37 protein-coding genes are annotated in these 40,959 nt (G+C 51.8%); 22 read left to right on the plus strand and 15 right to left on the minus strand.

Going from position 1 to position 40,959, the window contains the following annotated elements:
- Positions 1–57: 57 nt before the first annotated feature.
- Positions 58–420 carry a DUF4442 domain-containing protein gene (locus HRU10_07495; GenBank protein NRA27075.1) on the minus strand — a complete coding sequence of 121 codons (363 nt, stop codon included), beginning with the start codon at positions 418–420 and terminating at the stop codon, positions 58–60.
- Between the two features lie 466 nt (positions 421–886).
- On the opposite strand from HRU10_07495, the gene rpmH reads away from it, so the two are divergent.
- The 6 genes from rpmH to msrA all read left to right on the plus strand — a co-directional run bounded on the left by rpmH (position 887) and on the right by msrA (position 5,335).
- Positions 887–1,045, plus strand: coding sequence for a 50S ribosomal protein L34 (gene rpmH, locus HRU10_07500; protein ID NRA27076.1), 159 nt, complete (start codon positions 887–889; stop codon positions 1,043–1,045).
- A gap of 56 nt (positions 1,046–1,101) precedes the next feature.
- Positions 1,102–1,422 carry a ribonuclease P protein component gene (gene rnpA / locus HRU10_07505; GenBank protein ID NRA27077.1) on the plus strand — a complete coding sequence of 107 codons (321 nt, stop codon included), beginning with the start codon at positions 1,102–1,104 and terminating at the stop codon, positions 1,420–1,422.
- Between the two features lie 48 nt (positions 1,423–1,470).
- The gene (gene yidC, locus HRU10_07510; protein ID NRA27078.1) at positions 1,471–3,378 is read left to right on the plus strand and encodes a membrane protein insertase YidC; all 1,908 of its coding nucleotides are present in this window, start codon (positions 1,471–1,473) and stop codon (positions 3,376–3,378) included.
- A 31-nt stretch (positions 3,379–3,409) separates the two neighbouring features.
- Positions 3,410–4,165, plus strand: coding sequence for a YebC/PmpR family DNA-binding transcriptional regulator (locus HRU10_07515; GenBank protein ID NRA27079.1), 756 nt, complete (start codon positions 3,410–3,412; stop codon positions 4,163–4,165).
- A 160-nt stretch (positions 4,166–4,325) separates the two neighbouring features.
- Positions 4,326–4,745 (plus strand): peptide-methionine (R)-S-oxide reductase MsrB, encoded by a 420-nt coding sequence (gene msrB, locus HRU10_07520; protein ID NRA27080.1) that lies wholly within the window; start codon positions 4,326–4,328, stop codon positions 4,743–4,745.
- On the plus strand, positions 4,742–5,335 hold the full coding sequence (msrA, locus tag HRU10_07525) for a peptide-methionine (S)-S-oxide reductase MsrA (GenBank protein ID NRA27081.1): 594 nt from the start codon (positions 4,742–4,744) through the stop codon (positions 5,333–5,335). The genes msrB and msrA overlap by 4 nt, the downstream gene beginning before the upstream one ends.
- Positions 5,336–5,353: 18 nt before the next feature.
- Here msrA and kdsB read toward each other — a convergent pair whose 3' ends face one another.
- From kdsB to rpsT, 3 genes are all read right to left on the minus strand, one after another.
- Positions 5,354–6,100, minus strand: a complete 747-nt coding sequence (kdsB, locus tag HRU10_07530; protein NRA27082.1) for a 3-deoxy-manno-octulosonate cytidylyltransferase — start codon at positions 6,098–6,100, stop codon at positions 5,354–5,356.
- Positions 6,100–6,918, minus strand: a complete 819-nt coding sequence (locus HRU10_07535) for a hypothetical protein (protein ID NRA27083.1) — start codon at positions 6,916–6,918, stop codon at positions 6,100–6,102. The genes kdsB and HRU10_07535 overlap by 1 nt, the downstream gene beginning before the upstream one ends.
- Before the next feature lie 62 nt (positions 6,919–6,980).
- Positions 6,981–7,235, minus strand: a complete 255-nt coding sequence (gene rpsT / locus HRU10_07540) for a 30S ribosomal protein S20 (GenBank protein ID NRA27084.1) — start codon at positions 7,233–7,235, stop codon at positions 6,981–6,983.
- Positions 7,236–7,494: 259 nt separating this feature from the next.
- On the opposite strand from rpsT, the gene HRU10_07545 reads away from it, so the two are divergent.
- Together HRU10_07545 and HRU10_07550 are read left to right on the plus strand one after the other, a co-directional pair.
- Entirely contained in the window at positions 7,495–7,689 is a 195-nt protein-coding gene (locus HRU10_07545; protein ID NRA27085.1) for a type II toxin-antitoxin system VapB family antitoxin, read from the plus strand.
- 5 nt (positions 7,690–7,694) lie between these two features.
- Complete coding sequence (locus HRU10_07550) at positions 7,695–8,093, plus strand: PIN domain-containing protein (protein ID NRA27086.1); 399 nt, start codon at positions 7,695–7,697, stop codon at positions 8,091–8,093.
- Positions 8,094–8,134: 41 nt separating this feature from the next.
- Here the strand turns inward: HRU10_07550 and trpE are convergent, their stop codons facing one another.
- Together trpE and glmS are read right to left on the minus strand one after the other, a co-directional pair.
- The gene (gene trpE / locus HRU10_07555) at positions 8,135–9,625 is read right to left on the minus strand and encodes an anthranilate synthase component I (protein ID NRA27087.1); all 1,491 of its coding nucleotides are present in this window, start codon (positions 9,623–9,625) and stop codon (positions 8,135–8,137) included.
- Positions 9,626–9,642: 17 nt separating this feature from the next.
- Complete coding sequence (gene glmS / locus HRU10_07560; protein ID NRA27088.1) at positions 9,643–11,493, minus strand: glutamine--fructose-6-phosphate transaminase (isomerizing); 1,851 nt, start codon at positions 11,491–11,493, stop codon at positions 9,643–9,645.
- A gap of 184 nt (positions 11,494–11,677) precedes the next feature.
- On the opposite strand from glmS, the gene HRU10_07565 reads away from it, so the two are divergent.
- From HRU10_07565 to HRU10_07580, 4 genes are all read left to right on the plus strand, one after another.
- A complete protein-coding gene (locus tag HRU10_07565; protein ID NRA27089.1) occupies positions 11,678–12,964 on the plus strand; it encodes a glucose-1-phosphate adenylyltransferase in 1,287 nt (428 codons plus the stop codon).
- Positions 12,965–13,104: 140 nt separating this feature from the next.
- Complete coding sequence (locus HRU10_07570) at positions 13,105–13,953, plus strand: universal stress protein (protein ID NRA27090.1); 849 nt, start codon at positions 13,105–13,107, stop codon at positions 13,951–13,953.
- Between the two features lie 139 nt (positions 13,954–14,092).
- The gene (locus tag HRU10_07575) at positions 14,093–16,672 is read left to right on the plus strand and encodes a PAS domain S-box protein (protein NRA27091.1); all 2,580 of its coding nucleotides are present in this window, start codon (positions 14,093–14,095) and stop codon (positions 16,670–16,672) included.
- Complete coding sequence (locus HRU10_07580) at positions 16,612–17,421, plus strand: response regulator (GenBank protein ID NRA27092.1); 810 nt, start codon at positions 16,612–16,614, stop codon at positions 17,419–17,421. The genes HRU10_07575 and HRU10_07580 overlap by 61 nt, the downstream gene beginning before the upstream one ends.
- Positions 17,422–17,491: 70 nt before the next feature.
- Here HRU10_07580 and HRU10_07585 read toward each other — a convergent pair whose 3' ends face one another.
- The 5 genes from HRU10_07585 to purH all read right to left on the minus strand — a co-directional run bounded on the left by HRU10_07585 (position 17,492) and on the right by purH (position 24,204).
- The gene (locus HRU10_07585) at positions 17,492–17,761 is read right to left on the minus strand and encodes a PIN domain-containing protein (GenBank protein NRA27093.1); all 270 of its coding nucleotides are present in this window, start codon (positions 17,759–17,761) and stop codon (positions 17,492–17,494) included.
- A gap of 562 nt (positions 17,762–18,323) precedes the next feature.
- On the minus strand, positions 18,324–20,864 hold the full coding sequence (locus tag HRU10_07590; protein NRA27094.1) for an ATP-dependent Clp protease ATP-binding subunit: 2,541 nt from the start codon (positions 20,862–20,864) through the stop codon (positions 18,324–18,326).
- A gap of 18 nt (positions 20,865–20,882) precedes the next feature.
- Positions 20,883–21,926 carry a protein arginine kinase gene (locus tag HRU10_07595; GenBank protein NRA27095.1) on the minus strand — a complete coding sequence of 348 codons (1,044 nt, stop codon included), beginning with the start codon at positions 21,924–21,926 and terminating at the stop codon, positions 20,883–20,885.
- Positions 21,927–21,973: 47 nt separating this feature from the next.
- Complete coding sequence (locus tag HRU10_07600; GenBank protein NRA27096.1) at positions 21,974–22,501, minus strand: UvrB/UvrC motif-containing protein; 528 nt, start codon at positions 22,499–22,501, stop codon at positions 21,974–21,976.
- A 161-nt stretch (positions 22,502–22,662) separates the two neighbouring features.
- Complete coding sequence (gene purH, locus HRU10_07605; GenBank protein ID NRA27097.1) at positions 22,663–24,204, minus strand: bifunctional phosphoribosylaminoimidazolecarboxamide formyltransferase/IMP cyclohydrolase; 1,542 nt, start codon at positions 24,202–24,204, stop codon at positions 22,663–22,665.
- A 79-nt stretch (positions 24,205–24,283) separates the two neighbouring features.
- Between purH and HRU10_07610 the strand changes: the two genes are divergently transcribed.
- From HRU10_07610 to HRU10_07620, 3 genes are all read left to right on the plus strand, one after another.
- Positions 24,284–26,635, plus strand: coding sequence for a hypothetical protein (locus HRU10_07610; GenBank protein ID NRA27098.1), 2,352 nt, complete (start codon positions 24,284–24,286; stop codon positions 26,633–26,635).
- Positions 26,636–27,077: 442 nt separating this feature from the next.
- Complete coding sequence (locus HRU10_07615; protein ID NRA27099.1) at positions 27,078–27,653, plus strand: SCO family protein; 576 nt, start codon at positions 27,078–27,080, stop codon at positions 27,651–27,653.
- The gene (locus HRU10_07620; protein ID NRA27100.1) at positions 27,650–28,540 is read left to right on the plus strand and encodes a hypothetical protein; all 891 of its coding nucleotides are present in this window, start codon (positions 27,650–27,652) and stop codon (positions 28,538–28,540) included. Before HRU10_07615 ends, HRU10_07620 begins: the two co-directional genes overlap by 4 nt.
- A gap of 597 nt (positions 28,541–29,137) precedes the next feature.
- Here HRU10_07620 and HRU10_07625 read toward each other — a convergent pair.
- Positions 29,138–29,854, minus strand: a complete 717-nt coding sequence (locus tag HRU10_07625) for a phosphoadenylyl-sulfate reductase (GenBank protein ID NRA27101.1) — start codon at positions 29,852–29,854, stop codon at positions 29,138–29,140.
- A 356-nt stretch (positions 29,855–30,210) separates the two neighbouring features.
- Between HRU10_07625 and HRU10_07630 the strand changes: the two genes are divergently transcribed.
- On the plus strand, positions 30,211–30,570 hold the full coding sequence (locus HRU10_07630; GenBank protein ID NRA27102.1) for a DUF2237 domain-containing protein: 360 nt from the start codon (positions 30,211–30,213) through the stop codon (positions 30,568–30,570).
- 18 nt (positions 30,571–30,588) lie between these two features.
- Here HRU10_07630 and HRU10_07635 read toward each other — a convergent pair whose 3' ends face one another.
- Together HRU10_07635 and HRU10_07640 are read right to left on the minus strand one after the other, a co-directional pair.
- Positions 30,589–31,086: a dihydrofolate reductase gene (locus HRU10_07635; protein ID NRA27103.1), complete on the minus strand. Its 498-nt coding sequence runs from the start codon at positions 31,084–31,086 to the stop codon at positions 30,589–30,591.
- Positions 31,086–31,883: a thymidylate synthase gene (locus HRU10_07640; protein ID NRA27104.1), complete on the minus strand. Its 798-nt coding sequence runs from the start codon at positions 31,881–31,883 to the stop codon at positions 31,086–31,088. The genes HRU10_07635 and HRU10_07640 overlap by 1 nt, the downstream gene beginning before the upstream one ends.
- Positions 31,884–32,031: 148 nt before the next feature.
- Here HRU10_07640 and HRU10_07645 point away from each other — a divergent pair, with 148 nt between their 5' ends.
- The 6 genes from HRU10_07645 to HRU10_07670 all read left to right on the plus strand — a co-directional run bounded on the left by HRU10_07645 (position 32,032) and on the right by HRU10_07670 (position 40,678).
- Positions 32,032–33,126, plus strand: a complete 1,095-nt coding sequence (locus HRU10_07645) for an ABC transporter ATP-binding protein (protein NRA27105.1) — start codon at positions 32,032–32,034, stop codon at positions 33,124–33,126.
- Positions 33,119–33,889: an ABC transporter permease subunit gene (locus tag HRU10_07650; GenBank protein ID NRA27106.1), complete on the plus strand. Its 771-nt coding sequence runs from the start codon at positions 33,119–33,121 to the stop codon at positions 33,887–33,889. Before HRU10_07645 ends, HRU10_07650 begins: the two co-directional genes overlap by 8 nt.
- Positions 33,890–33,895: 6 nt before the next feature.
- Positions 33,896–35,359: a GldG family protein gene (locus HRU10_07655; GenBank protein ID NRA27107.1), complete on the plus strand. Its 1,464-nt coding sequence runs from the start codon at positions 33,896–33,898 to the stop codon at positions 35,357–35,359.
- Between the two features lie 6 nt (positions 35,360–35,365).
- Positions 35,366–37,339: a DUF4340 domain-containing protein gene (locus tag HRU10_07660; protein ID NRA27108.1), complete on the plus strand. Its 1,974-nt coding sequence runs from the start codon at positions 35,366–35,368 to the stop codon at positions 37,337–37,339.
- On the plus strand, positions 37,336–40,059 hold the full coding sequence (locus HRU10_07665; protein ID NRA27109.1) for a hypothetical protein: 2,724 nt from the start codon (positions 37,336–37,338) through the stop codon (positions 40,057–40,059). The genes HRU10_07660 and HRU10_07665 overlap by 4 nt, the downstream gene beginning before the upstream one ends.
- 169 nt (positions 40,060–40,228) lie before the next feature.
- Positions 40,229–40,678 (plus strand): histidine phosphatase family protein, encoded by a 450-nt coding sequence (locus tag HRU10_07670; protein ID NRA27110.1) that lies wholly within the window; start codon positions 40,229–40,231, stop codon positions 40,676–40,678.
- On the opposite strand, the gene HRU10_07675 is transcribed toward HRU10_07670, so the two are convergent.
- Entirely contained in the window at positions 40,675–40,893 is a 219-nt protein-coding gene (locus HRU10_07675; GenBank protein ID NRA27111.1) for a DUF1854 domain-containing protein, read from the minus strand. The genes HRU10_07670 and HRU10_07675 overlap by 4 nt on opposite strands.
- Between the last annotated feature and the right edge of the window lie 66 nt (positions 40,894–40,959).

Consider the following 40,959-nt stretch of genomic DNA (forward strand, 5'->3'; position numbering starts at 1 on the left):
ACTTCCTTGATCGGAAGTCCGCCAGAGCCAACCACTTTTTAATTTTTTAGCGCATCCCTATGGGATGGCTGTGACCTGGATTGGAAGAATGGACCTTCCTTTGTTTTGAAGTTGGTTTAGAAACTCTTCTTCTTTTCCATCTTCAATTCTGTATTTTGAATGAATACCGCCATTGGCTGGTTTTCTGAATTTCGTCTCCAGGCGACTGACTAAAGGGATAACGTCAAAGAAGAATCTTTTGGATAGCTCGACTAAACACTCGCCGCTTGTTGCTTCAGCTAACGCAACTAGGGCACTGGCATGAACTGTTCTCAGATGGTTTGTGTATTTCTTGTCATCTGGAAGTGCCAGGATAAATCCGTCTTTGGTGGACCTTTCGATGCCGATAAATGAGTTAAAGGGCAGTTCAGTAATTTCCATATTTTCGCACTATGCTTAGGTCCCTAGATAGTGGCGTTAAACGGTATTAGTGCCACCGGTTGGATATGGGTTGGGATCGGGTGGAGTATTAGTTGCGTCATGCCCCTTATTGTTGGAGAGTCGGCAGGTTCACGTGCTAAGGTGTAGCCCAGGTGGAACCGCTTGCAAAACTTTTCTCTGTGCCTTGCTGCCTCCGTGAGAGATTTCGAACGATGGGGGAATTGGAGAATGAGATGCATCAGCATAGGAGGGAGCTGAAGAACGCGGATAAGACGCGTAGTGTGATGGCGACAGCCATTGCTCTACTTGAGCTTTGATTCGCACGCCGGCAATCGCTCTTGCGATAACCCTACAAAACATCAGTTTGCGTGGCACTTCTTGTCACACCCCCGCTGGGAGTCACTCAGCAAAAAGCATTGACACGCCGAGGCCATTTCGATGCTTTTAATCTTTTTACGATTTAGCCATGAAACCCACTTTCATACCCTCAAAACTACGCCGCGCGCGCAAATTTGGTTTCCGCAAAAGAAATTCTACTGCCTCTGGGCGCAAGGTCATCAAGGCCCGTCGCCAGAAGGGCCGCTGGAGTCTCACTGCGTCCGTACGCCGCAACCGGGCGAAATAATTGACGCCGTGCGCTTGAATGCGCAGCGACGGATTCGGAAGCAGTCCGAATTCACTTTGCTTAGAACCGAAGGTAAACGACTCACCTTCGGTTCTTTTGTATTTCAATGGCTCGCCACGGAACGCCCTACAAGCCGAGTGGGAGTGATCGCATCGAAACGCGTGGGCAATGCCGTCATGCGTGCCCTGGCCAAACGTCGCCTACGTGCCTTTTACATGCGGCACGCTCATAATTTCAACAAATCCGTAGACCTCGTGCTCGTCGCACGGCGTCACTTAATCGACAAACCGTTCAAGGATACCGAAACTCAATTTCTTGCGGCCTGTCGCAAGGCCGGACTGATCGATGAGTCCGTGCCGTCGGCGATAAAAGAATGATCGACCCTCTCTAGCGAATTCCTTTCTCTCTCCCGTTTTCTCGCATACATGGACAAGAAGAATACCACCATCGGCCTCCTCTGCTTTATCGCAGGCATGGCCCTCATGATTTACACGCAGCCGCAGAGTTCGCCCCCCGCACCCACACTGGCCGAACCTCCTGCCCCCGCTGACCCTTCGAGTCCCCCAGTCCCGGTTGCCACGGAGGCACCCACGCCATCTGTTATCGACGGTTCCGTTGCACCAGCCGAAGCCTTGAAGGCTCCCGAACAAGCCAGCACAGAGCCGATTCAAACCACCCTCGCGCGCACACCGCGCATCCGTTTGGAAAACGAATTCATCGCCGCGGATATTTCTCCTCTAGGCGCTGGTGTATATGAGGTCTATTTTAAACAGACTGACCCAAACAACGATGTGGACGCCTATGTTTTTAACCAAAACGCCATCCACCCGGCGCTGGCCCTTTATTTCGATCAAGGCAACGAACTCAGCCCGTTTCTCTCTGAATTCCTGGTAATCGCTCAAACAAACACGAGCATCTCTCTTCAATGGGACTCTCCAAAAGGCGATTACTCGATACGTAGGACCTATACGCTCAACGAAGACACCGAAAAGTCTTACCTGATTGACCACAGCACCACGCTGATCAACCACACCGACAGCGCGATCCAGTTACCCCAACTTTTCTTTAGCCTCGGCACCGCCTATCCACTCGAATCTGACCCTAGAAACCAATACCTGAATGTCTCTGCCTATGCTGCAGAGGACTTGGAGAAAATTGCGGTCAATCGTTTCACCGGCAGCGGAGGCGTCTTCGGGATCGGAGCCATCACGCCCGTTCCATTTGTCCGCGAGACCTATAATAACGTCCGCTGGATGGCGGTGAAGAATCAGTACTTTGCCGCGGCAATCATTCCAGATGCACCCAAAGCGAGCACAACCCTATACTCAGAAGGCGCTCCGTATGGTTCTCCCTTTGTCGCTGGAGCCCGAAGTGCTGGATCTTTTGGTGCTGCCAGTTTCGACGCACCGGTCATCCCCGCAAACGCAGAAGCTGCTATAGACTTCGGCTACTACGTCGGCCCCAAGGAATACAGCAGGCTGCGCGATCTCGATGTCGACGCCGAGAAGCTCATGGAATTTGGCCCTTTCTTCGGTTGGATCAGCGAGCTTCTGCTGTTGGCGATGACTTGGTTCCACGGCTTTGTGGGCAACTGGGGGGTTGCAATCATCATGATCACCCTGAGCATCAAGCTCATCTTCTGGATCCCCACCTCCAAGGGTATTCGCGTCCAAAAAATTACAGCAAAGCGGATGCAAGGTATCGCTGAGCCTATGAAGGCGATGCGGGAAAAGTATTCGGACAATCCTCAGAAACTCCAAAAGGAGATGATGGCGTTGTATCAAAAGAACAACGTCAACCCACTCGCGATGGCCGCTGGGTGTCTACCTATTCTGATTCAGATGCCTGTCTTCTTCGGTCTCTTTGGTATGCTAAAAACCGCGTCGGAACTGAGGCTTTCAGGATTCCTCTGGGTGGACGACCTAGCACAGCCAGACATGCTCTACATTTTCCCAGAAGCGATTCCTCTCCTGGGTGGCTTTGCTTTTAACATCTTACCCATCCTTTACGGCGCGACCTCCTATCTCCAAATGCGCATGATGCCGCAGCCGACGGCAACCATGGATGAACAACAGTTGATGATGCAAAAGATGATGCGCTTCATGCCATGGATCTTTGTCATCTTCCTCTATAAGTTCGCCGCTGCGCTCTCCCTTTACTGGATTGCAAACAATCTTCTCTCGATGCTTCAACTCTTCTTTGTAAACCGATCTGTTCAGCCCGAGCTTGATAAAATCGACGAGGAACAAGCCGAAAAGAAGGTAAGTGAAGCCAAGCCAGTGGGCGACGGTGCCGCGAAACTCCGCAAGAAAAAGCGCAGCAAAGATTCTTAATTTTCCCCACTCTAAAGAACAATTACTCGACATGGCAGGACATAGTAAATGGGCCACCACCAAACGACATAAAGCGGCCGTTGACGCCAAACGCGGCAAGATCTTCAGCGTTATCAGTAAAGAGCTGACCTTGGCAGCGCGCGCTGGTGGCGGTGACGCGGATATGAACCCACGCCTGCGCACCGCCTTGCTCAAAGCTAAGGGTGCAAACATGCCCGCCGACAACATCGATCGTGCCATCAAAAAAGGCACCGGAGAGATCGAAGGCGCCATCATCGAAGAGCTGGTTTACGAAGGCTATGCGGCGGGCGGAGTCGGCATCATTGTTGAAGTCACTACCGACAATAAGAATCGCTCCGCTGGAGAAATCCGCAGTTCCTTTTCAAAAAATGGGGGCAATCTTGCCGGTGCGGGAGCCCTTGCTTTTAACTTTCAGCGAAAAGGCCAATTCCTTATCGATGCAGCAAACGTCGCTGACGAGGACGAGTTGATGATGCTTGCTCTGGATGCTGGTGCTGAAGATGTCGAAAACAAAGAAGACCACTACGAAGTTACTTGTACGCTCGCCGAATTTGACGCGCTAACACAAGCGCTAGAAGATGCCGGCATTCAGACTGAAAGTGGCGAGATGGTCTACATTCCCAACTCGCTCACTCCCATCACAGAAGTCGGCATCGCTCGCCAGGTTCTTCGCCTCATCCAGGTGCTTGACGACCTCGAAGACGTCAAGGCCGTCCACTCCAACTTCGACATGGACGAAGCACTCCTCGCAGAAGCATCAGCATAGGGGATTTTGTATTCAAACATAATGCCCTGTGGGAACGCCTCCAGTACTACAGGCAGATCGATACCACGACTCCGATCAACCCAGAGGTATTAGACGCAAGGAAGACTGGAACTTTCCCACATCCTTGACCCTGAGTCAGTCCGACATTCGCTTTGTCCGTATGCACACACCTGATGATCAACTCAGTCCAGAGGAGTACCGCATCACTCGGCTTTGTGGGACTGAACCTGCTTTTCAGAACGCGTATTGGAACAACAAGGCCAATGGCATCTACGTCTGCCGCATTTCTGGAGATGCTCTCTTTTCCTCCAAAGACAAGTTCGACTCTGGAACAGGCTGGCCCAGCTTTACACGCCCGATCGACGCGGCATTAATCGAAGAGGTAGATGATACCTCACATGGCATGATACGCACAGAGGTCCGCAGTAAGTCTGGAGATTCCCACCTCGGACATGTATTCCCCGATGGACCGGGTCCGGCCGGCCAACGTTACTGCATCAATTCAGCATCTCTCCGCTTCATTCCGGTGGAAGAATTGGAACAAGAAGGCTATACGCAGTATCTGCCATTGTTCACATGAAAACCCCGATCACCTTCCTCTGCCTTATCTTCGGCGCATCCGCGTTCCACACCCTTCACAGTGCTGACACTAAGACTGCCGTTTTCGGCGCTGGCTGTTTCTGGTGTGTCGAAGCTTTTTATGAGGCATTACCGGGTGTGGTCGACGTAGTCAGTGGCTATGCCGGCGGTACCGAGCCTGATCCTAAATATAAAGACGTCGCCCGCGGCCGGACATCCCATGCGGAGGTGGTACAAGTAACTTGGGACCCTGAAAAAACAAGCTACAGCGAGTTGGTAGAATTTTTTTGGACCACTCATGATGTGACCAATCCCGACGGAGTTTGGCCCGATTTTGGGAGTCAATATCGCTCCATTATTCTCTATGCTTCCCCTGAACAGAAGGAGACTGCAGAAGCCTCAAAGGCTGCCCTCGAAGCCAGTGGCCAACTCGAAAAACCCGTCGCGACAGAAATTGTCCCCCTCCAAACATTCTACCTGGCTGAGCCATACCATCAGGACTATGCGAAACGCAATCCACGCGATCGCTACGTCGTCAATATCGCGGTTCCGAAACTGAAAAAGCTGGGGCTGCTCGAAAAAGGCGGGTGATGAGCCGCATATCCGAGTCTAACCTGCCAGCATCGCTTCGAGCCGCGCTGCGTCCTCCGGTGTATCGACACCAAAACCCGGATCTTCGGTCAGGCCGACGCGGATTTTGAAACCGTTTTCCAAAGCACGCAGTTGTTCTAATTTTTCCACTTGCTCTAGCTCACCCATGGGCAGCTGACCAAAGGCCTCTAAAAAGGGCTTGGTGTAAGCATACATTCCAAGGTGGAGAGCTGCCATCGGTGGCATTGACTCGCTTCCGCCGTCACGCGGCCAGGGGATAGGTGCACGGGAGAAATACAGAGCCTCCCCATCGCGACCACATACGACCTTTACTCGATTGGGATTTTCGAAAGTGGCTCTGTCTATGATGCTATGGGCCAAGGTGCCCATACTCGTTTCGGGCGTCATCAATTCAGCAAGTTTAGACACATGCCTTGCTCCAGTGAGGGGTTCATCGGCTTGAATATTGATGACTACATCCGCGCCTACCGTTTTATTTGCCTCCGCGATGCGATCTGTCCCACTCGCATGCTGACCGGTCAATATAGCATTGAATCCCGCGCCTTCTAACAGTTCGACGAGTTCCTGGTCCTCGACCGCGAAGTAAGTAGGATACTCGGGCACGGCATGGGTTACGTTCTCAGCGGTCCAAAGAATGAGCGGTTTCCCCGCGATCGGATAGAGTAGCTTACGAGGGAAACGCTGCGAGGACAGGCGAGCTGGGATAATGATAGCGGTTGTTGAAGACATGGCAGACACGCCCATCATTTCCCGAATTCCTTGAGCTTGCGCAAGAGTGTTTGCATGGGCCTCGGCCGTTCGAAGCCGATCGATCCGATATCCCCACAGGAAAAACTCACCAAATGCAGATTCAATTCAGCCCAAATCGGCAAGCTCGCTTCCGCACGTTTAGCCACGCGCCGCTTCTTTAGCTCCGCTAATGACGGCGACAGCATATCGATCGCATATACCGAATCATTCAAAATGGGCACTCCCGCTTCAGTAGCGTGAAGGCGGATCTGATGACCGCGCAAAAAATTTGTCTCTGCCCGCCAAAGCTCTACCCCAGCTCGCTCCCAAATATGGATACGCTCAAATCGCGTCTGAGCCTTTTTGCCGGTGGAATGAGATACCAACCAACGATCCGGCTCTTGCAGATGTTGAGCGATGGGTAAATCGACTTCAAACACGTCATCGATCTCCCCGTTCCTCGAGCTAAACAGCTCGAATACAAATACACCCTGTCCTGACCCATAGACGTTACGCAGACGCTCAGACCAAGCATCACTCAGGCCCCAGAGTCCAATTCCCGAGACCGCTAGATCCATCGGGAATACTGTCTTCGGTCTAAATCCTGATTCCACTTCCAGTGCATTCCACGAAGGAAGATCTCGGCCAAGTTGTTTCCAAATCCCTTCGTCCATGGATGGGGCGACTTTGCCGCTTCCCGTATCTGGGCGCGCCCAGATACCCGCTGGCTTCTCCAAAGCCAACCACGCTCCGGGCTCGTAGCACGCGCGCAGCCGCACTGCATGATCTCCCAGAAGGGGAGGGGGAAATCCAAGATGAGCTGCAAAAGGCATGATGCGGGCACAAAAAAACCTTCAGTAGACACTGAAGGTTCAGAGAGTAGGTCAGTCCGTATCTATGCGAACAAAGGAGCCACTTCAGATTTATGACGATTCGCCTTGTTCTTGTGAATGACGTTACGCTTCACTGCACGATCCAGCGCAGATACGTAGAGACGCGCAGTTTCCTTAGCAGCATCCTTGTCCTCGCCACCGGAAGCGGCTTGCACCTTCTTGGCAAGGGTGCGAAGTTCACTGCGGATGTGACGGTTGGCCGCAGTGCGTGTGGCAGTCTTGCGGATGTATTTTAAAGCCTGTGGTTTGTTCGCCATGGATAAAGAAAAACAATGGACGGTGCTCTGCTCGTAGTTTTAGTCAAGGCAATGTTTTACAGAATTGAGCTCTTGGGCCAATCCAATCACCGGAGATCTTATTTTGAGCTCGGATCACATGCGTAGAGTGATGGCGACAGCCATTGCGTTATGAAGGTTTGAGGCACTTCAAAGCAATCGTTCTCGCGGTCACATCCCAACAATACTGTTCCTCTGAAAGTGAATTGACGGGGTGGCATCATTGTGTAGATTTTTACACATGCCAACGAACTTAGCCATCGACGACCAACTTCTGTCCAAAGCCTTGAAAGTGGGAGGGAAGAAAACAAAGAAAGACACTGTAAATGAGGCTTTGAGAGAGTTCATCGTTAAGCGTGAACAGAAAAAAGTTTTGGAGGTGTTCGGGACAGTCGATTATTTTGAAGATTACGAACCAAAGAATCACCGCAGGTAAGCTCGGTGGTTATCGTCGATTCAGATGTTTGGTCTGAGGCGTTCCGCTCCAAAGGCCAAAAATCCAAGAGCGTGATGCTGTTGAAGGACCTTATCGAAGAAGACTCCATCATCATGATCGGCCCAATTCGACAAGAGGTGCTTTCAGGGATACGAGAACGTGAGCGCTATGAAGAAATCAGAGATTTGATGAGGAACTTTCCTAGTAGCCGGATTGAGGAATCTATTTTTGAAATGGCGGCTTCTTTTTTCAATCTGTGTCGCAGCCAGGGATTCCAAGGTTCACACACCGACTTTCTCATTTGCGCCTGCGCTGTAGAATGGAAATCACAAATCCTGACCAAAGATAAGGATTTCGGAAGATATGCTGAATATCTTCCGATAGAGCTTTGCGGGCATGCATGAACGCGCAGGCGCTGTTCACAGACTAGACGTTGTCATTCTAGTCACAGCATCTTCCGCGCGAGACGCACAGACTGGACTAGAGCACGGCTCTTATTAACACATTCCGTGTATTCTGCGGTGGGGTCTGAATCGGCGACGACGCCCGCTCCAGCCTGGATGTAGACTTTGCCGTCTTTTACTACGGCTGTCCGCAGGGCGATGGCGGAATCTTGGCTGCCATCGTAGGAAAAATAACCTACTGCTCCCGAATAAAAGCCGCGGCGTTCCGGCTCGTATTCAGCGATAATTTGCATAGCCCGAATTTTGGGAGCTCCGCTGACGGTGCCGGCCGGGAAAGTCGCCCGCATGACATCATAAGCATTTTTGCCTTCAGCTAGATCGCCTTCAGCTTGAGAGACAATGTGCATCACGTGGCTGTAGTGCTCGACGACCATGAAATCCTCGACGCTGACGGTCCCCATCTTGCAGACACGGCCGATGTCGTTCCGTGCGAGATCGACAAGCATGAGGTGCTCGGCACGTTCTTTCTCGTCCGCAAGGAGATCTCTTTCGTAAAAGCGATCCTCCTCGGATGTCTTACCCCGCGGCCGCGTGCCAGCAATGGGGCGAATGGTCACACGGTCATCTTGCAATCGATAATGCACTTCCGGCGATGCCCCTACCAAAGCGAAATCCTCTGCCTGAATGATAAACATATAGGGCGACGGATTAACCATACGCACGACGCGATACAGATCTAGGGGTGAACCATCGAAGGGTTCTTCAAAGCGTTGCGATAGCACGACCTGAAAAATGTCCCCCGCCTTGATATACTCTTTGGCCGCCAAAACTCCCGCCTCGAACGACGCTTGCGACACATTACTCGCAGCCGACGGCACCGTGACTTCTGGCTCAGGAATGGGCAAGGGTTTGAGCGGTGAAGGTGCGCGCAACACTTCGATGATAGCTTCAATCTCGCTAATCGCCCGATCGTAGGCAGCAGCGGGATCCCCGTCGACATGGGCATTGACGACGATCTTGAGCTGTTGGTAGGCATGATCGAAGACGACTACGGAGTCGGTAATCAAGTAATACAGGAGCGGTGTCTCCAATCCGGCACCTTTGGCAGCGGGTACGGTGTTTTCGACCCGATGAATGTATTCGTAGGCTAAGCCACCTACGGCTCCGCCGATAAAGGGAGGCAAGTCGGCAACGGGAAGGATCGAGTACTGAGCCATGTCCGCCTCGATGAGTTCAAGGGGGTCGTTCGGCGTCTCCACCGTCTCGATAGATCCGTCTTTATGAACGATGCGCGTCTCCTCTTCAAAAACAACAATGCGCTTGCGCGGACGACTACCTAGGAAGCTGTATCGCGAAAGGTGCTCTCCTCCTGAAATACTCTCGAGCAGGAATGACGGTCCACCTTCAGCAGCGAGACGCGCATAAGCTGAAAGAGGCGTCAGGCTATCGGCCGTGAAATCGGTATGTATGGGAATGAGATTATGATCTGCTGCTGCAGATACAAAGGCATCTTGAGAAAGTGAAAGCTTCATAGTCGGAGCACGGCAAATCACTCTACCGTGACTGATTTTGCCAAATGACGAGGTTTATCGACATCGCAGCTACGAGTGCAAGCCACGTAGTAGCTCAATAGCTGAACAGGTACGGTTGCTAGGATCGGCTCCACCGCCTCATGTGCATCAGGCACCCGTATCAAATCATCAACCAATCCCTGTGGTATCTCAACACTCTCAGGCGCGATACAAATCACCGGTCCACCCCGTGCTTTGACCTCCTGCATATTTGCGAGCGACTTTTGATGGATCTCCCCACTGGTCGTAAAAAAGACACTCGGACAGTCCTCACTGATCAAAGCGAGGGGCCCATGCTTCATCTCAGCAGCAGGATAACCCTCTGCATGAATGTAAGAAATCTCTTTGAGCTTGAGGGCTCCTTCCAGGGCAATGGGAAACATACGCTGACGCCCAAGGAACAAGAAATCAGAGGCATCTGCGTATTTTTCTGCAATCTGTTTGATGCTATCAGCATTATCGAGGATTTGTTGCACGAGATCCGGAGCCTCTTTGAGCCCTGTTACGAAGTCTTCTCCATCAGCGACACTCATGTCACGCATACGCGCGATGTAGAGCGCCATCATGGCTCCGATGAGGATCTGCGAGGTAAATGCCTTTGTCGAAGCTACCCCAATCTCTGGACCAGCATATTGAAAGATACCTCCGTCCGTCGTTCGGGCAATGGTGGAGCCGACCCCGTTGGTAATCGCCAGCACGCGGTGCCCCTTGCGCTTGGCCTCCTGGAGGGCTGCCAAGGTATCGGCAGTTTCTCCAGACTGGCTAACCACAAGACAAAGCGTGTGCTTATCGAGCGGCGCGTTACGGTAGCGAAACTCGCTGGCATAATCGACCTCAACTGGCATGCGCGCGTACCGTTCGATGAGCGACTCGATAGCCAAGCATGCGATCCAGGCCGTGCCGCAACCTAAAAGGATCATTCGGTCAACCTGTCGCCATTCTTGAGGCGATAGATTGAGCCCACCGAAACGTGCCGTCGATCCATCATCAGAGAAGCGACCCCGCATAGCGTTTTCGAGAGCTATGGGCTGCTCGAATATCTCTTTCTCCATGTAATGGTTAAAACGACCGAGCTCGATGCTGGTGTCATTCCATTCGACCTGGCTCAGGGTAGGAGTCACCGAGACATCGTGAATTGTTTTGATATAAAAATCGTCCGGAGCCAGGCCAACGACCTCGCCATCATTGAGATAAACGACGTTGGTAGTTCGACCACCAAAAGCAGCTACGTCACTGCCGAGCATATTTTCGCCCTGCCCAACACCGACAATCAACGGAGAGCTCTGTGCCGCACCAACTAGTTCATTTGGCGTGTCGACGCACATCACTGCCAATCCGTAGGTACCCTTCACATGGAGCAATGACTTCCTCACTGATTCTACCAAGCGAGATTCTCCCTCCTCTTGCGGCTGCTTGTGATAGTGATAAGAAATCAAATTAGCCAGGACTTCCGTATCTGTCTGCGACTGATGACTGTAGCCTTTGGATTCTAGGAAATTGCGTATGCTATCGTGGTTCTCGATCACCCCGTTGTGAACGATGCTGATAAGACCATCTGAACTGAGATGCGGGTGCGCATTGACATCGGTGACACCACCATGAGTTGCCCAACGCGTGTGACTGATGCCCAATCTACTATCCTGACCCGACTCCTGAACTAGCTGGGCGGCGTTCTCCACCCGGCCGGTTTTTTTAAGCGTAAGAATAGTCTCAGGCTTCCACAGACTGACCCCCGCAGAGTCATAGCCTCGGTACTCGAGACGCTTCAGCCCTTCGATCAGGATGTTCGACGCGCGCTTTTTGCCCACATAGCCTACGATGCCACACATGGTTTGAGACATACCCTCTCAACCCCCGCGCGCAATCTCTGAAATATGGAGTATGCGTAACAAACGTTTAAAGGATGCAAAATTTTTCCGCCTAACAGAAAACTTCTTTGCTTAAAATCAGTCGTCATCTTGTCTTAAGCTCCTCATTTAATCCCCAAAAAAATCAGTCCACCTTAGCAATAGTATGAAAAGCAAAGTCATTTGCGTGGTCATGGGCGGAGGCCGCGGCACCCGTCTCTCTCCCCTCACAAAACTGCGCTGTAAACCAGCAGTTCCGCTAGCTGGAAAGTATCGCTTAGTGGACATCCCCATCAGTAATTGTCTCAACTCTGGGCTGAACAACATTTTCGTCCTAACTCAGTTCAACACAGCTTCCTTACATCGCCACATCCAAGATAGTTACAAGTTTGATGCGTTTGCTGGGGGATTTGTAGATATCATGGCCGCGGAGCAGACTGACAGCGGAGCAAATTGGTATCAGGGCACCGCCGACGCTGTGCGCCAAAATATGATGCACTTCGATCTCAATGACGGCGATCTCGTGTTGATTCTCTCAGGAGACCAGCTCTATCGGATGGATTTCGAAGCATTGATCGCTCAACACCGAGATACCGGTGCTGACGTGACCATCGCAGGCACGCTTCTTCCCAAAGCTGAGGTCCAAGGCCTAGGGTTGATGCGAATCCAGGAAAACATGGCGATCGAAGAATTTGTCGAAAAACCTACAGATCCTTCGGTTATTGCCGGCCTTGTCGTCGGCGACTCGGTGAAAAACCGGGTCAAATGCCCTCCGTCAGGCGACCAATGCCTCGCCAATATGGGCATCTATGTCTTTAACGCCCAAGCACTTTCCACGGCGCTTGACTGCCAAGAGACCGACTTCGGCAAAGAAATCATCCCTGATCTTCTCGGCAAAAAAGCTCTCTACGCCTACGTCTATGAAGGCTATTGGGAGGATATTGGAACGGTGAAAGCCTTCTTCGACGCCAACCTCCGCCTCACGGATCCAGTACCCCCATTCAATTTCTTCGATACACAAAATCCAGTGTATACGCATGCCCGCTACCTCCCCGCGGCAAAGGTTAACGGAGGCACCTTTGACAGGGTGATCGTCAGTGACGGTAGCATCATCAGTAAGGCGGAGATCATACGGTCTGTCATTGGTATTCGCTCCGTGATCAACGAAGGCTCCAAACTCGATCATGTCGTTATGATGGGGGCTGACTCGTTTGAAACCCTAGAAGAGATCGAAGAAGCAAAAGCCGCAGGAATTCCCCCGATGGGAATCGGAAAAAACTGCAAAATCAAGAACGCCATACTCGATAAAAACGCGCGTATCGGTGACGGCGTCATCCTTGACCCTGCGGGAAAAGAGGACCTCTGGGAAACCGAAGAACTGATGGTCCGGGACGGTGTAATTATCGTCAAAAAAGACAAAACTGTCCCCAGCGGCACAAAGATCTGCCCTTAGTCAAAACAAGCACTACAGCCAGGTGCGGGTGCTACAAAAATACGTTTTTTGATCTACCCTAGAAACAAGATTAATATCTCGATCTATTCGACTCCAATCTAGTTAACAAACGGGTGGAAAGATCGTTTAACTAGGGCGTTATGAAACACCTCCTTCTCTGCGTTGATGGGTCTCACTACACACAACCTGCATGCGCTTACGCCGCTTGGTGGGCCACAGTAAATGATGCGGATATTCATACGGTCTATGTCTCGGATCTGCATCAGTTTGAGGCCCCCGTCTTTGCAGATCTCTCCGGTAGCCTGGGTATCCAACCCTACCAAGGTATTATTCCCCAAATCCAGGAGATGGAGAAACAAAAGGCCAAAATCATTAGTAACGCAGTTACTGACTTTCTAGATGCTGCCGACTTCCCAGAAGATCGCCGCAAATTTGAGCATCGCACCGGCTTTATCGTCGATACTGTGGAGGAGATGCAGAGCCTTAAAGACCTCATCGTAGCCGGCAAACGCGGCGAGCATGCTGATTTTGCTTCTGGCCACCTGGGGTCAAAAATGGAACGCATTGTCCGAGCGAGCCATGTTCCCGTGCTTGTAACGTCACGCGAATTCCAGGCTGTTTCCAAAGTCCTCTTCGCCTACGACGGCAGCAAAAGCGGGGAAAAGGCCCTGCTCTACATCCGTGACAATGCCATGTTCCGCGACGCGGAGCTGCACGTCGTTTCCGTCGCCGAGAAAGGTCACTCCGAGCGCTACGCTGGATATCTCCGCGACGCTGAACGTGAGCTCAAAAATGCAGGCCTGTCGCCGATTTGCCAGGCTCTCGGCGGCGAGCCAGAAGATATGATTGCGAGCTACGTCGAGCAACAAAGCATCGACCTTATGATGATGGGCGCCTACGGACACAGCCGAATCCGCCATCTACTCATAGGCAGCACCACGACAGAGATGATTCGGCGCTGCCGGATTCCGGTGCTTTGCTTTAGATAAAGTTCTCATCGCGCAGGTCTCCGAAGCCTGACAACGCACCTCGGTTTCTTGATCTCCATACCCTCAAGAATAACTGCGGAGGTTCGTTGTTATCTGCTCGATGTTTATGGGGATCTTCACCTTTCCAGCTTTGCTCGCCATGAAAAGCACTTTGTGGCTTTCAGCCCTGACCCAACTGTCTGCCATAGTCGCCACCACGACAATTTTAGGCCTCATACTTAAAAGCAGAGGGTACAGCATATTCAAACGTAAGGGCCTACATAAAGAGCAGGTGCGTCAAATGGGGCGACTCTATGATCATTCCCCTAAAATCTGGATCGCTACAGGAGCAGAAGGGGAACTGATCTATGCCAATGCTCCCGCTCGAAAATGGCTCAACATAGACCTTGAGCGTATTCTCAAAGAACCGAGTCCATTGCTGCGCAATCTGGACGAACCCCTCTCACAGGTCGCCGATGGGCACTTCCATCTCCACTATACGAACGGCCCCCATGACGGCTCATCCATCGAAGGAGACCAAACCAAGCTGGAATTTAGTGATAGTTCGTTCACTCAAATTATCCAGGCACGTGACATCTCGGAGCACAGGCAACACGCGCTCAGCCTCAAAGCAGTCGTTGCAGCCACCAGCCTATCGGGTAAACAACTTTATTCGCAAACGGTTCAGGAGCTTGCTGGAGCAATTGAACGCGCCCAGGTTTTGCTAACCATACCCGTCGAAGATCGACCTCGATGGCAAATCACTGAGGCGTCGAGCCATCCTGTCAACGGTCATGACAACTCACAGACATTTCACTTAGGAAGTCAGCCATGGGACGCACTCCAAACGCATAAATTCATCGCCTTTCCAAAACAAATTCCAGCCGAGTGGTCAGGAAATTTTCCACGTGGACAATCCCTTCTTTTCAGAGCCATTTTGGGATCAGATGAACGCATCCTCGGAGTCCTCATCTGCGTGAGTGAGCGTGAGATTAAAGATGTTTTTCGCGTGCAGTCTCTGCTGGATTTAGCAGCCGAGCGCCTGAGTAACGACTTGGTTGAACACGAAAGGTATACGGCATTGCAGCAGACACATGCCTTTTATCAGCAAATGCTTGATGCCATGCCCAGCATGGTTTGGAGATCCGAAGCAGACCCCTCGCGACGCATTGCTTTCAACGAAACCTGGCACGCATTTAGACAATCTACACGCGACGAAGAATCAGGCCAACGCTGGCTAGAAGGCGTTCCGAAGTCACATCGAAGCGAGCTGCTAGAACGACTCAATAGACGACGCGAAGAACCCGCTTCGTTCTCCCAGACCTATCCACTGATTAGGCATGATGGCGACATCCGTTGGATTCAGGAAGAAGCTAGACCGCAATGGGGCACTCGAGGCAGTCTTGAGGCGTGGGTAGGCACTTGCACCGACATCACGCATAGACATCACCTAGAACAGGAACAACGGCTGTTTAAACAAGCAGTAGAGTCGAGCACCGCCGGTATCATTATAGCAGCGCTCGAGTCGACCGGAGTAATCATCCATCATATCAATCATGCATTCGCGCAGCTGACCGGATACAGTGCTAGTGATGTGATCGGCAAACGCGTAGTCAGTGTCTTAGGTCACGGTAGCTCGCGGGAATCAATTCATGCGTTAAAGGCCGCCATCGGTGAGAAAAATCAGCGTATCGATTCTTTCCGAGCGTGCCATAAAGACGGCCATTTCATTCGCCTGTCCTTATCTGTTACTCAAGTGCCGTCAGTTGACAGCAACACACGTCATTGCGTCCTCACGATACACGAAGAAATACTGAACGAGATGAACGAAGCATCCACCGAGCGCGCTCATATCAACCGACAGCTCAAATTAGCAGAAAACGAACTCCAAGATCGATCACACCAGTTAGACTTAGAGATCAGACATCGCTTCCGGCTCGAGCGCCGATTACAGCTTCTGCGGATTGTTCTCGACCAAATCCCTGAACCCACCCTGGTAGCCATACCCTCGGGCCAGTGCCAAATCCTGAACGAAGCTGCTATCGATGATCTCGAGATACGCCCCGGCCAAGATATGGAAGACTGGTTGAAATCAAAAGATGCCAGTCTCTCTTGGACTTCCATCCATGCGCAGATCGAGGACCTGATTACGGACCAAATCTCATTAGAAATTAGACAAAATGGAGAAACCAATCGATTCCATCTGATTGGAAAAACGATACATTTGGGCGAGGAGACTTATATCTCAATCACCTGGCTAAACGTATCAGAGCACCAGCACTCCGATCAAAAACTCTTACAGCAGAAAGAAGAGCTCGAAAAGGCATCGCAGAGTAAAAGCCAATTTGTTGCTGCCATGAGCCATGAGCTGCGCACTCCTCTGAACTCTATCTTGATGCTAGCCGAGGCCGTTCAAGACGGGATCTATGGCCCCATTTCAACTCTACAGGCAAAATCGATCAAAAGTTTAGAAGACAGCGGCAAGCACCTACTCGCCCTGATCAACGACGTCCTAGATCTGTCCAAAATAGAAGCTGGAAAAGTAGAACTGAAAAAGGCCCCGGAAAGGCCCCGGTATCCGTCAAAGAACTCTGCGATGCTAGCCTCGATCTTCTCAAACAACAGGCTGAACGCAAAAACATCGATCTCAGATGCAGCATCGATGGGTTGTCTGGAACCTTGGCCTGTGATCGACGGCGCTTTTCACAAGTACTCGTCAACTTACTCTCCAATGCGGTAAAGTTCACGCCAATCGGTGGAATCGTGTCTCTAGAAGTCACAGAGGATGAAGAGGCTGATATCCTGACTTTCGCGGTCGCAGATACAGGGCCTGGGATTCCCAAAGCTCAGATGAATCGCCTTTTTGAGCCCTTCGTTCAACTGGATTCAGGGAACAGTCGCAAACAAGATGGTAGCGGCCTCGGCCTCTCACTCGCTCGCGAACTGACTCAAATTCACGGTGGATTCATCGATGTATTCAGCGATGAGGGGGTCGGAAGTCGTTTCTCTGTCACCCTGCCGCGCGGCGATGTGGGTCGGACTCCGTTGGCGACGCGCGAACCCGAAGCTCAAGCAAACCTTAACGATTCGCCCACCACCATCTCACTCGAAAGTCGAGCCATCCTGGTCGTGGATGATCATCTAAAAAACCAGCAGCTAGTTAGAGACTTCCTAGTCTCCAGAAACTACGAAGTGCTCACCGCCTCCGACGGAAAGTCAGCTGTCGAACGCGCCTTATTTGCACAACCCGATTTAGTTCTGATGGATATCCAGATGCCCGGCATGGACGGTTTCGAAGCGATCCGCCTCATTCGCAGAGACCCCACCGGGCGCTATATCCCCATCATCGCGATGACGGCCATGGCTATGGAAGGCGACCGAGAAACGTGCATCGATGCAGGAGCGAATGATTATATTTCTAAGCCTATTCGCCTCAACGAACTTGCCACTATGATCGAGCACCACATCCGCAGCCACACCACACTGTAAGCGCAACGATCGCGGGATATTATTCTAGAGCAGCGCGCTTTTAAATTGGCGGAAAACACTTACGGCGGGCCTAAACAACAAGTGGGTTTCTCCAATTCAATCCTGAAAACCTGCTGAAATCGCTGTCATTCGAATGAAGCACTGCGCGATGTTTCATGGCATAGACTGCAAGTGAAGCATCTGAGGCCAATAAACCGCTGCAATTAGACTCAGCCATTAATCGGATAACTTCCTGCATGTGGTTCTCTTGAAGAGTCAATATCCGTGCGACTGGCGAGCTCAGCCATGTATCAACCACGGTGCGCGCGCGACGCATCTCGTAGCCTTGGATTCGTGGCAATTCTAACGAACCCCAGCATCACTTCGTGGGGAGACCGATGAGTTCATTTCCGTTTAACGTGGTTTCCCACCAGTCCTTTGCGCGCGCATGTTGGGGAACTTCGAGATTGTGGGCGTAGAGCAGCAAGTTGATGTCAGGTAGAATCATCGCTTGAGTTCTCGTAGCGTTTCCTCGTCATCCCATAATTCAGCGATATGATTCCAATTTACCTCTGAAAACTCGGATGGCAGACTATTCAAAAATAATGGCTCAACCTTTATCTTGTCTTCAGAGTCTAGCAACAGGCCACGGCGAATGGATCTGTTTAAGACCTCTTTAAAGGACAAACCCGTCCGTGTCATTTCCTCCTCTAAAAGATGCTGATTGTCCGGTTCTATTGTGACCGTCGTACGCACTTTTAGATGATCGGACGAATCGCTTTGCCGTCAAGACAGCAAAGCGACTATCATCATGGCGAAGTGGGTCTATTTTACACGCGATGTCCAAAGTCTGCGGACAAAAAATGCGCTCTTACCTGGAGGAAAGAGCGCATGTGAAAGATGTTTGACCGATCTTTAGTTACCTAAACGTCCGAAGATCCGACGCTGGGCGCGGCATCTTCAAGGGCTTCAAAGTCGAGATTGTCACCTGCCTTATTGAGAACCACGAGAAGAGGCTCACCCTTTTTGACGTCTCCACGAAGAAGCGACTCCGCGAGGTTGTCTTCGAGGTATCGCTCTACGGCGCGGCGTAGCGGACGAGCCCCATACTTGTCGTCGTAACCCTTTTCGATCAGGAAGTCCTTAGCATCTTCGGTGAACTCAAAGGTCATTTTGTGCTCAGCAAGACGCTTGCTGACTTTTTTCAGCTCGAGCTCCACGATTTGCTTCATGTGCTTCTTTTTGAGGCCTTGGAAGATAACGATCTCGGTGAGGCGATTGAGGAACTCTGGTTTGAAGACCTTCTTGGTCTCATCCAGGATCTTACTCTTCACCTTTTCAAAATCGTCATGCCCGTCAGGGTCTATGCTGAAGCCGAGGGTGTTATTTTTCTGAAGAATTTCCGCACCGACGTTGGACGTCATGATGAGGATGGTATTCCGGAAGTCTACCTTGCGACCCAAACTATCGGTCAGGCGTCCATCTTCGAGCACCTGCAAGAGCAACTGAACGACATCAGGATGTGCCTTCTCGATCTCATCAAAAAGAACGAGACTGTAGGGCTTGCGACGCACTGCCTCGGTAAGCTGACCGCCTTCTTCGTAACCGACATAACCAGGAGGCGAGCCGATCAAACGGGAAACGCTGAACTTCTCCATGTATTCCGACATGTCGATCTGAATGATAGCGTCCTGATCACCGAACATGCGGTCCGCAAGGATCTTAGCCAAATGTGTCTTACCGACCCCAGTAGGTCCGAGGAACATAAAAGAACCAATCGGGCGACGCGGATCTTTCAGATCTGCGCGTGAACGGCGGAGTGCCTTGGCAATAACCTCCGTTGCAACGTCTTGGCCAATGAGTTCACCTTGCAGGTCCGATTCCAGCTCAAGCAGCTTTTTGCTGTCTTTTTGCTCCATGCGGTTGAGTGGGATACCGGTCCAATCCGAAACCACGCGCATCATATCCTCATCGTCGACGGTGATCTGTTGCTCCTCGCGGTTCTTTTTCCAATCGTCCAATACCTCTTCTCGGTGAGCACGGAGATGCTTCTCGCGATCACGGAATTTGGCTGCCTCTTCGAAGTCCTGCTTTGAAATCGCGTCCTCTTTTTTGGCGCACACCTCATCTATCTCATCGCTGAGGCTTTCGATTTCAGGTGGACGCTTTAGAGAATCAATACGCGCTCGGGCTCCAGCTTCATCGAGCACGTCGATCGCCTTATCTGGTAAAAAGCGTCCGTTGACATACCGATCAGAAATCTTGACGGCCGACTCAATAGCCTTGTCGGTAAAGACAACCTTGTGGTGCTCCTCGTATTTGTGACGGATACCCTTGAGAATCTGCACCGAATCTTCGACACTCGGTGCATCGACTTTGACCGACTGGAAGCGACGATCCAGCGCGCTGTCCTTCTCAATATATTTGCGATATTCGGCAAGCGTCGTGGCTCCGATGCATTGCAGCTCACCACGGCTGAGAGCAGGCTTAAAAATATTTGAAGCGTCCATTGCTCCCTCGGCCGCACCCGCACCCACGATGGTGTGCAACTCGTCGATGAAAAGAATAACGTTTTTCGTGCGACGGATCTCATCCATCACCGCCTTGATACGTTCTTCAAATTGGCCGCGATACTTCGTTCCGGCAACCATTAGGGCCAGGTCAAGTGTGATGACTTTCTTGTCAGCGAGGATCTCTGGCACCACGCCGCTAGAAATTTCCAAGGCTAAGCCTTCTACGATGGCGGTCTTACCCACCCCCGCTTCGCCAATAAGAACTGGGTTATTCTTCGTTCTGCGGCAGAGAATCTGAATGACGCGGCGGATCTCCTTTTTCCGTCCGATAACCGGATCTAGATCGCCCTTCATGGCGAGCTCGGTCAAATCACGGCCGAAAGCTTTGAGGGCTGGTGTTTTGACATCCTTCTTTTCGTCGCCGCCGCCTCCTCCGACGGGCTGTGCTCCACCTCCGCTCGAACCTCCAGCATTTGCAGGCCCTTCATCAGGATCTCCGCCCGTAAAGTTGGGGTCGAGCTCGGCAAGGATCTCATTACGGCAACGATCAATGTCGACATCCAATGATTTCAACACCCGAGCCGCAACACCTTCGCCTTCTCTCAAGAGACCCAATAAAATATGCTCTGTGCCTACGTAGCTGTGGTTGAGCGCTTTCGCCTCTTTTCCAGATAAAGCGAGCACTTTTTTAACGCGTGGTGTGTAGGGAATGTTTCCAGAAGGTTTAGTATCTGGGCCACTACCCACTTGTTTCTCAACGGCATTGCGCACCGTTTCGAGGTCGAGTCCCATCTTTTGCAGAACGTTGACGGCTACTCCCTGCCCAAGGTTGATTAAGCCCAATAACAGGTGTTCCGTGCCCACATAATTGTGGTGGAAACGGTCCGCCTCTTTTCGCGCTAGTGCTAAAACTTGCTGGGCGCGGGGGGTAAAGTTATTCATCGGTTCCATATGCTAGCTTCTCTCCTTTCACAGTGCAGATAATTCAAATCGGTCAAATCCGAGCTTCGGTAAGTTTTGAAAAGCTTCGCGAACTCGGGTTGCTCTTAGTAAGTCGCGCTCATCGGGCGAAATTTCAGCTCCAGCGCGCAATTGTATGTGCGCTGGCTGACATTCGATGAATAATTGGTCTAACATTAGCCTGTGTTCCTCAGGAATCAACCCGAGGTCCAAACCAAGTCGAACCAATGACAAAGAATTCATTGCCTCATTTGAGCTTAAAAGGTGCCCATTCTGCAAAATCCCGAAGGCACGGCCAATCTTGTCGAAGATACGTGCCTTATTCCCTTCCACGAGCTTGAGACGCGCATTCGTTTCATGCTCGATCACCGTCTTGAGGACATTGCTCAAGCGTTCGATTATATGCCCTTCCTCCTCGCCAAGAGTTTGCTGGTTGGAAATTTGAAAGAGGCTCCCTGACGCCTCGGAACTTTCCCCATAGAGACCACGGACTGCGATGCCAAGTTGATTAACAGAGCGGACCACTTTGTCCATCAGGTTGGACATCACGAGCCCAGGCAAATGCAACATCATACTTGCGCGCAGGCCAGTTCCCAGATTGGTGGGGCAGGCTGTGAGATAGCCGAGCTTCAGCGAAAAAGCAAATTCGAGATGACGCTCCAGCGCGGTGTCTATTTCTGACATCGTCTTCCAGGTTTCCTTGAGAGAAAAACCGGGGAGCAATACCTGCATACGGAAGTGATCTTCCTCATTGATCATAATTGCGCAGGAACGATCTTTCGAAAGCATCACTGCTGAGCCATTAGACTCACACAACTCACGGCTTATGAGATGGCGCTCTACCAAAACTTGCCGCTCTAGATCACTTAGGTCCTCCATCGGGACAAATTCTCCACTCTCCATCGGACGAAGGTCACAGACTGCGTCACGACACCGCGACAAAACGTCTCTATTTTGGGCCGAACTGGCTCTGCCAGGAAATGGAAAGTCACTCAGGTTGCGCGCTAACCTAACTCGTGATGTGATCACCACATCAGAAGATCGGAAAGTCATCTCATTCGAAAGAAAAGGATGCTCTAAAATATCCTGAATCAAATCCTTCACGCGTCGACCTCGTCGTTTCCAGAGGACACCTCTAAGTCACGGATTTCATCTCGTATCGTGGCCGCTTCTTCGTAGCGCTCTTCAGAAATTGCACCGTTGAGTCTGTCACGCAATTCCTGCATTTCCTCGCGGTGGCGCGCACGCTCGAGCATTGCCTCCGGCACCTTGCCGGAATGTTGTATGCCCGGCTGCATCCGCTCCAGCATTGGCAACACCTCGTCTTCAAGCGCTTCGAAACACTCCGAGCAACCGAGGCGACCTGTCTTGTTCAGCTGGGATACGGTGAGCCCACATGATGGGCACGCATGCTCACTACGCGAGTCATCCGCTTCGGCTGAATCGGGTGCAGGAATCAATCCCTTGTCTATCAAGTCTGCCAGGGAGAATCCACCGGGGTCCATCACGCCAAGCTTCTGCGCGCATGCTTCGCAGAGGTTTATCTTGTGTATTTTGTTACCAATGATCTGCGTGAGATGGACGGTCGCCGGTGCTCCGCAAACATCGCATTTGATCTCTTTGCCCATGATTTAAAATTCGTCAGATTAGGGTGAATATCCACCCACAATAGCGAACTCCATACCCATATGCGTAGACCCGGTCGGCGCAACAAAGTTCGGCGGTTTTGAGGTCAATGGAAAATATCAGCCTTTTAGCACCCCAGGACTCAGCACTTCGGTCGCTTCACTTAGTGCTTAAAGTGGCGCGTGCGTGTAATCACCATGGCCATCTCGTGCTGGTCAGCAGCCGCGATTACTTCGTCATCGCGCAGTGAGCCACCGGTCTGAATACAGGCTGTAGCGCCCGCTTCGGCGGCCGCCACCAATCCATCAGCAAAGGGGATCAGCGCGTCGCTGCAGACGGTGCTCCCGGCAAGTGGCAATCCAGCCTCACCAGCTTTCCACACAGCAATGCGCGAACTGTCGACACGCGACATTTGTCCGGCACCGATTCCAATGGTTCGAGAGCCTTTGGTATAGATGACCGCGTTAGACTTCACATGCTTGACCACTTTCCAGCCAAACAACATCGATGCCCATTCTTCTTCAGTCGGTTGGCGCTGGGTCACTACTTCAAACGTAGCAACATCGTCGACTTCTGTATCGGCCTCTTGCACGAGCAGCCCTCCCACAACGGTTTTGATATCAAGAGGCCGGTCTGCTTTAAGCGACTTCAACTGCCTCATCAGTCGAAGATTCTTCTTCTTTTGGAGCAATGCGAGCGCATCGGGCTCAAAGTCGGGAGCAATAATGATCTCACAGAAAATCTCCCTGATGGCTTCTGCTATTGCCAAGTCGCAGGTGTGATTCATTGCGATGATTCCACCAAACGGGGCCTGCCGGTCGGTCTCAAACGCCGCATCCCATGCAGCACGTAAGCTGTCACCTGAAGCAACACCACACGGATTGGTATGTTTGACGATCGCAACAGTGGGAGCGCCACCGTGGAACTCATCCATCAAATCGGCAGCAGCTTGAGTATCGACGATATTATTAAAGCTCAGAGCCTTGCCATGTAGCTGCTCAAAGAAATCATGGAAGTTTCCGTAAAGCGCTGCGGCTTGGTGAGGATTCTCACCGTAGCGCATAGCTTCCGTCTTGGGTAGTGAAAGAGAGATCGCTTCCGGCAAGGCGTCACTCTCTGGGCCATACCCCACTTTAGCTAGATATCCAGAAATCGCTGCATCATACGTTGCCGTACGCTGGTAGACTTTGAGAGCTAATTCTTTTCGGAGGGGCAAAAAATCACTGCCAGATTGAAAGGCTTCAATCACACGATCGTAGTCGGTCGGATCGGTCACCACAGTGACGCTCGCGTGGTTTTTCGCCGCGCTGCGTAGCATGGAAGGCCCACCAATATCAATATTCTCAATAGCCTCTTCGACCGTGACACCTGTTTTCGCAACCGTCGCTTCGAAAGGATATAGATTCACCACCACTAAATCGATCATATCGATCCCGTGCTCTGCGGCGACCGTCGTATGCTCAGTCTTATCACGGCGACACAGCAACCCACCATGCACCTTAGGGTGGAGAGTCTTGACCCGCCCCTCCATCATCTCGGGAAAGCCGGTGTAGTCACTCACATCGGTCACCTCCAGACCAGCGTCGCGCAGCAAATGCGCGGTACCCCCCGTCGACAAAATACGAAAATCCAACTTCGCTAGCGCCTCAGCAAACGGCACTAGGCCAGCCTTGTCGGAAACAGAAATCAATGCAGTTCGAGCCATGAACGCAGACAAGACAGTGGCGCGCTTGTCATCAATTTAAAATCCAGACAACAAGGAAGAAATCAGTCATAAAAGTCTATTGCGCTCCAAGCTTGCGCGTGCGGAGGAGGCCTGGGAACCTAAGGCTGTGGAGATTGATATGGACCAACGCCGCGTTTCTATGAGCGTGCGCGCTTTCGCCGAGTTCGGCCAACCCGGCGGAACGATGGGTGGCTTCCAGACCCTGTGGCGCATGCGCGTCGGACAGGCATGGCATACAACGCTACAACAAAACACTGAGGAAACATACTCACTGAACGGCGAAACAGCGGAATTCGAGAAATCAGTCAAAGGTGAGCTTGTATTCGGCGATTGGACTTTTGCACTTCAAGGAAGAATCGACCAACACCTGAGCACCGCTAATGGGGGAGAAATTCGAGAAGTCAAAACCGTGAGCACATCCCTGCCAGATGATCCTGACATACTACTGGCGCGCTATCCTAGCTACCCGATCCAGGCGGCATGCTATCTTCCCTTATTCAAACAGACGTTTCCAGACAAGCAACAGGAGCTCGAATGCGTATTACTGTTGGTAAATATCGAGGATGGCTTTACTCAACGTATTATTATAGAAAACGGAGACGAGCGACTTGAAGAACAGGCCAATAAATTTGTTGAGTTTCTCGAGAGTCGCCGTGCCGCAGAGCAACGGCGTTTACAAATAACCTTCGAACTCCCTTTCACCGAACTACGCCCGGGCCAAGAGGAAGTTCAGAACGCATTCCAGAGTCTAGGAGACTCAGATAAGCCTGTTTGCTTCGAAGCTCCCACAGGTTTCGGAAAAACTGGACTGGTTTTACAACACGGACTCGATGCGATGCGCAGCAATTGGGTGCAACGTTTAGTTATCTTATCTGGAAAGAGCACAGGGCAAATTCAAGTATGCAAGCAACTCAGCCAAATGCTAAAAACGTCTGAGGACCCGCCGCTGGTCATGCAGTTGCGGAATCAAGTGGATCATTATGATGGACTAGCACAAATCCCAAGCCGTCAGGATAGCACAGAACGTCTCTTGTCATTAAATGCGCTCATCCCAACATTGTTTGACGGCGGCTTCCTCTACCTTGAACGCATCAGAGAGTTTTCAGAAGAACACGACCTTGATCCCTATGAGGTGAGCCGCGCGGCGTTACCCTTCGCAGACATCCTAGTCGCCGACTACAACTACATTTTCGCACCCGGAGTCCGGGGATTCCTTGAGAGCTCGTGGGGCTGGAATCCTCAGCACACCCTCTTGATTATCGACGAAGCGCACAACCTACCTGGACGCGTTGCAGCAGCCTGGAGCATCGAGCTCAATCGAGCCGACGCAGAGTCTCTGAGGACACGGTTGTTTTTCGAAGGCTCTGCTTATAGCCAAATCTGTCAGACTCTCGACTTGATGATTGAATGCATCAAAGGCTCGGAGCCAGACCAAAAGTTAAGTGACACCAAGCACTACACGCTGGCAGATACGCTTAGATCCCTTAAAGGGAGCGTCCAAAAAGGAGCATTCATTTGGGAACACCTTGAAGAACAGGAAGCCCAGACTTTATCCAACCTCTTATTTGCAGAAACGGTTCTGAGACTAGCGACTTTTCCATTACTGCTCATCGGTGGACGAGACGCAAACATTCGCATAGATTGCCTGGATGCTTCGAGAGAGATCGAATTGGCAACAAGTCCATTTAAACGAACTATCTTCATGTCGGCCACCCTGTCACCCTGTCGGTTCGCCGAGGGTAGTTTGGGTTTAGCGGGGCACACACCCCTCTGGATCGTTGGACAAGCTCCTTGGCGCGATGGACGGTATACCATCCGGCACAAGCCGAAAATCGATACCCGCTTTAAACAGCGCCAACGCTTCCACCAAGAAATTTCAGCACTCCTGGCAGAACTTGCGGAAAGTGCCGACTCATTACCCGCCGTCGCATTTTTCTCCTCTTACGCCTATGCTGAGACGATTCGGGTCTACCTCGAAGTAATAGCACCACACCTCCGCGTAGTGATTCAGGAGAAAGGGCTCAATATAGATGAGCAGACTCGTTTCATCGGAAAAAGTCTGTACACATCAGATTTGTTATTTCTTATTCTGGGAAGCAGCTTTTCTGAGGGAATCGATATCTTAGGTGGACACATCAGTCACGCGGCAGTTATTGGGCCTGCACTCCCTGAGCTCAGCCCCCAACGCGAAGCCCTAAGAGAATACTTTTCTGAACTCCATGGGAATGACACGGCCTTCCAACAGGCCTATATTATCCCGGGCATGCAAAAGATAAATCAGGCACTGGGCAGACTGGTGCGATCACCAGAACACTGTGCCCATATCACTTTGATCGGCAAGCGACTCAGCGAGCCAAGATATACCCAGCTGCTCGCTCCTGAGTATCAGACTGCGAGTGACACACCTTGAAACCCACCGTCACAATAGACTGGAGTATTCTACGCGGATTAGGTTGCTTGCATTAGCGAGATTTTGAGGGCGATGGGGCTCCACGCGCTTCTGGCCACACCCCCCAACGGGTCGGGAAGTGAACAAACTCACTTGAATCGCGGGTCAACTGGATCAACCTCTTGGAATGTCCCTCCGTCTTCTTGGTCTAATTTTAGTTTACGGTGCAGTCAATGTGACTCTAGCTGCCGTGTTCGACGTTCTTGAGCGTTCTGACGAATCGACAGCTTACCGTGTTTCTGGGGAAGGTTTGCCGGACTCTGGGGTGTGGGTGGATGCTTCGCCGGGGGATTTCGCGAATGACTATGTAGGTAAGCGGGTTACGGCGACGATTGCGGAGCGTGAGGATGGTTCACAATTGCTGACGGGGGTGTTTCCGTTTGACGAATCAAGCGCGGCTGTGATGCGCAGGAAGAACAGCGATTTGCGTCGCGATACAGTCGAACGTGGACGTCGGGTAATGCGCAATCGGGGAGATTATGTCCCGCCATTCGGTCTTTGGAACGAGATGGGTGAGGTCACGACTCCCGAGAGTTGGCGTGGGCGTTACATTGTGCTCAATTTCATTTTCACGCGTTGCCCGACGCCAGAAATGTGCCCAGCACAGACAATGCGGATGGCTCGTCTACAACGTTCGGTGAACGATGCTGGCTGGTCGGAGCAAGTGGAGTTTGTGTCTTTTACGCTGGACCCAGAATACGACACGCCGGGCATCCTCAGGGAATATGCTGAGACACGGGGATTGGATTTGGATAATTTTTCTCTGCTCACGGGACCCGCGCGCGCAATGGACGATTTGTATCGTCAATTTGGAATCATTGCATTTGCGGCGGACGGCACGATCGAGCATACCGTCTCGACCTTCGTTATATCACCGATGGGTAAGATTATTCATCGCAAGGATGGCTCACGTTGGAGCGCCAAAGAATTTGAAGATGTGTTGCGCGAACGCATCGAAAATCAGGAAACTGCATCATGACTGTTCCAGTTCAAATATGCCTTATTACGCTCGGCTTCGTCGTTGGGTACTTTGCTCTTAGAAATATGCCCAACTCGGAGTGCAGCTTTTTGCATTACGAGGTGACTGAGGTTTTAGCGGATGGGACTGAGGTGTGCGCTGCCGTCAACCATGCGGGTTGGCTGGATCTGACACGCGTGCAATATCCAGTGAGCCTTGAACTGAGCTCGGATCGGCAGACATTGAATGTCGGCGAAACTACTGAGATCGCCATGCAGATTCTAGCACGAGGCGATCAACCTATTTTGCCCCACGAGCTCGCAATCACGCACACCGAGCGCTTGCATGTAATGATTATTGATCCTTCACTCGAAGACTACCATCACGTGCATCCCGAACCTCAGGGGGCCACGGGAACTTACACATTCAATTTCAATCCGGAAAAGCCGGGAACGTATCGTGTGTTTGTCGAAGCTGTTCCCGTCAGGACGAAGCGACAAGTGGTGGCTATGGGCGAAATCTCCGTGAGCGGCGAAGCAATTTCACCCGCGGGCGGGGAGCAGCGTGAATCGACTCAAGCAGGGATGCGTTTCGTCCTCAAATATGATGCGCTACGGCGTGGGCGCGATACACCCGTTGCCGTTGCGATTGAGACGGAAGCAGGAGAACCGGCAGAGCTCGAACTGACCATGGGTGCCATTGGACACATGGTGGCATTTAACACCGAACGGACAGGCTACAAGCACATGCATCCTCTGGAGCTCGCGATGTATGGCACTGATGCAGTGGATCTCGACGGCCAGTTACAGTTTCTGGTGAATTTACCTGAGCGTGGACATTATCGCTTGTTCGCCCAAGTGAAGATCAATGGGCAGGAAATCTTTGCTCCGTTCGACGTTCAGCTCTGATCCGTTGCGGCTTGAGATGCGAGACGTATGGTGGTGACAACTTTCAAGTAATGCATCGTCGTCGTTTGATATACGAACTTCTTTAATGTTAAAATTTAATTTTTAAAATACTGATATTCAAGGGTTTGAAAACATAGACGACTGTGTTTAATTTGTGCGCACAGTATGTGAGTAACATGTGAGTTTCTCATTCACAGTCATCCCATAGGAATTCGAATTTTTCCTGGACCACAGATTACGCAGATATACACAGATAAGTATTTTGTTATTAGGTGTTTATGATTGTCCTCTAGAAGGATGAAAGTTACACGAATATCCTGCGAATTGGCGAAGTATCCATACGCGTTATCCCATAGATTTCCGTGGCCGATTATCTCTTTCGTAAATCTCTCTTATTCATAAAGATCTGTGAATATCCGTGTAATCTGTGGTCAGAAATTCAGGCGTGCGAATGTTTTGTAGGGTGATCGCGCGAGCGATTACCGTCGAGTAGGTTAGAGCTCACGCCAAAGCATGCCCCACGAATCGTAAAGAGCGCTGGAGGGCGGCGCTTCGTCGCCGCCGAAACGAAATCTACCAGATTAAATCGAGCACGCTCTAAATCTGATAATCTGCACGGTCCGCATACTCGTGGAGTCCGCACTCGCGCTTGAGGCCGCCAAAGCGTGTCTCTTCTGCAGTCATTCCGTCGGCTAGCCTGGTAGTGCTGTGCCAATCGCCCACTGAGACGTAGCCTTCATCCCAAAGTGGGTGATATGGTAAATCGTGTTCAGTGAGGTATTGATAGACATCTTTGTCTGACCAGTCGGCGATAGGATGTATTTTAGTCACCTTGTTCTGCCTTTTGACGATGGGTAGAAGCTCCCGTGTGGATGCCTGGCTTCGGCGTAATCCAGACAGCCATGCAGTGGCACCAAGTTCGGTGACTGCTCGGTTCATCGGTTCGACCTTGTTGTCCTGATTGTAAGCTTCGAGCCCTTCGAGGCCTTGTTCCCAGCGTTTCCCATAGAGAGCCTCTTGGCGCGCTGCGGTCATCAGCGGTGAATAGACTTTGAGGTTGAGCTGTAGGCGTTGGGTAAGCTCGTCTGCAAACTTATAGGTCTCTTCAAAATGGTAGCCTGTATCTATAAAGACAACGGGCACTTCCTTAGAAACGTTGGAAACCAAGTGTAGCATGACGGCGCTTTGTATGCCGAAGCTCGTCGAAAGAATCAGTTCGTCTTGATAGGTGTCGAGGGCCCAGCGGACGCGTTCTACAGGAGAAGCAGACTCTAGGTCCGGAGGTTTTTTATTAGGTATTTCGAGGGTCTTCATGGGTTAAACATGAGTAACTTGCGTTACAAAGTAAAGTTAATGTTTTGAATTCTAAATTCTGCTTATGCGAAGCGGAAATTTTACGAGCCTTGAAACATTATTTACAGCCTGACGTTCACACAAAGCAGAGACGGGAATCATCCACCAAACAACTAGCAAGCAGACGGTAAACGACTCTAAAGCGGTCCGCTCCTACAATTGATCTGTATTTTGAAGCCGCTTCGAGCATGAAGTGGCTTCTTATTTTTGGGTGTAACTCGATCTGCGGGGAACTGATTAATAGTCAGGTTCCTCGCGTAGAGTGGTGGCGACAGCCATTGCTTGACTCCAGCTGCTTAGCCGAGTCATTTGGATCCATGGCTCGCAACATATTCGGCCGGGACCTCGTCCCTTGCAGCACTGATCCTATGACTGGGTTTTTTCGCACCGGCGTCTGCGATACCTGCGCCGATGATCTGGGAATGCACACAGTCTGTGCCAGGATGACGGAGGATTTTCTTCAATTTTCGTTCGAAAATGGAAATGACCTCATCACGCCGCGCCCGGAGTATTCGTTTCCCGGATTAAAGTCAGGAGACTTCTGGTGCGTGTGCTTGAATCGCTGGATTGAGGCATTGGAATCCGATGTGGCTCCCCCGTTGAAGCTAGAAGCCACCCATGCATCGGTCCTCGAGTTTGTGGATATGGATATCCTGAACGAACATGCCAGCAGCTGAGTGGGCTCGGTTTGTTTGTTAGCGATAGAATCGATACCAGGTCAGTCCGTCAGATTTTCCGACGATTTCTTGTTGCGGGAAGAGATCGTTGAATTCGGGAAAGAAGGCGTCACCAGCACACTCAATATCGATGATCGTGAGCAGCAGGTCCTCACATAGATGCAAAGCCGCGGAGTATATTTGTGCGCCGCCGCAGAGCCAAAGTGGCTCAGGCAGGTCGAGGGTGTCGAGCTCGGCCAACGCATTTATCCAAACAACCTTCTCGGGTATGTCATTAGGTTTCGGCTGCCGCGACAAAACGATGGTGGTGCGCTTTGGCAGGGGGCGACCGATGGAGGCATAAGTTTTACTTCCCATGAGCATGGACGCGCCGAGTGTCTGTTGCTTGAAGTATTTAAAATCTTCGGAGTAATGCCATGGGATGGTGTTGCCTTGTCCGATCACGCGATTTTTCGACATGGCAGCGATGGCCCGCCACGGTTTTTTGGGCGTATACTCGAGTTTGGGAATGGGCATCAGACAGCAATCGGAGCTTTGATGGTGGGGTGTGGATCGTAGTCCTCGATAGAGATATCCTCGTAGGTAAAATCAGTGATATTTTTGACCTCAGGATTCAATTTAAGCTGCGACAGCGGGCGCGGAGTGCGCTCAAGTTGCGTTTTGGCTTGTTCCACGTGGTTTGAATAGAGGTGTAAGTCTCCAAAGGTATGCACGAAGTCGCCTACGTCGAGATCGCACACTTGAGCGACCATGGCTGTCAGCAATGCATAGGAAGCTATATTAAAGGGAACTCCTAAAAAAATATCTGCTGAGCGTTGGTAGAGCTGGCAGCTCAATTTTCCGCTCTGAGAGACGAAAAATTGAAACAGTGCGTGGCAGGGAGGGAGAGCCATGTCTTCGACCTCGCCAGGATTCCATGCAGAAACAATGTGACGTCTGCTGAAAGGGCTCTTCTTGATGCCTTCAATGAGCTTGTCGATTTGGTTGATCGATGCGCCCTTTGGCCCACGCCAGTCCGTCCACTGCGCACCGTAAACGCGACCTAGGTTTCCATCCTCGTCAGCCCATTCATCCCAGATGGTGACTTTGTTCTCTTTGAGATAGCGAATGTTGGTTTCGCCTTTGAGAAACCACAGCAGTTCGTGAAAGATAGAACGTGTATGGAGTTTTTTCGTGGTCAGTAGGGGAAATCCCGCGCTGAGGTCGTAGCGGGTTTGTGCCCCAAACACCGCATAGGTGCCGACTCCTGTTCGATCTTCCCGGAATTCTCCATTTTCTAGCACATGACGCAGTAGATCGAGGTAAGTTTGCATGGGTAGAATAGGTAGTATGCCGACCCCAGGCTGCAAGGGGAATTAGCTGCTTTATAATGATAGGCCTCGTTTGTCTAAGCCGAGAAAATGCTTTGCAGGGAAGCAACATCTCTGGTCTAAGGTAGTCTTTTTACAGACCTCTCTGTCTATGGAATCTGCTTCTTCTCTGAAATCTCCAGAGCCCCAGCTCGCAATCAACGTGCGGCAGCTGGCGAAGCGTTTTGGGCGGATGACGGCGGTAGAAGATGTGACTTTCCAAATGAAACCGGGTGAGATTGTCGGCTTTTTGGGTCCCAATGGTGCTGGCAAAAGTACCACGATGCGGATCCTCGCAGGGCTGATGGTTGCCGATGCGGGCGAGGCCTACGTGATGGGAGAAAATGTCGCGGTGCATCCAGAACGTATTAAGGCACGGCTGGCATACATGCCTGAGAATAATCCGCTGCCGGAAGACATGCGTGTGAGCGAATACCTACGTTTTCGCGCATGTTTAAAGCGCATCCCCAGAAAGCTGCAAAGCAAGCGCGTTAACGCTGTGATGGATCAGTGCGACCTTCAGCGCAAAGCCCGGCGCAAATTGATAGGCACGCTATCAAAAGGTTTCCGGCAGCGTGTCGGAATCGCCGATGCGCTCCTAGCTGAGCCGGATGTGATCATTATGGATGAGCCCACAATTGGTCTAGATCCGCATCAAATACATGCTATGCGTGAGCTGATTGATAGCCTGCGAGGTCAGATTTCAGTCATCCTATCATCTCATATTCTTCCCGAGATCGAAGCCTGCTGTGACAAAGTCATCATTATCAATCATGGCCGGGTGGTGGCGCAGGGTACGACTGAGGAGTTACGCCAGACTTATCTCCCAGGCAAACGATTCGAACTGGTAGTTTCAGGCCAACCGGGAGAATTTTCGCAGCGGCTCAAGTCTGAGTTGGGCTGCGATTGTGAAGAGGTGGAGGTAGCACCTGAGACGACTGACGGGTTCTCTAGATTTCGCATTGAAGCGTCAGAAGGTTCAGCTCTACAAGGCGAGAAGATCGCGCAGCTGTTGCTCCATTTGGAAACCTGCAAGACGCGTGAACTTCGTGCCATCACCCCAACGCTTGAGGAAGTATTTATGCAGGCCACACGTCGGAGTTGGGAACAACGTGGGATGCCATCGGGAATGACGCAGCCGCTGTTTACGGGGGAGCAAAAAGTGGAGGCGGCTTTGGCCAAGGAGGCAAACGACAGCGATGCGTAACACTTTTCTCATTTTTCGCCACGAGTTAAGAATGCTCGTGATTGCCCCGTCCACTTATGTCGCCAGCGTTTTATTTTTGGCGCTCATGGCTCTGGTCTACTGGTCTATCGTTCGCGATCTGACACTGGTGGCCTCTGAGGATCTACCTACCACGGAGTTTTTCCGCAATTTTTGGTTTCCCTGCCTATTCGTTGTGCCGCTGCTCACTATGAAAAGCTTAGCTGAAGAACGGCGGACGGGAACGCTTAGCACGTTGCTCACGACTCAGGTGGGGCCGGGTGCTGTGGTGGTGGGTAAATTTTTGGCGGCTTACATTCTCTATTGTGGCCTCTGGGCACTCACGATGATTTTTCCGCAGATTTTTCTTTGGCGGCAGCCCGATGCCAGCTTTGGAGGGCAACTCCTTGACTGGGCTCCCGTCCTGGGCGGGCTATCTTTTGTATGGTTCAGTGGCTTGTTATTTATAGCCGTGGGTATCTTTGCTAGCAGCCTGACTCGGTCTCAATTGGTCGCAGGGATGCTAACGTTTACGCTGCTTTTCCTCATCATCGTCTTGGCCAACCTATTGAACAACATTCCTCTAGATCTGGAGAACAGCGGATTTACCCAGCTTTTGAACGAGCCCTTGGCTTATCTAAGAATCACCCAGCACCTGGAGGATTTTTCCAGAGGCATCTTCGATTCACGCCCTGTTTTTTACTACAGTAGCATGTCTGCTTTGCTCTTGGCCCTGGCATCCATCAACGTCGAGGCAAGAGCTTAAACGATCATGTCAGGCATCACCACATTTACCTGGGTAAAACGCATCAAGTTGGTCAATCGCTGGCTTCAGGGCATATTGGCGACCGCGTTTATTGTCGGGCTCAATTTCTTGGCTTCCGAAGCTTATTGGCGCAGTGACCTCACCATGAACGCGCGGTATTCTCTATCTCCGGAGAGCGCTGCCTTGGTCAAGGCTCTGGCAACTCCGGTCGAAGTCATCGTCACGCTCACGGAGCAGGCAGATGAGAATATTTATAATGATGTGCGTAGGATGCTGGACGAGTATGCGCAAACCAGCCAAGCCGAGGGTGATGGGAGTCTGTCGGTCGAGTATGTTGATATATACCGTCAGCGGGCCCGAGCTCAGGAGCTCGTCAGCCTGCATGGTCTCGACTCGGAGAATGCTATACTTTTCGTGAGTGGGGAGCGTCGCCGTCGGATTGATCACAGTAAGCTCTACGAGGTGAATGAGGAGGGAGAAATCACCGGATTTAATGGTGAAGAAGTCTTCACAGCTGCCTTGTCCGAAGTGTCACGCGAAACACAGCCCAAACTCTATTTTCTTGTGGGGCACGGCGAGATGAGCTTGGACCAGATCGACCCCGCACGTGGGCTCTCTCGATTAAAACAGTATCTGCTCGAACGCGGGTTCGAGCTGGCGGCGCTCGATATTTCAACAGTCAGTTCGATTCCAGGGGATGCCGATGCCGTGGTATCCGTGGGTGCTCAGGCACCGATTTCTGGGCGTGCTGCCGAAGTATTGCGTGCTTACCTGGAGGATCAGGGTTGTTTGATCGTTTTTCTCACGCCGTACCTGACGCACGGCTTTGATGGGCTGTTTTATGATTGGGGAGTGTTGGCGGACGACCGCATTATTGTGGAGCGGAACCCTCAGGCGAAGATCTCGGGAGGGGACAGCCTCATCCGCAGGTTCTCCCCAGATCATCCGATTTCGAGTTTCCTAATTGAGTATCAACTCTCAATTCTGACGGGATCCACCCGACCGGTGCGGCCTCATCCGGGTGCACCCATGGATGATAGCTTGAGTGTTCAAGCTATTATGGCTTCGTCTGACCAAAGTTGGGGAGAACGGTCGACCCAGGCTACGGATCCAGAGTTTGATCCTCGGGTGGACCTTGCCGGACCGGTGCCCTTGGCTTGCATCGCTGAGCGTGTGGTGGGTTCAGATCTCGGTCTTTCACTGACTGGTGGTCGGCTAGCAGTCTTTGGTAACGCTGACATGTTGGCCAACGGGCGCCTAGATGCATACGGGAACCGTGTGTTAATGAGCAACGTCTTCAATTGGGCTGTGGAGCGCAACGAGCTCCTATCGATCCCGCCACGGCCTATCCAGGAATACAAACTCGTGATTGCAGATCCCGACTTAAGCAGTCTCTTGCTCTGGTTCATGATCGTTCCTGGAACGGTTGGCCTCTTTGGGGTATCTATCTTAAGCCTGCGCCGATTCTAAGTCCTCATGCGTCTCAAGCTCACAGTCGTTCTCTTTATAGCCAATTTGTTGGTGTTTGGTCTAATCATCTATCGAGATGCAGCAAGCAGCGGATCGTCGGATAATACCACGCGCGGAATTGTGGGGCCTGAGGTGCAGGATGCGGTTGGCCTAACGCTTGCCGCACGGGGTGAAGATGGTCTCATTCAGTCGCGCCGTTCTTTTTCCCTGGATGGAGACCAGTGGGTCCTGACTGAACCTTTAGACTGGCCGGCGCGGCGCGATGCTGTGGAACGCATTCTGGCTCAGCTACAGTTTGTTCAGCCTGAGATTCAGTTTGATCTCGATGAAATTGAGCGCGCCGGTAAGACGCTTGCCGACTATGGGTTAGAACCTGCACGCATCGAGCTGGGGATTGAACTCCCGGACGGAGAGACCTTAGCCGTTAAGGTGGGTGCGCCGACTGAGATCGGTGATCGCGTCTACGTCTTGGGGACGGATCAGAGGACCGTGCATGTGACTTCGAGGAGCTTGTTATCGAGTCTGGTAGTCGATCTTGAATCACTGCGCGATGCCCGGATTTTCCGCATTCCAGATTACGAAGTGAGACAGTTGGTGATGCGTGTCACAACGAATGGGGACCTTACCGTACGGCTGGCGCGCCAACAGACTCTGTGGAAATTTGAGGCACCGATCGAAGTCGATGCCGACCGGGGTATGGTTGAAAATACTCTCCAACAGCTGAATACCCTCGAAGCCATCCGCTTTCTGGATGCGGGCGAGGTCGCCGGATCTGCGACAATTGTGGACCCCCTCTTACGTATTACATTAGAAGGCAGTCGGGGTCGGGAAACGCTCATTTTAGGTGAGCCACCCAATGGCAAAACAGGCGTATATCTAGGACAACGTGCAGATCGCGATAGCCTCTTTCTCGTTCCCTCGGAGCCTTTTGATACATTACTCACTGCTCAGAGGGCTCTGCGGGATCGCGACTTCCTGCAGGTCGATCTAGAAGCGGTTACGGGTGTGACCCTTGAGCGCGAAGGGAATGTTTCACTCCGCCGCTTAGAGAATGGCTTGTGGCAGGTTTTGGACTCGGCGGGAGGTGAGGGGATAATCCCTTATGATGCAGATCTGCCGACCGTTGCACGTTTGATGGGTTCACTCTCAGGCGTACGCGCAATAGAGTTTGTGAGTGATGTACCAACTGAGAGTGATCTAGATCGTTTTGGCCTGGTTCCACCTGTCTGGGAAATATTGATAGAGCAGGGAGACGCCGCTCCGATAACATTTTTGGTGGGTAAAGAAGGGTTGCTTCTCGATGGCACGCCCATTGTTTACGGAAAACGCGCTGACGAACCCTTCGTCTATGCGCTACCACGTCAGGTGACAGCCCCCTGGATCCTCGACCCGCTTTACTACCGAAACCGAGTCATCCAAAGTCTCTCACCGCAGATTCAGATTTCGGCGCTACGGGTAGAGCGACTCATTGAGGGAGAAGCTGAAGTTTTATTGTCTGAGCAAATAGATCCACTTACGGAGACCTGGCCCATACATATCGAAAATTGGCCGACGGATGTGCAGGGTCCTTTCTTCGATTTGATCGAAATGTTGGGCCGCGTTGAGGTGTCTCGATTTCTCGACGATTCATTCGAGATGGACGGCGTAAGTGTTGAGGACGGCGTGGAGCCATGGTCATTGAAGCTTACTTACACACTCGCGTTACCCACGGATCAGGATGCATTTCGCTTGGAGGATCGTTCTCTTTTCTTCACCCGGCGACTGTCGGGCTCTTTCCAGGCCGGGGGGAGCCCTTGGCTGGATGCGGTTTTCCAGGTGTCACCCGATATGATCGACGCGCTCCACCAGCTTTTCTTTGAGCGCAAACCATCTGAGCTTTACCGCCCTCCTGCGGTTGAAGGTGTTCCGGTAACATCGGAAGAAACTTCGCAACCTGAGGAACTTGGCGCGCCCGATGCGGACAATTCAGCCTTGGAATGATCGTCAAAACCAGTCGCCTGTGCCTCCACTGCTTGCTCTGGGCATTCACGGGTTTTCTGGCAGTTTTGTTAATCGGACAGATCTATCTAGCTTGGAACTTGTGGCGCCACGATCGAGTTGTTCTCCCGGCTCCCATGGTCTCATGGGTACTGAGTCGCTATACAGCGCCCTTTACCCTAGAGATCGAGTCTGCGGCGTTCCGCACCGACGGTGTTGGGTATATCGAAAATATTGAGCTGTTCTATCCCGGTGATCAGTCACCTTCGCTGCGTATCGGGTCGATAGCAGCTGACCTCGATTTAGGAGCGATGCTTTTCATGCGCGCGCGTCCTGAATGGTTGAGCATGGATGAGGTGGAGATAGCGCTCCCGGCTATCGTTTCTCCGACAGGTGTACGCGAGGTTTTGGTCAGCAATGGATCTATCAGGCTTTCCCGTAAAGCTCTCGGGTTCTCGATCGATCATGCGATTTTCTTTTCTGAGCATCTAAAGGCTGTTGTGGCAGGAGTGGTGGAACCGCGCTGGTTTCCTCGGTGGGTGTTGGGTGCACAGCAGGAAACCGAGGGACCGACTGCTCCGCGTGAAGTTACCGAATGGATGCATCAATGGCTCAATCTGCTTAGTCAGCTGCGCCGTGTAGATCGCCCGGTAATTCTTCTTAAAGCCGGTATCGAGGACACGCGACAGACGGTGTCACTGTTCGCCAGTGCGCTGGGGGTCGAGCAGCTTCCAGGTGGATTGGAGATCGGGCGCACTTTACTTGAATTTGAAATATCATGGGATACTGAACAGATCGATGCCCCTGAGCTCCGCGCTGAGATTGAGTCATTGAAATGGGGAGACAGGGTCGCCTTTAATCGCTTACAACTCCGTGGCGTCTGGGACGCGCCTATCGTTGAAGGCACGGTAAATTCGGCATGGAAACCCGGATTGCTGGATGTCGCTGCCGAAACACTGGAGCTGCCCTGGCTGGATAAGCCCGTCGATTGGATGCAGGGTCGTTTTTCTCTACCAGACGGGGATTTGAAGCGCATTTCGTCAGATATCGATCTGACCTGGATGGATGCTCGGATTGCGCTTTCTGGTGAGATTGATGTGGCCCAACAAGCTGGCGAACTTGCCCTGAGCCTGAGAAATCTTGGCTTGTCTGCAATCGATTCGATCGCCTTCGAGGTTCCTGAGAGCCTTCTCAGTGCCGTGGAGTTTTCTAGTTTATCAGGAGATGCAGACATCACGCTTAGTTCAGGTTGGGATTTAGACCATGTGAGTTTCGATATTGCATCCGGTCCCGCAGTATACCACGGCGTGCAGGTTCATAACTTGGTCGCTGAGGGCGAGTTCGCGAACAAAGTGGTACAGCTCAATCGGTTTGATGTAGATGGGGAAGCAATCGAAGCCTCGGGTTCTCTGGATTTTGATTTGGACTCGAGAGAGTTAGAGCTGTTCGCTCAAGTAGAGACAGTTCCGACGCTCATCAATTCCTGGTTTCCAAGCTGGTGGGCTGACATATGGAAAGACTTCACCTTTGACGCGGATGTACCGGCTCGAGGCGACCTGCATCTCAAAACTCAGATAGGAGTCCGCTATCAGACAAAGTTTTTCGTCGGGGCTGAATTTGATCGAGCCGCTTATGGCGGGGCTTGGGTTCAAGGAGGCTCCGCAAAAGTACATGGCCGGGCGAAATATACCGAGGTCTACGATATCGATTTCCTGGCTGAGGACGGAAACGGCCAAGGGCGCCTCTCGTGGACATTCTTGCCCGATCGCTCCGCTCTGCATGCCTTGGAATATGATTTTCAGGGCGCGGTGATGCCCTCAATGGTGGAGGCCGTTTTACCTGATTCACTGAGATTCATCCCAGCAGCATTTGAATTTGAATCGAAGCCGTTTTTCAGTGCTTCAGGACTGGTGTATGGCAATCGAGTGCGCTTCGAAGAGCGGCTGCTTCCGGAGCAGCATCAGATAACGCTGCAGTCCAGCGGACCCGGTCGAGCCTACGGGGTAGGCATGGACAGGGGGCTGCTCGAAGTCCTAGCAGATCGTCGTAAAATAGAGGTGGCCCTCATCGATGTTGAAATGGGAGGCGGAACGGCAGGGGGGACGCTCACCTTTAATTATGGGGGTGAGGAGGAGACCATGGCTGTTGACGTGGAGATAATGAATTTTCAAAAGGATCGTCTATTCGACGTATTTCCCATCTTGATCGCGGAGGTAGAGGCGGTAGCGGCTGTCGATCCTGATCCTCGTGCGAATATCGATCTACGTCTAAAGAGTGTGGGGCCCTTGGGGGATTTGTTTGGGCAGACCGGATCGGGCCATTTAGAAGTCTATGATGAGGGTTTCGCTAAAACTCGAGTGTTTGGAGGCATCACAGGAATGCTAGAGAACACCGCATTTCCCATCGGCTCCCTATCCATTCATCGGCTGAAAACCGACTTCGATCTTAAGGGCGACACGATTCATCTCACGCGTATTGACGGAGAGGGCCCGGGAGCACGACTCAATGGAAGTGGCACTTATAACCTGATCGAGGATTATCTTGACCTGAAAGTGCGCCTGCGACCCGGCAATATGGCAGAGACCCCAATTTATAGTTTGTTCGCAGCTTTGCTCAGGCCGGTGACGGCGGCGATGCCAATCCGGATCTGGGGAAAAATGGGTGAGCCTCAATGGTCATTTGACGCCCCACCCGCGGCCGAATCCGAGCCAGATGAGCTTTAAGAATTTTTGTAAAATTTCGAAACTAGGCTTTGCTTTGAAGGCTGCTTCGCCGACCTGAATTGAAACTGATATGCAACTTCCTACGGCAAATCGTTGTCGTGTATTCATACCAGGCCAAATTGAAGACTGAACTAACGTGAAATCCATCACGCATACATCCCTCATTCTAATGCGTCATGGCGAGGCAGGACACGCCAGTCAGGACGCGATGCGTGCATTGACGGATGCCGGAAGACAGGAAGTGGAAACGGCTGTCCAGGCGGTTACAGAGAGATTTAAGCTTGGCAGCAGTGCGCACCTAATTTCCAGCCCCTATGAACGAGCGAGACAGACTGCCGCGATTTGGCATCGGGAGCTCGGATTACGAGGCGAAGTGGAGGTCGATGAAAATACCACGCCCGAGGGTAATGCGATCCGATTTAGCCGTCGCATGAAAGAACAGAGTAACACCTGGATCTTGTGCTCACATTTTCCCTTTGTTCCTGAGCTAGCTTCTTTTCTTCTCACTGGTCGAAAGGATGGCATTTACCTGACCATCCACACCGGTTGCGCTCTGCTGCTAGAACCGACCGGTGAACTCGGTGCGCCGGGGAGCTATCGATTGAGCGCTCAGATCTAATCAATGTAGATCGACAGTCGGTGACGCGAACGACGATCGAGGGATTGCGGGTCGTTGATCTGATATAAGTCTCCCGCAAGATCTTTGATGAGGACGGTCCCATCGGGAAGAACGCGCGGGTGGCTATCCAGCATCGTCTGGAAGCTTCGAGGTCCTCGGTTCGTTTCCACGCGCCAGGTGCGCAATTCAAAATCCCGATCTATTTTCACAGCCATCCCATAGGGATGCGCTAAAAAATTAAAAAGTGGTTGGCTTTGGCGGACTTCCGATCAAGGAAGTCA

The sequence above is a fragment of the Opitutales bacterium genome (assembly GCA_013215165.1).
Lineage (GTDB): Bacteria > Verrucomicrobiota > Verrucomicrobiia > Opitutales > JABSRG01 > JABSRG01.

Bases quoted from the DNA above. Each gene is read 5' to 3' on its own strand.
- msrA (NRA27081.1), top strand. From the start codon at position 4,742: ATGAAAACCCCGATCACCTTCCTCTGCCTTATCTTCGGCGCATCCGCG.
- HRU10_07670 (NRA27110.1), top strand. From the start codon at position 40,229: ATGCGTCATGGCGAGGCAGGACACGCCAGTCAGGACGCGATGCGTGCA.
- HRU10_07600 (NRA27096.1), bottom strand. From the start codon at position 22,501: ATGGGCAAAGAGATCAAATGCGATGTTTGCGGAGCACCGGCGACCGTC.
- HRU10_07665 (NRA27109.1), top strand. From the start codon at position 37,336: ATGATCGTCAAAACCAGTCGCCTGTGCCTCCACTGCTTGCTCTGGGCA.
- kdsB (NRA27082.1), bottom strand. From the start codon at position 6,100: ATGGGCGTGTCTGCCATGTCTTCAACAACCGCTATCATTATCCCAGCT.
- HRU10_07625 (NRA27101.1), bottom strand. From the start codon at position 29,854: ATGAAGACCCTCGAAATACCTAATAAAAAACCTCCGGACCTAGAGTCT.
- HRU10_07575 (NRA27091.1), top strand. From the start codon at position 14,093: ATGAAAAGCACTTTGTGGCTTTCAGCCCTGACCCAACTGTCTGCCATA.
- HRU10_07570 (NRA27090.1), top strand. From the start codon at position 13,105: ATGAAACACCTCCTTCTCTGCGTTGATGGGTCTCACTACACACAACCT.
- HRU10_07635 (NRA27103.1), bottom strand. From the start codon at position 31,086: ATGCCCATTCCCAAACTCGAGTATACGCCCAAAAAACCGTGGCGGGCC.
- HRU10_07565 (NRA27089.1), top strand. From the start codon at position 11,678: ATGAAAAGCAAAGTCATTTGCGTGGTCATGGGCGGAGGCCGCGGCACC.
- HRU10_07545 (NRA27085.1), top strand. From the start codon at position 7,495: ATGCCAACGAACTTAGCCATCGACGACCAACTTCTGTCCAAAGCCTTG.
- HRU10_07515 (NRA27079.1), top strand. From the start codon at position 3,410: ATGGCAGGACATAGTAAATGGGCCACCACCAAACGACATAAAGCGGCC.
- HRU10_07640 (NRA27104.1), bottom strand. From the start codon at position 31,883: ATGCAAACTTACCTCGATCTACTGCGTCATGTGCTAGAAAATGGAGAA.
- HRU10_07535 (NRA27083.1), bottom strand. From the start codon at position 6,918: ATGCCTTTTGCAGCTCATCTTGGATTTCCCCCTCCCCTTCTGGGAGAT.
- HRU10_07615 (NRA27099.1), top strand. From the start codon at position 27,078: ATGCGCAGGAAGAACAGCGATTTGCGTCGCGATACAGTCGAACGTGGA.
- HRU10_07630 (NRA27102.1), top strand. From the start codon at position 30,211: ATGGCTCGCAACATATTCGGCCGGGACCTCGTCCCTTGCAGCACTGAT.
- HRU10_07620 (NRA27100.1), top strand. From the start codon at position 27,650: ATGACTGTTCCAGTTCAAATATGCCTTATTACGCTCGGCTTCGTCGTT.
- rpsT (NRA27084.1), bottom strand. From the start codon at position 7,235: ATGGCGAACAAACCACAGGCTTTAAAATACATCCGCAAGACTGCCACA.
- rpmH (NRA27076.1), top strand. From the start codon at position 887: ATGAAACCCACTTTCATACCCTCAAAACTACGCCGCGCGCGCAAATTT.
- HRU10_07595 (NRA27095.1), bottom strand. From the start codon at position 21,926: ATGACTTTCCGATCTTCTGATGTGGTGATCACATCACGAGTTAGGTTA.
- glmS (NRA27088.1), bottom strand. From the start codon at position 11,493: ATGTGTGGCATCGTAGGCTATGTGGGCAAAAAGCGCGCGTCGAACATC.
- HRU10_07660 (NRA27108.1), top strand. From the start codon at position 35,366: ATGCGTCTCAAGCTCACAGTCGTTCTCTTTATAGCCAATTTGTTGGTG.
- HRU10_07495 (NRA27075.1), bottom strand. From the start codon at position 420: ATGGAAATTACTGAACTGCCCTTTAACTCATTTATCGGCATCGAAAGG.
- HRU10_07655 (NRA27107.1), top strand. From the start codon at position 33,896: ATGTCAGGCATCACCACATTTACCTGGGTAAAACGCATCAAGTTGGTC.
- HRU10_07650 (NRA27106.1), top strand. From the start codon at position 33,119: ATGCGTAACACTTTTCTCATTTTTCGCCACGAGTTAAGAATGCTCGTG.
- msrB (NRA27080.1), top strand. From the start codon at position 4,326: ATGCACACACCTGATGATCAACTCAGTCCAGAGGAGTACCGCATCACT.
- HRU10_07645 (NRA27105.1), top strand. From the start codon at position 32,032: ATGGAATCTGCTTCTTCTCTGAAATCTCCAGAGCCCCAGCTCGCAATC.
- HRU10_07590 (NRA27094.1), bottom strand. From the start codon at position 20,864: ATGGAACCGATGAATAACTTTACCCCCCGCGCCCAGCAAGTTTTAGCA.
- trpE (NRA27087.1), bottom strand. From the start codon at position 9,625: ATGAAGCTTTCACTTTCTCAAGATGCCTTTGTATCTGCAGCAGCAGAT.
- yidC (NRA27078.1), top strand. From the start codon at position 1,471: ATGGACAAGAAGAATACCACCATCGGCCTCCTCTGCTTTATCGCAGGC.
- HRU10_07675 (NRA27111.1), bottom strand. From the start codon at position 40,893: ATGGCTGTGAAAATAGATCGGGATTTTGAATTGCGCACCTGGCGCGTG.
- purH (NRA27097.1), bottom strand. From the start codon at position 24,204: ATGGCTCGAACTGCATTGATTTCTGTTTCCGACAAGGCTGGCCTAGTG.